General features: G+C 34.3%; 56 protein-coding genes and 2 pseudogenes (1 of these 58 only partly in view). 25 read left to right on the forward strand and 33 right to left on the reverse strand.

Going from position 1 to position 50,384, the window contains the following annotated elements; all coding sequences use genetic code 11:
- The 15 genes from IGJ28_RS17595 to IGJ28_RS17665 form a co-directional block, all read right to left on the reverse strand.
- Window positions 1-964, reverse strand: the beginning of a protein-coding gene (locus IGJ28_RS17595; RefSeq protein ID WP_103301235.1) for a VirD4-like conjugal transfer protein, CD1115 family. The gene continues 1,583 nt to the left of window position 1, outside the view; only the first 964 of its 2,547 coding nucleotides appear in the window; the start codon lies at window positions 962-964; the stop codon falls past the left edge of the window.
- Complete coding sequence (locus IGJ28_RS17600; protein WP_438845581.1) at window positions 964-2,556, reverse strand: ImmA/IrrE family metallo-endopeptidase; 1,593 nt, start codon at window positions 2,554-2,556, stop codon at window positions 964-966. Before IGJ28_RS17600 ends, IGJ28_RS17595 begins: the two co-directional genes overlap by 1 nt.
- A gap of 6 nt (window positions 2,557-2,562) precedes the next feature.
- Window positions 2,563-2,751, reverse strand: a complete 189-nt coding sequence (locus IGJ28_RS17605; protein ID WP_438845582.1) for a hypothetical protein — start codon at window positions 2,749-2,751, stop codon at window positions 2,563-2,565.
- 203 nt (window positions 2,752-2,954) lie between these two features.
- Complete coding sequence (locus IGJ28_RS17610) at window positions 2,955-3,194, reverse strand: hypothetical protein (protein ID WP_438845583.1); 240 nt, start codon at window positions 3,192-3,194, stop codon at window positions 2,955-2,957.
- Between the two features lie 3 nt (window positions 3,195-3,197).
- Window positions 3,198-3,362, reverse strand: a complete 165-nt coding sequence (locus tag IGJ28_RS17615) for a hypothetical protein (protein WP_438845584.1) — start codon at window positions 3,360-3,362, stop codon at window positions 3,198-3,200.
- A 15-nt stretch (window positions 3,363-3,377) separates the two neighbouring features.
- The gene (locus IGJ28_RS17620) at window positions 3,378-3,551 is read right to left on the reverse strand and encodes a hypothetical protein (RefSeq protein WP_438845585.1); all 174 of its coding nucleotides are present in this window, start codon (window positions 3,549-3,551) and stop codon (window positions 3,378-3,380) included.
- Window positions 3,552-3,563: 12 nt separating this feature from the next.
- Window positions 3,564-4,250, reverse strand: coding sequence for a hypothetical protein (locus tag IGJ28_RS17625; protein ID WP_438845586.1), 687 nt, complete (start codon window positions 4,248-4,250; stop codon window positions 3,564-3,566).
- Between the two features lie 81 nt (window positions 4,251-4,331).
- Entirely contained in the window at window positions 4,332-6,035 is a 1,704-nt protein-coding gene (locus IGJ28_RS17630) for an immunoglobulin-like domain-containing protein (RefSeq protein ID WP_438845587.1), read from the reverse strand.
- Window positions 6,032-7,087, reverse strand: a complete 1,056-nt coding sequence (locus IGJ28_RS17635) for a hypothetical protein (RefSeq protein WP_438845588.1) — start codon at window positions 7,085-7,087, stop codon at window positions 6,032-6,034. The genes IGJ28_RS17630 and IGJ28_RS17635 overlap by 4 nt, the downstream gene beginning before the upstream one ends.
- 55 nt (window positions 7,088-7,142) lie before the next feature.
- Window positions 7,143-7,463 (reverse strand): hypothetical protein, encoded by a 321-nt coding sequence (locus tag IGJ28_RS17640; RefSeq protein ID WP_228074007.1) that lies wholly within the window; start codon window positions 7,461-7,463, stop codon window positions 7,143-7,145.
- 2 nt (window positions 7,464-7,465) lie between these two features.
- A complete protein-coding gene (locus IGJ28_RS17645; protein ID WP_103301242.1) occupies window positions 7,466-7,657 on the reverse strand; it encodes a hypothetical protein in 192 nt (63 codons plus the stop codon).
- 11 nt (window positions 7,658-7,668) lie between these two features.
- Window positions 7,669-7,842: a hypothetical protein gene (locus IGJ28_RS17650; RefSeq protein WP_167757191.1), complete on the reverse strand. Its 174-nt coding sequence runs from the start codon at window positions 7,840-7,842 to the stop codon at window positions 7,669-7,671.
- A 19-nt stretch (window positions 7,843-7,861) separates the two neighbouring features.
- Window positions 7,862-8,356, reverse strand: coding sequence for a hypothetical protein (locus IGJ28_RS17655; protein WP_138372266.1), 495 nt, complete (start codon window positions 8,354-8,356; stop codon window positions 7,862-7,864).
- A 180-nt stretch (window positions 8,357-8,536) separates the two neighbouring features.
- Window positions 8,537-8,713, reverse strand: a complete 177-nt coding sequence (locus IGJ28_RS17660) for a hypothetical protein (protein WP_167757192.1) — start codon at window positions 8,711-8,713, stop codon at window positions 8,537-8,539.
- A gap of 183 nt (window positions 8,714-8,896) precedes the next feature.
- Window positions 8,897-9,268 carry a hypothetical protein gene (locus IGJ28_RS17665; RefSeq protein ID WP_103301244.1) on the reverse strand — a complete coding sequence of 124 codons (372 nt, stop codon included), beginning with the start codon at window positions 9,266-9,268 and terminating at the stop codon, window positions 8,897-8,899.
- An 82-nt stretch (window positions 9,269-9,350) separates the two neighbouring features.
- Between IGJ28_RS17665 and IGJ28_RS17670 the strand changes: the two genes are divergently transcribed.
- Complete coding sequence (locus tag IGJ28_RS17670) at window positions 9,351-9,623, forward strand: hypothetical protein (RefSeq protein ID WP_438845589.1); 273 nt, start codon at window positions 9,351-9,353, stop codon at window positions 9,621-9,623.
- A gap of 401 nt (window positions 9,624-10,024) precedes the next feature.
- On the opposite strand, the gene IGJ28_RS17675 is transcribed toward IGJ28_RS17670, so the two are convergent.
- From IGJ28_RS17675 to IGJ28_RS17700, 6 genes are all read right to left on the reverse strand, one after another.
- Window positions 10,025-10,432, reverse strand: a complete 408-nt coding sequence (locus IGJ28_RS17675) for a hypothetical protein (protein WP_103301246.1) — start codon at window positions 10,430-10,432, stop codon at window positions 10,025-10,027.
- Between the two features lie 7 nt (window positions 10,433-10,439).
- Window positions 10,440-10,901, reverse strand: a complete 462-nt coding sequence (locus IGJ28_RS17680) for a hypothetical protein (RefSeq protein WP_103301247.1) — start codon at window positions 10,899-10,901, stop codon at window positions 10,440-10,442.
- A gap of 167 nt (window positions 10,902-11,068) precedes the next feature.
- A complete protein-coding gene (locus IGJ28_RS17685) occupies window positions 11,069-13,909 on the reverse strand; it encodes a VaFE repeat-containing surface-anchored protein (protein WP_438845600.1) in 2,841 nt (946 codons plus the stop codon).
- Window positions 13,910-14,065: 156 nt separating this feature from the next.
- Window positions 14,066-15,871 (reverse strand): group II intron reverse transcriptase/maturase, encoded by a 1,806-nt coding sequence (gene ltrA / locus IGJ28_RS17690; RefSeq protein ID WP_252712687.1) that lies wholly within the window; start codon window positions 15,869-15,871, stop codon window positions 14,066-14,068.
- Between the two features lie 666 nt (window positions 15,872-16,537).
- Window positions 16,538-18,265 (reverse strand): SpaA isopeptide-forming pilin-related protein, encoded by a 1,728-nt coding sequence (locus IGJ28_RS17695; RefSeq protein WP_438845590.1) that lies wholly within the window; start codon window positions 18,263-18,265, stop codon window positions 16,538-16,540.
- A 183-nt stretch (window positions 18,266-18,448) separates the two neighbouring features.
- Window positions 18,449-19,465 carry a LysM peptidoglycan-binding domain-containing protein gene (locus IGJ28_RS17700; RefSeq protein ID WP_138372267.1) on the reverse strand — a complete coding sequence of 339 codons (1,017 nt, stop codon included), beginning with the start codon at window positions 19,463-19,465 and terminating at the stop codon, window positions 18,449-18,451.
- Between the two features lie 152 nt (window positions 19,466-19,617).
- Between IGJ28_RS17700 and IGJ28_RS17705 the strand changes: the two genes are divergently transcribed.
- Window positions 19,618-19,863 (forward strand): hypothetical protein, encoded by a 246-nt coding sequence (locus IGJ28_RS17705; protein WP_138372268.1) that lies wholly within the window; start codon window positions 19,618-19,620, stop codon window positions 19,861-19,863.
- Between the two features lie 293 nt (window positions 19,864-20,156).
- On the opposite strand, the gene IGJ28_RS17710 is transcribed toward IGJ28_RS17705, so the two are convergent.
- Both IGJ28_RS17710 and IGJ28_RS17715 read right to left on the reverse strand, forming a co-directional pair.
- Window positions 20,157-20,402, reverse strand: a complete 246-nt coding sequence (locus IGJ28_RS17710) for a hypothetical protein (protein ID WP_138372269.1) — start codon at window positions 20,400-20,402, stop codon at window positions 20,157-20,159.
- A gap of 241 nt (window positions 20,403-20,643) precedes the next feature.
- Complete coding sequence (locus IGJ28_RS17715) at window positions 20,644-21,000, reverse strand: hypothetical protein (protein ID WP_257603533.1); 357 nt, start codon at window positions 20,998-21,000, stop codon at window positions 20,644-20,646.
- 636 nt (window positions 21,001-21,636) lie between these two features.
- Here IGJ28_RS17715 and IGJ28_RS17720 point away from each other — a divergent pair.
- Window positions 21,637-22,074 carry a hypothetical protein gene (locus IGJ28_RS17720; protein ID WP_138372271.1) on the forward strand — a complete coding sequence of 146 codons (438 nt, stop codon included), beginning with the start codon at window positions 21,637-21,639 and terminating at the stop codon, window positions 22,072-22,074.
- A gap of 93 nt (window positions 22,075-22,167) precedes the next feature.
- Here the strand turns inward: IGJ28_RS17720 and IGJ28_RS17725 are convergent, their stop codons facing one another.
- The 4 genes from IGJ28_RS17725 to IGJ28_RS17740 form a co-directional block, all read right to left on the reverse strand.
- A complete protein-coding gene (locus IGJ28_RS17725) occupies window positions 22,168-22,368 on the reverse strand; it encodes a hypothetical protein (RefSeq protein ID WP_138372272.1) in 201 nt (66 codons plus the stop codon).
- Between the two features lie 281 nt (window positions 22,369-22,649).
- Window positions 22,650-22,847, reverse strand: a complete 198-nt coding sequence (locus tag IGJ28_RS17730; RefSeq protein ID WP_135172256.1) for a hypothetical protein — start codon at window positions 22,845-22,847, stop codon at window positions 22,650-22,652.
- 87 nt (window positions 22,848-22,934) lie between these two features.
- Window positions 22,935-23,366: a hypothetical protein gene (locus tag IGJ28_RS17735; RefSeq protein ID WP_242387880.1), complete on the reverse strand. Its 432-nt coding sequence runs from the start codon at window positions 23,364-23,366 to the stop codon at window positions 22,935-22,937.
- A 153-nt stretch (window positions 23,367-23,519) separates the two neighbouring features.
- The gene (locus IGJ28_RS17740) at window positions 23,520-23,831 is read right to left on the reverse strand and encodes a hypothetical protein (protein ID WP_103301256.1); all 312 of its coding nucleotides are present in this window, start codon (window positions 23,829-23,831) and stop codon (window positions 23,520-23,522) included.
- A gap of 721 nt (window positions 23,832-24,552) precedes the next feature.
- On the opposite strand from IGJ28_RS17740, the gene IGJ28_RS17745 reads away from it, so the two are divergent.
- Complete coding sequence (locus IGJ28_RS17745) at window positions 24,553-25,488, forward strand: hypothetical protein (RefSeq protein WP_438845591.1); 936 nt, start codon at window positions 24,553-24,555, stop codon at window positions 25,486-25,488.
- A 654-nt stretch (window positions 25,489-26,142) separates the two neighbouring features.
- Here IGJ28_RS17745 and IGJ28_RS17750 read toward each other — a convergent pair.
- The 3 genes from IGJ28_RS17750 to IGJ28_RS17760 all read right to left on the reverse strand — a co-directional run bounded on the left by IGJ28_RS17750 (window position 26,143) and on the right by IGJ28_RS17760 (window position 27,436).
- A complete protein-coding gene (locus tag IGJ28_RS17750) occupies window positions 26,143-26,475 on the reverse strand; it encodes a hypothetical protein (protein ID WP_438845592.1) in 333 nt (110 codons plus the stop codon).
- A 95-nt stretch (window positions 26,476-26,570) separates the two neighbouring features.
- Complete coding sequence (locus IGJ28_RS17755) at window positions 26,571-26,792, reverse strand: hypothetical protein (protein WP_103301259.1); 222 nt, start codon at window positions 26,790-26,792, stop codon at window positions 26,571-26,573.
- Between the two features lie 77 nt (window positions 26,793-26,869).
- Entirely contained in the window at window positions 26,870-27,436 is a 567-nt protein-coding gene (locus tag IGJ28_RS17760) for a recombinase family protein (RefSeq protein ID WP_103301260.1), read from the reverse strand.
- 203 nt (window positions 27,437-27,639) lie between these two features.
- Here IGJ28_RS17760 and IGJ28_RS17765 point away from each other — a divergent pair, with 203 nt between their 5' ends.
- Both IGJ28_RS17765 and IGJ28_RS17770 read left to right on the forward strand, forming a co-directional pair.
- Window positions 27,640-28,065 carry a DUF4158 domain-containing protein gene (locus IGJ28_RS17765; RefSeq protein ID WP_138372276.1) on the forward strand — a complete coding sequence of 142 codons (426 nt, stop codon included), beginning with the start codon at window positions 27,640-27,642 and terminating at the stop codon, window positions 28,063-28,065.
- Window position 28,066: 1 nt separating this feature from the next.
- Window positions 28,067-28,753 (forward strand): hypothetical protein, encoded by a 687-nt coding sequence (locus IGJ28_RS17770; protein WP_138372277.1) that lies wholly within the window; start codon window positions 28,067-28,069, stop codon window positions 28,751-28,753.
- A 344-nt stretch (window positions 28,754-29,097) separates the two neighbouring features.
- On the opposite strand, the gene IGJ28_RS17775 is transcribed toward IGJ28_RS17770, so the two are convergent.
- Entirely contained in the window at window positions 29,098-29,385 is a 288-nt protein-coding gene (locus IGJ28_RS17775; protein WP_438845593.1) for a type III secretion system protein PrgN, read from the reverse strand.
- A 152-nt stretch (window positions 29,386-29,537) separates the two neighbouring features.
- Entirely contained in the window at window positions 29,538-31,031 is a 1,494-nt protein-coding gene (locus IGJ28_RS17780; protein ID WP_438845594.1) for a primase C-terminal domain-containing protein, read from the reverse strand.
- A gap of 1,581 nt (window positions 31,032-32,612) precedes the next feature.
- Here IGJ28_RS17780 and IGJ28_RS17785 point away from each other — a divergent pair.
- The 7 genes and pseudogenes from IGJ28_RS17785 (at window position 32,613) to IGJ28_RS17815 (ending at window position 38,641) form a co-directional block, all read left to right on the forward strand.
- On the forward strand, window positions 32,613-33,329 hold the full coding sequence (locus IGJ28_RS17785) for a replication initiation protein (protein ID WP_103301265.1): 717 nt from the start codon (window positions 32,613-32,615) through the stop codon (window positions 33,327-33,329).
- Window positions 33,330-33,427: 98 nt separating this feature from the next.
- Window positions 33,428-34,240: a ParA family protein gene (locus IGJ28_RS17790; protein ID WP_175413587.1), complete on the forward strand. Its 813-nt coding sequence runs from the start codon at window positions 33,428-33,430 to the stop codon at window positions 34,238-34,240.
- On the forward strand, window positions 34,240-34,503 hold the full coding sequence (locus tag IGJ28_RS17795) for a ribbon-helix-helix protein, CopG family (RefSeq protein WP_138372280.1): 264 nt from the start codon (window positions 34,240-34,242) through the stop codon (window positions 34,501-34,503). The genes IGJ28_RS17790 and IGJ28_RS17795 overlap by 1 nt, the downstream gene beginning before the upstream one ends.
- A gap of 329 nt (window positions 34,504-34,832) precedes the next feature.
- A complete protein-coding gene (locus IGJ28_RS17800) occupies window positions 34,833-36,209 on the forward strand; it encodes a Y-family DNA polymerase (RefSeq protein WP_242387794.1) in 1,377 nt (458 codons plus the stop codon).
- Window positions 36,193-36,695 (forward strand): annotated as a pseudogene (locus tag IGJ28_RS17805) (hypothetical protein). Before IGJ28_RS17800 ends, IGJ28_RS17805 begins: the two are co-directional and overlap by 17 nt.
- Before the next feature lie 845 nt (window positions 36,696-37,540).
- Window positions 37,541-37,825 carry a collagen-like triple helix repeat-containing protein gene (locus IGJ28_RS17810; protein WP_438845595.1) on the forward strand — a complete coding sequence of 95 codons (285 nt, stop codon included), beginning with the start codon at window positions 37,541-37,543 and terminating at the stop codon, window positions 37,823-37,825.
- Window positions 37,826-37,861: 36 nt separating this feature from the next.
- A complete protein-coding gene (locus IGJ28_RS17815) occupies window positions 37,862-38,641 on the forward strand; it encodes a radical SAM protein (protein ID WP_438845596.1) in 780 nt (259 codons plus the stop codon).
- Window positions 38,642-38,746: 105 nt separating this feature from the next.
- On the opposite strand, the pseudogene tnpA reads toward IGJ28_RS17815, so the two are convergent.
- A pseudogene (tnpA, locus tag IGJ28_RS17820) lies at window positions 38,747-39,088 on the reverse strand (IS200/IS605 family transposase).
- A gap of 585 nt (window positions 39,089-39,673) precedes the next feature.
- Here tnpA and IGJ28_RS17825 point away from each other — a divergent pair.
- The 12 genes from IGJ28_RS17825 to IGJ28_RS17880 all read left to right on the forward strand — a co-directional run.
- Complete coding sequence (locus IGJ28_RS17825; RefSeq protein WP_175413588.1) at window positions 39,674-39,832, forward strand: hypothetical protein; 159 nt, start codon at window positions 39,674-39,676, stop codon at window positions 39,830-39,832.
- Between the two features lie 496 nt (window positions 39,833-40,328).
- A complete protein-coding gene (locus tag IGJ28_RS17830) occupies window positions 40,329-40,472 on the forward strand; it encodes a hypothetical protein (protein WP_167757196.1) in 144 nt (47 codons plus the stop codon).
- A 111-nt stretch (window positions 40,473-40,583) separates the two neighbouring features.
- Complete coding sequence (locus IGJ28_RS17835) at window positions 40,584-40,973, forward strand: DUF7006 family protein (RefSeq protein ID WP_103301339.1); 390 nt, start codon at window positions 40,584-40,586, stop codon at window positions 40,971-40,973.
- Between the two features lie 369 nt (window positions 40,974-41,342).
- The gene (gene pflB / locus IGJ28_RS17840) at window positions 41,343-43,640 is read left to right on the forward strand and encodes a formate C-acetyltransferase (protein WP_138372285.1); all 2,298 of its coding nucleotides are present in this window, start codon (window positions 41,343-41,345) and stop codon (window positions 43,638-43,640) included.
- Between the two features lie 353 nt (window positions 43,641-43,993).
- The gene (locus IGJ28_RS17845; protein WP_228081225.1) at window positions 43,994-44,116 is read left to right on the forward strand and encodes a transposase; all 123 of its coding nucleotides are present in this window, start codon (window positions 43,994-43,996) and stop codon (window positions 44,114-44,116) included.
- 423 nt (window positions 44,117-44,539) lie between these two features.
- Complete coding sequence (locus IGJ28_RS17850) at window positions 44,540-45,424, forward strand: carbohydrate ABC transporter permease (RefSeq protein WP_103301341.1); 885 nt, start codon at window positions 44,540-44,542, stop codon at window positions 45,422-45,424.
- 18 nt (window positions 45,425-45,442) lie between these two features.
- Entirely contained in the window at window positions 45,443-46,279 is an 837-nt protein-coding gene (locus IGJ28_RS17855) for a carbohydrate ABC transporter permease (protein WP_138372286.1), read from the forward strand.
- Between the two features lie 18 nt (window positions 46,280-46,297).
- Window positions 46,298-47,656: an ABC transporter substrate-binding protein gene (locus tag IGJ28_RS17860; protein ID WP_195957962.1), complete on the forward strand. Its 1,359-nt coding sequence runs from the start codon at window positions 46,298-46,300 to the stop codon at window positions 47,654-47,656.
- Window positions 47,653-48,102: a YhcH/YjgK/YiaL family protein gene (locus tag IGJ28_RS17865; protein ID WP_077454665.1), complete on the forward strand. Its 450-nt coding sequence runs from the start codon at window positions 47,653-47,655 to the stop codon at window positions 48,100-48,102. Before IGJ28_RS17860 ends, IGJ28_RS17865 begins: the two co-directional genes overlap by 4 nt.
- Window positions 48,103-48,138: 36 nt before the next feature.
- Window positions 48,139-48,981, forward strand: coding sequence for a MurR/RpiR family transcriptional regulator (locus IGJ28_RS17870; RefSeq protein WP_438845597.1), 843 nt, complete (start codon window positions 48,139-48,141; stop codon window positions 48,979-48,981).
- A 237-nt stretch (window positions 48,982-49,218) separates the two neighbouring features.
- On the forward strand, window positions 49,219-49,911 hold the full coding sequence (locus IGJ28_RS17875) for an N-acetylmannosamine-6-phosphate 2-epimerase (protein ID WP_217698254.1): 693 nt from the start codon (window positions 49,219-49,221) through the stop codon (window positions 49,909-49,911).
- Window positions 49,912-49,928: 17 nt separating this feature from the next.
- Window positions 49,929-50,384: dihydrodipicolinate synthase family protein (locus IGJ28_RS17880; RefSeq protein WP_438845598.1), on the forward strand; the 456-nt coding region annotated here is incomplete at its 3' end.

The following is a 50,384-nucleotide window of genomic DNA, read 5'->3' on the forward strand; positions in this document are numbered from 1 at the left end:
CCACATCACCAAGTTCTACCAACATATTGGACACTGCATACAGTGAAATATATTTTTCTGTTTTTTTCGGATCGTCACTTTTCGTAATGAACTCATGACAAAGTGCTAGAATGACAGCATTTACAAGAGCCATTGCCGTTTCCTCCCATACTGGCTCTCTCGCTTCTTCATTATGGTAAAGCGGATAACTGAAGGTTTTACAAAGCTCAATCGCTTCATCGATATCACCTTTCATATAAGCATCTTTTACAAGATCTAGAGGATTGTACTGAAAGGATCGTTTCATATCAATAAGGTTGAGAATGTGTGTCTCATAGCCCCTTCTTTTGAATGTTCCTTTTGCAATTGCTGCAACAGCCAATTCATATTTTCCTGAAGCATAAATCAAATGAGGTTTCTCTTCTGATCGAGAGTAAACATCCATGTCCGGAATTACTTTCGTTTCCCCTTTAGCAGATCTAGATCGACCAAGCGTGTAATTATGTGCTGGGTCCGTATCAATAAACAGACTGTCTTTGTGTCTAGCTACGATTGTTCCACTCTCTCCAGGATAAGTTTCTTCAGGAGTTCGTCCTTTTATTGGGACTTGTTTGTATTGTTGAATCAATTCATCTAAAGTGGTAAAACGTCCAGTTGCCTGGTCCCCTTCTTCTAATGACTCATAATTAATCTTAATTTGTAAAAAAAGGTAATAAAAAAAGCCTATCCCTAAGAGATAAACCACTAAATATATGAATGGATAACGAATCATGTGAAGCCCAAATGGATTTGACAAAGGATTTCCATTTAACAAATTGTTTGATAAATTGAACAACAAGGAACTTATGATATTTGCTATCAAGGTACAGACAATAAAAACCGCTACACCTAGTTTCCACCGAAGTTCTTTCTTATCGACCTTTTCAAACCAACGCTTCAGTTTCGTCAAGAAAATCGTATTTTTTTCTTCTCTGAATTCCTTCATTACATTTCACGACCTGTTTCTTCAAGATAGGTTTCTCGCATGACTTGGTCATGGATCAATGCCTGCTGGTGCTTTCGTTCTTTTTTAGCATTCCACAAGTCAACTTTTCGTTCACTTAAAGCATTGATTGGATAAGCCATAAGTGATTTGAGCTTCTGAAAAACATCTTGTTCCGAAGGAAAGCTATAGGTGTCACAGTCGCCCACCTCATTGAGAAGGATCAACTCAAATTGTTCATACTCATTGCGCTTTTCTAATAGTAATTCAATCGTTTCATCTACTTGATAAAAAGCATGGCCACTATAAACTTTTTTCCGTAGATTCAATTGTTGTTCTTCTATATAATGCGTAATGGCCTCCGCCGGCTTCTGATTCTCGTACGCCCATTCAAATAACGTATCATTTTGGTGCGAATGAAGAGCCGCAAACAATTGATTTTCAGTCAATTCTGGTTCTTCCCGTATGAAAGATTCTATTTTCTCTCGAGTAAACACGTTATTTTCTTGAATATGATACTTCTGACAAAAAGCCTGTACCTGTTCTTCAGTGATCACTTTTTCCTTTTCGGCGGCCCGCTGCTGCTCTAGGTGCGTATCAAGAAATTGAATAAATGAGTGACTCACTTTTTGAACATCCTCTAATAGGTGAAATTGCGCATCTGGACCACTTTCTTCTAAGGCTGCCAAATGTCTTGTCCAACTTGCAATATAAGGTATTGCTTGTTCTGACGTATCAATACCATATTCATAGCTCACTACATATGAAACCATTTCAGCCTGTAGCTCTTTTAAAGAAAGATCTTTCGGTTTCAAATTTTGTGTGGTCCAGTAAGAGCCATCCAGATTCGTAGGATCATGAAGGGTGGCATGAGCCAGTTCATGAATCAATACAGCAATCCGTTCACTTTTCGTTGTCCGCGAATTTAGGACGATTTCCTTGTTTCCAATGTTGTCTCTAGCAAAGTGCCCTTTGGCTGATCCAAGCTCTCTTGTACCAAAAATAGACGTATTTTCATTATTTATTGGAACTCCAAACTTCTCTCCCATAGCAAACAAGGCAGATTCTAATTGGTTAATGAGGTGATCACTTTCTACCGAAAACTCGACTCTCCGATTAGGAAACAGCTTGGGATAGTCTTCCGGACGTGCAGCAGTTTGAGAAATATCAAAGACACTTTCCGGTTTAAAATGCTTCACTTCCCAACTTTCCAATTTCCCAGCTGCAATGAGTTTCTTTTCTTCTGGTGTGGCACTTGTGACCATTCGATTTTCACCGCTTGTATCTTTGAATAGTTTGAAAAAGTTTGGCCGCAGAATACGAATTTTTGATTTTTCAATTGGTGGAAAGCCCATATTTTTAAATGTTACATACCCGCCAACTGCATAAGCCCCAGGAAACTGGGCCAAAATAAGCGACTGATTTCTAATGGAATAGTTGTGGAAGCGACTCATAAACTGAAGTAATTCCAATTGGTCTTTTGGATCCACGCTATATTGCTTGATTGCTTCTAGCCCTTTACCTACTAACTCATTAACTTCTTGTTGGATTTCTTTTGTGCTGCGTTTTTTGTATTGTTTTTTCTTATAGGCCATGTCTGATTACCTCCGCAATTGTTCCATTTGAGAACGCTCAAACAGTAAAGGTTCCTGGTCTTCCGTCTGATCATTGAGATTTTTTTCATACTCTTCAGCTAATTCTAGATCGACAGGGAACACAATTTTCTTCCCTTTATCGTCTTCAAAGGTCAATACAGTACCTTCTACTTCAATTAATTGAACAATTTCCATAAAATATTTCCTCCGTTATTAATTTTTTTTATGCTATTAAAAAAGAGAAGGGGGTTCTTAAATGCCCGTTGCTTACACAAATATTGATAATTCAGTATATTTCCCATTTGATAAAAAACAGTTTATAGATTCTGTTTATTCTCTGAAACTTTTTCATATATAATACAAATTTGCAGTTTTTCCTTTACAATCACTCTTTTATCTCACACTCCTTTTAAAATCATCTTCCCGATAATAACTATAAGCAGGCTGATACCAAGTATTCCCACAAATATAAGGATAATCAATTTGAAAATACTTTTGTGAACTTTAATGTCAAGAATCACTTCTTTCAAGCTCGTTTCTGTTAACGATGCAACCGCTAGATTTAGAGTAATTATTGGTAGTAGGAATGTCACATGCAGCCAAATATATAGGACAATTACAGAAGCTATAGTAGCCATCAATCAATCCCCTTTCTTTGGGTGTCTCGCATGCCCTGAGGTAACACTATGAACATTGTTATCTCGGTAGCGGAATCCTTTATCTCTACGTATGCCTGCACGCTTTTCTTGGGCTAGCAGTCTATCCCATTTTCTTTGCATTCGATAGTCTCGGATCTTTGCTAACATATGGTCTCTCCTTATTTATTTGATTTTCTTATTCCATTGGGTGAACAATACATACTCTTGATCAATCCACTTCCGTACAAAATCAGTAAATGACTTGTCAGTGGAGTCGGAAAGAATTTCTGCAAGTCGCTGTTGCCGTTTTGGATCAAGCGTGGCGGCTCGTCGTTTATTTCCCGGTGCAATAGCCATATCTTCCCTCCTTCATTCCAACGGAAGAGGAGCAACCGCAACAGCCGAGAGTGTACACGTAGAGTAACGAAGACGAAACTCTACTTCAATTAGATCAAGCCCGTCAAATCGTCGTTCATAAATCGTTTTATTAGGATCCAAATAAGGATTGAGCCATTCAGCTGCCTGCCACGATACTGAATGATCTTCCAGTAAGATAGGTGTCACGCTTTTTTCTAAAACAAACTCGCCTATAGCTTTGACAAACAAAGAAAGAACAAACGCTGCTATAAAGCCTGGTAAGTAATTCTCTAGAAAAGGACTCAAGTCCTCTGTTTTTTGCATTTCCAAACCTAGATAGGTTTCCAACCTGCCACCACCTAAAAGCCCATAAATGAATAAAACACTTCCTGTAGTAAGCAGCTGTCTTCCTAATCTCGATTTCAGATCAGAAGTAACATATAGTGTCGCAAAAAAAACGATAAATAATGTGAACACCGTGCAAAGCCATAATATAAAAACAAAATTTACAACTTCCTCTCTGCTATTGTTTGGTAATTGGACTGCTGAAAAAAAGCAACCAAGCACCACTATCCAACAGACAGCTTTTACATAAGATACAGCGATAAATTTAAGGATTTTTGATACATTTAGCAGTTGAATGATCCAGAAGCCTTTCATGGACAAATCTGTTTTCAACTGCGACACCAATTGGTTCATTTTAAATTTCCTCTTTCCTATTGCTTTGTACGACAAAGTGATACACCTCCAACAAAAAAAGAGAGAAAATTTCTCTCTTTTTTATTCATTGATAATTTCAGCAACTTCTTCGGCTGCATTACCTTCCTGCACGACTTTGGTTGTGGCTTGTCCTTCATCCACAACAGAATCTTCAGTCAGCTGCGCTTCTTCTTTGGATTCTTCTGAAATGCTTTCTTCTGGTACTTCTTCCGTCGGGTTTTGATCTGAAGGGGTTTCGCCCTCTGCTGGTTTATCTGGCTCTATCTCTTCGTCAGCTGGGAGAACCGTCAAAACAAAAGATTCCGTTGTTTCTACAAAAGAATCAGAAACCGATAAGACGATCGTGTATTCACCAGGTGTAGACAAATCATATTCCCCGCTTACTACAACTTGAGACAAATCGAGCACTTCTTCGTTATCTATGACGCTGATACCTTCTAAAGGATCAAATGATTCTCCTTGATAAATTGTTTTGTTGGAAACACCAATGATCTTCGGTGGTGTATTCTCTACAGTGATTTTCCCTACCACAGTGGTACTCTTTCCATAGGAATCTGTCGCTGTAAGAGAGACTTCATAGCCACCAGGCTTTGTAGGATCAACCGCAGCCATTTCAGTTTCGTTGTAGGTTAACTTCACATTTTGATCTTCTCTATCCTTGACAACCACTTGATTCAAATAATTTTCCGGATTAAATTCAGAAAAAACTGGTATTGTCATATTCACATTTGAAAGAGAAGGTGCTTCATTCTCAACTTTGACTTTCATTGAAGCGACAGCCTCTGCTCCATAACTATCTTCTACTTTATAATGAACTGTATAGACTCCTTCAACAAAAGGATTTAAATCCGTTGTATATGTTACTTTTGAAGATAATACACCGTCTTCTAGATCTTCAGCTGTCACATACGATGCAAGATCGATCGTTGATCCAATTGGAATTGTTGTTTCTTTAGTAGATAATGAGAGGGTTGGCCGACTATTCACATAGATTGGAATGGATACTGTATCAGAATAACCTTGAGTATCTATGGCCGTGATAGTCAACGTCTGAGTTCCTGCAATACTTGTATCAATTGTCGTAGTAGTAATTAATGGATCAGCTTGAGATCCAGCAACGACATAAAAATAGTCGCTAGCTTGAAATGCTCCATTTTGTTGAATGACCGGAAATTGGCTATTCGGATAAATTTTAGGTCCAACCCATACGGGGACTGGATCAACAGCAACCGGCGGTAGTTCTGGATTTGTTGGTGTCTCAATTGGTGCCACTGGATCCACACTAATAATAGGTGGAGCTACTGGCGTATTCGTAGGACTGTCTTGAACTACCAAAGTATCCTTTGCTTTATCAGCTAATTCCGTCTCTTTCTCAATTGATTGCTTAAGTGCAGTTGCAACAACTGACAGTTCTTCTGGATTCAACTGTGCCGCCGCAACATAATTTCCTTCATTCGTTGTCTCAGAACGAATAATACCAAAATGTTCCAAACCCGAAGGTACTTTATCTTGCTGTTTCTTTGTGTCTCCTTGTGTCTTCTGAGACGCTTTGGGACGGATTATTGAGTCCTTATTCTCTTCTGTAGATTCTGTTGTTGATTTCATTTGATGCATAGGTGTGACACTACTATCTTGATTCAATTTAGTTAAACCAAAAGCTGTTCCACCTAATAAAAGTGTAGCTGCTGTTCCAATGAGGACCTTTCTATTTACCTTTTTTATTGCTTTGCGACTATATCTGTTTTGCTTTTCATCTTCACTCACTTAGTTAATCTCCTTTCTTCTAGAGCTGTTCCTAAGTCATTTAGGCGACGTTCCCATATTTCTTTATTTTTTGTATCTTTTTGCTTTTGATATAAGTCAATCATGTCATTCATGATATGCGCACTGTCTACCGACTCTTGATACTCTTTTTGAAGAACAGCAGACTGTATCTTTTTGCCGATATCTTCAACATCATTCAATTTCTTCTCTTTGATCAAACTTCCAATCTGGTGTAGATAGGCATAGTCAAGAGCTTCATTCAACTGGTCTGAGTCTAATTTTTTTGCTAAAAGTTCGGCTTCAAAAATCATATTTTTCTCAATATATGCAAAACAAAGCATAATTTTTCTCTCTTCAGTCAGTGTGGTTACATCTGTTTGAATCACCGTATCCCAATCGCGTTCATAAAAAGCTAGATCAAATGCACCGCTAGCAGTAGGGTGTGTCTCTTGTAACATTTTCAATTTGTCCCAATTCTGATTGTCCTTATAGTATTCAGCTATCTCCTCTAGCTGATCAGGATATTTAGCCGCTAATTCCTTTGGTACCAACAACTGGAGATCTTCCCTAAACGTTTCTTTGGTCTCTACTGCACTCGTTATAGGAAATATCTGATTACCCATTAGAAAATATGCCCCTACTCCACCTAATAGCAATATAAAAATGATCACCCCACTAATAATCCAGGGTGATCGTTTTCGTGGTTTATTTGATTTTATAGGTATTTCTTTAGCAGATAGTGCTTGTTGAGCAATTTCTTCTGTAAGAAGATCAATCATTTCTTGGATTTCTGTGCTGTTATTCGGAAATTCGTTCATCAATGTCTTTTCTAGCCATTCTAAAAAAGAATCCCCATTTTCCAACCCAAGCTCAAAGTATCCTTTATAACCAAAGTCTTTATCCTTTGTATCAAACAGCTCCATGTATACTTCTTCGTTTTGATTTCTTTTATTAAAGTCCGCGTCCAAATCTGCTAGAACTTCTAGACCTTCTACTAAAGAATAAGGCTTTTTTCGAAAACCATATTTTTTCTCAAATTTTATTTTAATCATTGTCATCACCTCCAATTCCAAGGACTAAAGGTTTGAAACGGAAGTAATCATAAAGTTATCCCCGTAACAAGAGCGTTTCAATAATTGCAGGTGAAGCCCCCCAACTTGAAGCTTGTCCTTGTAAATAAGCAATGATCGTTCCTGCGCAAAAGCAGCCAACTAGACCAAGACATGCTCGAAATGCGTGTTCCTGCCCCTCTGCATGTTTCTGAGGGTTTTTTGACATGTAAGCAAACATGGCTAAAATGAATTGTACTGTTGCGAATCCGGCTGCTGCTAAAAGTAACCAGCTTTTCACATCATCTAAGATTTTTTTACCCACTTGTCCGGGATTAGAAGTTGCTGCTACTACTAAATAAAAAGTTGTTTTTAACATTGTCATTCTCCTCTTTTATTTGCATAATTTGTTTTTGGTGTGATTGCATCAGCAATGTTATCAAGTAAATAGTTTAATTCTTGCTGTGCTAACCAATCCTCGTAATCTAATCCTTTTTTTCTCATTAAGTCCTTTACCGTCTTTTGGATCTCTTTCTTTTTAGCAGAAGTAAGATCTAACGTAAGTCCGGCCATAAATAATCACCTCAAAATCGATTTTTTTTCTTTTTTACTTTCCAGACTGCCACCAAAATCACAATAGCGATCACAAGTCCTGCTACCATTAGATTCATATTGGGATCAAAGATAGAAAAATAAACACTTCCAAAAACTAAACCAACAAACAAAATAATACCCAAAATACCTAATAAATATCTCATTACTTAATCCTCCATTTTATTATTTTTTATGGGCGATTACACTTTTTCTAATCGCTACTTTTCGTTTTCTTGCTTTTTTTGCGGCTTCCTGTTCATCTAAATAGTTTTGGTATTTTTTATTGATATGATAAAGCTGTTTGATTTGAGACGGTCGAAGATCTTGTTCTTCCGACACGACAAATACAAAATGCGACATTTGAAAAATGTCTTTTCCTTCATACGTCTGTTCCGTTTGATCATGATCAATATTCAATACAATCGGATTGTCGCCCTTAAAGCCAATCAAATCGTCCACATTGATCTCAATATTTGTGTTACATCCGATAATCAACCCGATTTTTTGAATCCGCATAATACTAGTGCGCGTAACAATACGATTACGAATCAACTCGCCAAGTCGGCTTTTTGATAATTGGATAGTTGTGATTTTGGTCCCTTCCTCGTTATAGTTTAGTAAAACATCCAATCCAAGTGATAAATGTAAAACACGATCTTTTTCTAAAGGTTCATTCATTGAAGTTCCTCCCTATTCTTCAATTTAAAAGACAAAAAAACTCGAGATTCTCATTTCTCAAGCTTTTAAAATAGTTTTCGATGGAATTTCCATCGATCAAGTAAAACCTCTTAAAAAGCAACTGAGGGCCTATAAGAAGCGGTATTTACTGATTATAAGTCTTCTATATCCGATAAAAACTTATCCGGTCAAACAATTTAGTTTCCAATGATAAGGCAGATTATACTCTTTGATCCAAAAAAACGTTTTTTCTATTGGCGCTTCGATTAATTCAGCTAACTCACAAATCATTAACTCTGGTTTCTTTTGGCAAAGAGATCGAAGAAGCGCTATTTTCGATCGCTCTTTTTGCTTCATTTTTTCCGTTTCCTCCTCCCTTTATAGAAAATCAATACTATTATTAACGTATTGATGATCATCATGCTTTGTCACAATGTACAATCGCTAATTTCAATATTTTAAAACTTTTTTGATTCTTCATCGATGACTTGAAACGCCTGAAATCGAAAAATATAGCGTATTTCCACTCATCTCGTTGTTCTAAACACATAAAACATATCCCACTATACAAACAAAAAGAAGGACAAAGAGCGTAAACGACGTTTCTAGAATATCCCTTCGTCGTTCCTTCTTGCGCTGTTCTTCTTGTTTCTTGATTCGTTGTTGGTTACACACTCGTTGCTTTTCTGGTACAGGAACAAAGTAACACTTGTAATAAGAAATGTTATGAAGTGCATCAAAATGTGCTTCACAAAAATAGCCCGCTTCTTCGATTGCTTGAATTACAGAAGGTGCAATGGGTTCATACTCCCATGACAACGTAAGCGAATCTGCCCAATCACGTTCTTCTTGATACATTCGAATGGCCTCGAGTAATTCCTCTGCCGTATAACAATCACTACAAGAAAACATCCCGATTCACCCCCTTAAATTTTTTCTTTCACCTCCTTTTTCTTTGTTATAATTATTCTAAATAAAGAAAGGAGGAGGTAACATGCAGCTATCCCTAACAGTACAAGAACTCAATCACATTGTAGAAAAAGCGATTGAGCGAAATCACGGCGCTGAACATGATGCTATGCGTGATACTTTAGTGGAATATTTAATTTCATTATTTCCTGACAAAGAGTTTACGCTAGACGAAGCCGCAACCGTTGAAAAAATCGTTGATTTACTCATTCAGTTTTCCGTCACTTCCGATGCAAGAGCTTCAGTAGAAGTATTGGATGTACTAAGTCAAAAAGCATTGGCCACACAAACACAATGAACAAGGAAATCTTTTCCTTGTTCATTTTTAATTATAAAAAAAGACAGCACATCTATGATTTGTGCTGTCTCTTACAGAAGAATAAGCGATAAGGAGCTTTCCTCCTTTCGGTTTTTAGAATGTTGTGAGTAGTCTAATAACCAACTCTCTTACTCTTTCTTGATCATGCCAATAATAATTCATAACGTATTGTCTTCAGTCCTTGGTTTTGGCAACATCGGCGCAACAGAAGCTGCTTTCACTGATTGTTTCATTTTTGGTGCTGCCACAATTTAAACCGTTCAATCTTTATTTGTTAGATCCAGATTGTGACTTCTTCAAACATTTCTTGGTCATCTTCTGTTTTGTGAAAATAATTGGTTGAAAACAAAAAAATTTAAAAATAAATGTCTTCAAAACTTTTATTTTTTACTAAATGAGTATGCCCCACCTACTAAAGCAATAGTTGCTAAAAATACTGCTTTTAAAATGGGAATACTGATAAATTTCACTAAGAGAATTATGGTTACCACAAAAAAAAATATAGACAGAATACAAGCTAACATTTCCTCTACGTCAACGTAGCTATTTTTTAATATGTTCCAACAAAATACAATTCCTATTATGCCAATAGCTCCAAGAACTACTGTCATACCAAAATATTCCAAAGGTTCCCAACCATTGTACTGTAGCAATTCCATAAAAAAAGCATTCGAATATTCTTTTAATAAATAAGCGTTTAACTCGTTTAACTTAATCAAGAAAATAACTACAAATACTTCATAAATACTGATAGGTATTAGCAATTTTACTATTTTGTTAACATCCATAATTGTACTACTTTCTGTCTTCTTTTTTAGCTTTTAATACATCTTCCACCATAAGTATTTCTTCGTGTAATTGATATAAGGTTCTCATAAAACTTAATGCTGTGATAAAAATCAGGAATGTTGCTGTGATAAAGAATATCAGAATGATTAATGTCCATCCTTTAACAAGCAGTGGATCAACATTTGCTTTTCCAACAGCATATTCTATAATTTTTCTTGTTAAATCAAAAACAGTTCCCCATGTCCCCGTCAATATAGTTAATAAAATTGTACCTAAAAAAATAGCACATACATTTCTTTTGTATTCGTACTTTGTTTTTAGTGTTATTAGTTGAAACTTTAACCGATTGATTGAAAGTTTTTCCAACATTAATTTATCATTAGTATACTTATGATAAGCCCTCTCTTCTCTACTTTGACGAGAAAAATACATGAGGCATTTTTTTAAATCTGTTGTGTTTTTTTTCATAACACTATCCTCTCAGAGTGAACGGATCTGATGAAAATCAATCTACTTAATTATACATTAAATGAAATCATACAAAAACAAAAAATTTTTTTCTTCTCTCTTCCCTCCCTTCCTTCTCTCTAAAACCAAACAAACGGCTAGAATTTCTAACCGTTTGTTCATCCTACCTAGTCTTTGACTTTGTATAAGTCATAACCTATCAATCCTGCCGCAAGGACAAAGATCATTCCAATCATGATCCATAACACATTGTCTTCAGAGCCTGTTTTTGGCAACGTTGGCATCATAGAGGCTTCTTTGACTGGTTGTTCTGGTTTCATTGGTTGTGGGGGCTTTGGTGCTTCTACAATTTGAACCGTTTGATCTTTATTCGTTAGATCCACGTTGTGACGTGCGACTTCTTCAAACGGTTCTTTGTCATCTTCTGTTTTCGCTTGCAGCCATTCCGCAAAACTCAACCCTTTTCCGGCAAGATTGCGACCGTCTACCAAGAATTCAAACAAGAATTCCATGGTAGCTTTGTCTGCCGTAAAGATTTTTTCGGCATGTGTACCTTCAAATGGCGTGCCGTCTGGTGTTAAGTAGCCTTGAACAATCAGCTTGTACAACTGACCGATTGCTAAACCATCTACTTTGACCCATTCCAATACTGTTTGATTTGGCAAGGCCAAGATCTCTTTTCCACCATTCGCATTGGTGGCTTTGGTCGTAATGATTGGATTGACAACTTTAATGGTTTGGTCTTTGTCAGTAATGTCCGCATGAGAGGCTAATAATACGCCTTCTCTAAACAGATCTTCAAAAACCACCACTTCTTTGCCTCGTAGTGTACGTGCGTCCAATACAAAGTCTAGATTCACCGTATCATCGGTACGTTCTGCTACAAACGTCAACGTACTTGTAACTTCTTTTCCATCTACTAGCACCGGTTGTGCCATTGCTTTATCCATTAAAATACCGGTTACTGTGTATGTTTTCCCAACGATCAAATCATGGTATTTCACAGCGTCTGTAATCGTTACTTTCGTTAATGGATTGACCACTTTTAACCCTGTTGGTTTATGCGTAGCGGTTGTGCGAACACTTGGATTTGTCACCCGTACGGTTTGGCCTTTATCATTGATGTCTTTGTGATTCGCCAATTCTTCATCATTTCTAAAGAGACTTTCAAACACGACGATTTCACGACCATTTAAGTCCGTTAGATCAAAAGTAAATGGCACGATCACCGTTTCGTTTTCTGCTTTGGCAATAAAGCCTACACTTGTTTCTACCGTATTTCCATGAACAAGCAATGGTTCACCTGTTGCTTTGTCCATTAAGATTCCTTTGACCAAATAAGCTTTTCCTGGAAGAATCTCTTTGACTTCAACGGTATCGTTTAAAGTAAATCGACCCGTTGGATCTGCGACGGTCAATCCATCTTCAAATACAGCTGTGGTATGAACCGTTGGATTGTTTACCCGGACACTTTGATTTTCATCCGTAATATCTTCGTGTGCTGCAACTTCAATGCCATCACGGAAAAGTTTTTCAAAGACAACGATCGTTTGACCTTTTAAGGCGCTAGCATTGGTCACAAATTCCAGGTCTTTTGTGCCATTGGCTTTGTCTGCAATAAAGGTCAACGTTTTTCTGATTTCTTTACCATCTTGTAAGATCGGCGCATTGGTTGCCTTGTTCATCAATACCCCTGAAATCGTGTATTCTTTCCCAACAAACAAGTTCGTATAAGAAACACTGTCTTTGATTACTACTTTTTCAAGTGGATCAATGACTTTTTTTCCGTCTTCTTTATTCGACGCTTGTGTTTCAAGTGTTGGTGGAATCAAATAGTTACGTACAGAAACCAGCAGCGTTTCGCCATCATCTGGCGCATTTTGTTTGAATACGACGGTGAATGCTTGTTTGTCTGTATTTGGTTGGAAGATTTCTAATGGCGCATTTTCGGTAAAATAGTAAGATCCAGCGACTAAGCCTTTGACTAGAAGTTCACCGTTGGTATCGGTGGTGTATTCCCCTAAGGCTTTTCCTTCGCCGTTATACAGCGTAAAAGTCACACCCGCAAGCGGTGTTTTCTTCTTGTTCCATTCTTCATACTTGAACAATTTCACGTTTTTCCGTGCTTGACGGTTCGCAAAATTGATCACTTTGATTGGTTCTGTATCATCGGTAATCGAGAACACCAACGGTGTTTTGTTTAACAAATAATTTTTTGGTGCGTTGATTTCTTCTAACCGATAACGATTTACTCCATACGTAAACGTACCGTTCGTAACAAGGTATCCTTTGTCATTTGTCCGGAAAATATCTGTTACTTCGGTATCATTTGGAATGGCAAAGGTGACATACTTATTGGCTAAGGTATCAAAGATTTTGAATTCCGTATTAGCTAAAGCAATCGTTTTTCCTGTTTCTTGATCGACTTTAACCACTTTAATGCGTTGTTCGATTACCTTATCTTCTAAGACATAGCGGAAGGTTTGGCCTTGTTTGGAAATCGTTACTTCGAACGGATCAAATAATTTGTATCCTTCCTTGCCTTTCGTTTCAGAAACAATATAGGTATCAAAAACAACGGAATTTTTACCGAAGGTAAAGTAACCGTCTTTGTCAGTCAATACCGCTTTAACGACTTTCCCCGTTGTTTTCGAGGTCAAAGAAATTTCAATGCCTTCTAATTTTGGTTTATTGTCAGGATTGTTGGTATCCACAAAGTCTTTATTGCCGACCTTGACCCCTTCAATCGTTCCTTTGATCACTTGGTCTTTTGCCGTGACTTCTTTTGTGACGGTTTCTTTGTCTTGATCCCCATAGACTAACTCAAAATGGATCTTATTCGTGTTGAGGTTGTAGCCAACTGGAGCTTTTTCTTCTAACCAATAGTAAGAAGAAAGTTTCAGATCTTTCACTTCCGCTTGGACTTTCCCATTGATATTTTTCAACGTAACAGATTTGATTTTTTTACCATCCGCTTGATAAAGTCCATAGACTGCGCCTTCTAAGATAGCAGCACCTTGTGCGTTGTTTCCAGTTTATAGCAATAGGTAAACCTTTGATTGTCTATTACCTTAGCTAATGATAATAGTTCGCTCTCCAGCTTTTCCCCTGCTCCACACCGTACGTGCGACTTTCACCGCATACGGCGTTCCAACTTATTTTCTTTAATAAATATCAGCTAAATTACATTTTCTACGATAATCATTTACTTTTTGTATTTGCTTCTCTGACAATTCAAGTAAACATACGTATCTTTCAATCGTTTCTTTTTGGGTTGCATGAATCAGTATATGTGCCCATTCATGTATAACAACAAGATTTTTAAATTCATCCGTTCCACCAAGAGCTCTGGGTATAATGTGATGACAATATACTTCTGATGCAGTAAGAAATCTTCCTGTTATTGCACATTTTCCTCGTTGCATGGAATATTTAGAAATTCGATTATCCGCATATTCCAAATTACTTACAGCGAGTGTTGAGTTTATTAATTCCTGCAATTCAGTTCCTATGGAACTGTTTAAAGGTTTGTATAAATACTCTCGTCCAGTCGCAGTATAATCACAGATTTCTTGAGTAAAATTTCTCAACATTTTCCACTGAATATCTCTAAGTGGATACAAATAATTTTTTCCTATTTTGAATGTTTTATATCTGTTTCGATAAAATTTTCTGTATACATAAGGTGGACTTCTTGGTACTTCATACACTCCTTTTGTCCTTAAACGATTATAGGTCGCAATTAAGAGTGCATAGGCTATTTCAGTGAAATCAATATTTACATGTGTTGCTATTGCGAAATATTGATGTACTCCCAAGACAAACGAGTTATACTCCATGATATTTTGCCATGTTGGGTTCACTTGTATTTTCTTGATTCTTTCTTTAGCCGATTGCTTTATTCTTTTCTTATTTTTCCTAGATACATTTGTTTTCGCTACATACTTATGTTTCTTTGGGATTACTCGAATTGAGAACCCTAAAAACTCTGAACTTCGCTTTCTTAAATTTGTTACTTTTGATTTTTCAGGGGATATTTCAAGTTTCAAATGATTATTGATATAACCTTTTACCGCATGAAATATCTTCCAAGCCTTTTCATAATCCTTTGAAAATATTTTAAAATCATCTGCATATCTTACAATATACATTTCTTTTAATTTTGATGTTCTTCTCAGTGCTGAATATTTGCTTCCATTCATAGAATATTTATGCCTTGTGGAAAATTCTTCCCACTGACTTGCTATCCAGTGATCCAAATCATTTAAGACAACATTCGATAATAAAGGGGAAAGAATTCCACCTTGCGGTGTACCTTTATTTGGTACACCAATTCCTGCTATTGGTGCTTTTAACATTTTCCCAATAATAGCTAGCACTCTTCTGTCTTTAACTCCAATTGTGTAGAGTTGACTCAATAGTTTAGCATGGTTTACATTATCGAAAAATCCTTTAATGTCCACATCTACAACATAGTGTAATTTGCTCTTATTTATGAGATACATACTACGTGCCATAGCGTGTTGTACCGACCGATTTGGTCTAAAACCATAAGAATGTTTGTAAAACTTAGCTTCACAAATAGGTTCTAATACTTGTTTGAACATTTGCTGTATAATTCTATCTTTAATTGTAGGTATCCCTAATGGTCTAACTTTTCCATTTTCTTTTGGAATCTCTACTCTCCTTATAGGATCAGGCTTATAACAGGTTAGCTCTTTTCTAATTTCCTTAATAAATTGATTTTTATCTTTTATTTTAAATTCAGAAATTATTTTATTATCTACACCTGCGGTGTTTGAGCCAGTATTAGACTTTATTATTCTATAAGCTAGTAAAATATTTCTATCGGAAACAATGATTTTATAGAGATTAACACCTTTCATTTGATTATTTAAGCTCCGCTGAAAGAGCCAGTCAAAAGTACCTTGCATATCATAATACTCAAAGTATCGTAACTTCGTACTCACTGATAGATTGTTGCTCCTAACTATGTTAGTCCTATCCTCTTACTCGACCTTGTGAGTTTCATTTATCTATATTTATTTTAGATTAATAAGCCTTGGGGCTATCCCTCCACGTTGATTAGACGTTTCACAGGTACTATGCCCCTACTCTCACGAGAGCTAAGAAATTTCAGATTTCTCCTTATATTCACCACTCCGATGACAGCCGTTTGATGAGTGTCTCTCGTTTTCCACGTTCAAATGATTCTAGCTTTTCATACCTATCCTTAGGTGCTTACTATGAGCCTGAACAATTATCGCCTCATTGTTATCGATCCCGAATTTCATAACGCAGATTCTTACTTTTCGGTATTGTTCCTTGCATAAACAAGCACATTCTTTTCAGAATATGAGAAGTTTAGACCCGTACATTCGCAAGTTCGTCAGTTCCATCGGAACATTCTCACCATAGATAGTTTATAGCGCCCCGGCATATCCATTGCCTTATGAATTAGCTACTTCACTTAGGCTTTGTTCTGCCGACTTCACCTAGTTCCATACCCAAAATTCCTGCCAAAATTTTACGCATGTAGGAGTATCAGACTAGTTGTTTCAATCAACATGACGATTTTCATTCCAACTATCAAATCATTCATTGTAACTATATAATATAGCCCTCACTTTTCGTGCTTAACCACTTATAGTGAAACGTGTCTCACCTGCATCTTCTTTGAAGAGTTTCGCAATCCCTAATTGTTCTTTGTTTTCAAGGGTCACTTTGATTGTTTTATTCGCTTCGATTGTAAAATCTTTGCTTGTTTTGTTCAAAATGTATCCAGTTGGCGCTTTGACTTCGACAACAGTTCCTTTTGTGCCATGCGTTACATTTTTGATCGTTGCTTTCCCATTTTTATCTGTTTTCACAGTTTGGTCTTTGCCATTGATCGTGACTTTGATTTCCGCATTCGCTAAAGGTTTCTTTGTTTTTGCATCGATTTTCAAAATTTCAAGGTTTCCTTGTTTAAGGACGTTTAGGTTTAAAACAGCATTATTAGGATCTCCTGCTTTTGCATTAATCACATCTTGTAATCCTGGTGCTGTATAAACAATTGTCGCACCTTGGTAAGAAGATGCAATATCATATTGAAAACGAATATTTCCTTTTAGTTTACTAGAAGCTTTCGGAGTAATCTTTAACGTATTTCCTTCTATCTTTACTGTGACATCCGCTGAATTACTATAAACCTTGTAATAAGACAACACATTATTCAAATCTTTTAACGTTAGTGTTTCGCCAATTTTTACTGTCTTCGTTTCATTATGAAAAGATGGCTTTTTAGAAAAAGCATTTACTTTTGCCATTACAGCTTTTTTGAATGCCTCATAACCTGCTTGACTGGCTTGTCCTGCTAAATCAGTAATGTTAGAAGTAGTAACTCCCGCAACTATTTCTTGAACCAGTTTTTCTGTATAAAAAGCATTAACAACAGATTTTTGTTTTTCCCAACCCCAATAAACCGCTAACGCTGCTTGTTTATGTTTCGCATTATTCGAAGTGCTCGTAGTAAAGCCTCCATTAGCACCCCAATTTAATGGAACACCAGGTTCAATACACCACAACATATTTCCTTGATCATCACGTTTTGCATAATAACCAAGTTCTTTATTTCCGTTACTTTGACTCCAACCAATCGTTGAACTACCATAGCTTTGATCGACATGTACTGTTTGATTCGCGGCACGTGTGGAAACTGCGGCACGACGAACACGGGCTGTTCGTGGTTGAGTAACAACAGACGTTTCTTCTCCTGCTTTATCCGATAACGTCGTTTCTTTCTTATCAGAAACCACCACAGAGTCTTCTGTCGTTTCTTCGGTATCCTTATTGTCTACAGGCTGTTCTACTGGTTTTTCTGTGTTAGTAGCGGATGTATCCGTTTCTTTCTCTACAGAAGGTTCCGTCAAGGCAGGCAACTTAGGTGCTGCTTTATCTTCTGTTGTTGCCTCTGTCGTATCTGTTGTTTCTGCTGGTTCAGAAGAAGGTGTAATACTTGACGTACTTTCTTCTGAAAGTTCCTGTGAACTGTCTGTTTCTGGTTCTACCGGTTGCGTGACAGCTGGACTGTCTCCTGGTTTTTGCGCTTCCCCCATCGTTTGATCAAGGACTGCTTTTGAGTTGGTTGTCGGTGCATCGGTCTCTGGCATAGACTCAGCTGGTGTTTCTACCGCTGGAACTGCTTCTTCTACCGGTTGAACTTCAACGGCTTCAGCGGGAGCTGCGACAGCTGTTTCTACCGCTGGTTGACTGGGTGTCGTTTCTTCTGCTTGTGCTTGAAACGTCCCGGTCAAAAAGCAGAACTGAGAAAATACCAGAAGCGCAGCGGCTTTTAACCAACTCTTTTTCGTTCTTGTCTCCACAAGAATCGCTTCCTTTCCATTTTATTTTATCTATAATAAAACGCCATTACCGAAATCGATAACGACGTGAATAGTTGTTCTTATTCTATTTGATCTGGTGATCTCACCCGTGGTAATGCATCCATCTTTTTTCACTCCAAACAAAAAAGGTACCAAGATATTTCTTAGTACCTTTCATTCTCTTTAGTTATTCCAATTTTCAGCCATTTTATTAAATTCATCTTCTGTATAAAAGTTTACCGTTGTTTTCTCAGAGCCATCACTATAGTAAACTCCCCATGTTTCATATCCACCCCATTTTAAACTACCGTCTGGATTTTCCATATTCATCATACCCCAATTACCAAACTCGTTCGCTTCTGTACCATCATCCCACAAACCAGAAACCACATTTCCATTTTGATCTTTCATACCTGCAGAATTTCCAATTTCACCACGTACAATCGTTGGTTCAGTTGGCTTTGGTGTTTCAGAAGGTTTCGTTGTACCGCCTTGTTCTCCACCTGTACTTGGTTGTGTCGGTGTCGTTGGTTTTTCCGCGGGTTGACTTGGTTGTGTTGGTTGATTACCTGATGATGTTTCTGCAGAAGAACCAGTTGATGGTACTGGAGTTTCTGCTTGGTTTGAAGGGGCTGTTGTCCCAGTTGTCGAGCTAACTGTCCCGTTTTGATTGTTATTCGATCCGGAAACAGAAGCGTTTGTTCCAGGTGTTGTATCTGGTGTATTCGTTGCTTGATTCGTTTGTGATTGACCAGGAGCTGATGTTTCTTGCGCTTTTTCTTCTGCTTGATTTGTAGCTTCCTGTTTTCCTACTGGTTTATTAGTATCATTCTTATCTTGTGGTCGAATCACTGTTTGAGCAACTGTTTCTCCTTTATCATCCTCTACAGAAACCACATTTCCTTCAAAAACTAACGTATTTCCAGCATAAATCAAATCTACATTGGCAATCTTATTCATGTCCACCAGTTTCCGTACCGTCAAATTTGTTGCTTGACTGATACCACTCAATGTATCTCCCCAGATAATCTTATACTTATTGTCTTTAGCTTTCGCAATATCTGCTTTGATTTGATCAACTGTACGTGGAATCCAAACACCGTCTACTTCTGACGCGTGGGCATCTGTTCCACTTGTTACAAACACAACTCCTAATGCCGCACCAACTACTACACTTACAAATACTTTCAACTTTTTCATTATTTATACCTCCAAATATAGTTAATAAATATTTACAAATACATTGTACCAAACTTAGTTCAACGGTGCAAGTGATTTTGTTCCTCTTTTATTTTTTGATATACTAAACTTAGTTCAGATTCTAATTATTTTATAGAGAGAAGGGAATAGCTATGAATTTAACCACTCTAGAAGAAATTCAAGAATGGGCAGAATCAAATCTAATCAACCGAAAACAAGCTTCAAAAGTTGCTGGATTAAATTATGAAGGGTTTTCCAGTGCTATAAAAAGAAAACATATAAAACCCTTTATTGAAATCGGTGACGAAAAAGGGCCTTCGACTACACGCCTATACCTTAAAAGTGACGTAGAATCCTATGCAAAAAAAGTTAAGCCTAGAAAAAAATCGGCTAATTAACAACATTGACAATTTGAGATAATTTAGTATTCTAAATAAAAAGGCTAAAATAATTACACATCTATTAATTTCTTAATATTAGTTAACTGCCAACCAATGCGAACTCCCTTTAGCCTTTTACGAACCTTCTATATCACACTTCTTTGAGGGTTCGTTTTTTTAGTTTGCTCATATAAATTACTCAATTAGAGAATACGTTTGGTCTTGCAAAACGAGACCCTCTCTATTCTACCTATGATTCAATTACTCTTTCTGATTAATTCACAGAAAGAGTTTTTCATTGTTTACTACTTCTATTTCATTTCTTCAAAGGAGAAATGCGTTACAGTCTCTCCATCCATCATTCGATAAGATCTTATAAGACCGTATTTTCGTTGTAAGTAAGAAATCAACGTCAAACGTTCTTTTTTTGTATAAGGTGGCTTTCCTTTTAACATTCGATGATTATCTAATATTTCGAATGAAAAAATACTCCCTTTAAAATTTTTATAAATATCTTGTGCTTCATCAAATACATGCATTACAGTAACCTTTTCCAAAATATTTTCCCCTTTTTATATTTTCAAAATATTCTAATCATTTTTATACACCAATAATACAATAGAATAATTAGTTTGTCATAAAGAATTATTTATTTTTTATAATTAATCACAGTCATATGTTTCAAAAAGTACAAAGAAGCAAAATATAAAAAACAGCAATAGAATAAATAAACTAAATAAGACAATCAGCCCTGTTATTAGTGTAATGGCAACTAAAAAAGTTGGATTAATCGATTTTCTAATACGATTTTTCACTGAATACTCCTTTTTCTGAACTTATTTCTTGTTGTTTTTTGTTCTCTTTCATCAGCCCATTTTCTTTTCTCCAGTAAAGAAAACTACCTGAAGATATACCAAAATATCGATGCATATCCTTTATTGGAATCCTCCTTTCATACAATTTTTTATAATTATTTATTGTTAAATCCAGATGAGCGTGTTGTTCTGGAAAAGATAACTCTTTTGCCTTTCTTTGGATTGCGTGGACTAACTCATTCTCCTTTTTGTACCAGTCTTGATCCTTGCTTAAAAGGATCAGCAGCTCTAAACGTTTGATTCGTTTGTTCTTCCTTTTTTGTTTATAACTTTTTTCCATAGTTCTCTCCTTCCAAAATTATTTTTTATTCAACATTTTGTATTTACCAAAAATAAATTCGCGAGTTTTATGGCGTCCGATAACTCTAACCCTAGTAGAAAACGGTAAATGCTCGCTTGCTTTAAGACAAGGTCTTCGCAAGTATCTACATGTATGTAGCAAACAGCCATTTGTTCTTTGTTACAAGAACGACTGTGTAGCCCCAAAGCCCTATAAGCTACGCTGATAACTTCGGGAACATATTTGCTCTTTAGATAAGATCGTCTGTAAATGTTGTTACACAACCGTTTTAGTCGGCTGCTTCATTACTTTACTGATTCTTTTGCTTGAGACCATTAAAAGATACCTCTTTTAGAAAGCTGTCAACCTAACGTTGGACCGCGTTGACTCCCCCTTCAATTAGCAACTTCTTCAGCAAATCCTTCACTTTCGAAATATCCTCAGAGGATTTTCAGGCAAATACAAAATGTTGATTCATTTATAATTTTGTTTCTTTCAAACTACTTCTGTTCTAACATTCATTCCACTAACTTGGTGGATAACTGACTATTCAAAAAAGCAGTTCATCCCATAAAAATACATATTCAATAATTATTCTGTGCTATAATTCGTTTATAAAATAAAAGGAGATATATTATGAAAAAAATTTTTCTATACCTTATTGCTATTGGATTTCTTTCAGGATGCTCGGCAAATAATAACGATACCAAAAATTCTTCAACGCATGAAAGTTATAAAGATTCTTCTAGTAGCTACGTGAGATCCTCAATTACAAAATCTTCTACAAAAGTTACAAGTTCTTCAACAAGCAGCTCAAATCATACAACGTCTTCATCAAGCCAAGTATCCCTTATTTCAAATGAAGAGGATGCAAAAGAAGCTATTAAACAAAAATACGGATTTTCCGCAGACACAAGACTAACATTTTGGGAAATGATAGGCAGTGACTATCTATTCAAAGCACAAAGTGAAGCCGCCATTGCAAACGGAGGTACTGGCACATTAGGATTCTATCGTGTTACTCCAGATGGAGAAGTGTATGATGCTGATTCAACTGGGGAAATCTATCAATGACTTTGACGGGTGCATTTGCACCTTTTTTTTGAGAACACGTAATTAACAATACCCGTTTCATTTTTCTTTTCCTAAAGTTAGTAGTATCTGTCACTAATCAACTTGTTTTTTCAAATAATTTTCAAGTGCTTGTGACACAACCGCTTGACCTAATTCTTCAGAAATAATTCTATACGCACCAGAAATCATTTCTAATTCTTTTGCTCTTTCCGCTAATTGATCTAGTTCAGCTATAGGATCATCACTCTCTCTAAAAGCAAATTCTCTTAATTCTTGTGATAAACTTTTACCCATGATTTTCATACTCCTCTATTTTTACCACTAAATTCTGTTGGCTATATTCCAACCCCGTTTGTACCTTGAACCATTTCATTAAATCATTGTAAATACTCGGAACAGTAGCATAGTTACCATACTTAGCAATCTATTCTACACGTTGTTTTTCAAATTCTAGCAAACTTTTAAAGATTAGTAGATTGGCATCAAACATACTTGCCGTTCCTTTCGATAATCGTTTCAAATGATTTTCAGACATTTCCTTTCACCTCATTCCGCTATATCTTCCACTAGCGTACCTAATCGTGACCTTCTGAAACATCACGTCCACACATAGGACAAAAATTAATTAAAACCATATCATCATCATTGTTCCCTCTAATATCTAGGCAGCCATTTAGACCATCAATTCTGGTATCAATTTGATTGAAATCAGTTTTAAGTGATTCACCATAACAAGTGCCTTCTTTTGGCGTGCAGTACTTACATTCTTTCAAGTTAGCTTCCTCCATCCCTTAATTTCTTCCAGCTAGTCAACTACTTTTTGATAGTAGAATTAATCTATAAACTGTATCAAGTCATGCTCATGTAACATTATCATCTGTTTCAAATAAACTATCTACACAAATACTTTGATAAAAAGCAAGTATTTGTTGAAATTCTTTAGTTGTCAGCCGTTCAGTTGGCTTACAATGAAATTTCGCAGTGGTTTTTATGCCATACTTTTTTTCAAGTTTCTCAAACAGTTCTTCATAAGTGTGGAATTTTGGGATACAGTCATATGCCTGCTTTCGTTTAATGTCAATGACTACTAAATCATGACCAAATCCACCGTAAACAAGTTCATGTGTAAAATGATACGCTGGATAAATATCATTACATTTTTTGATTGCCTCCTGCACTTCCTCAACCAAGTAATCATCTAAACAAAAACGAGCATAATACGTCAGCAATTGATCCATTGTATCTAAAATGGACAAATCCTTTACCAATTGTATAGCAGTAATCTCTCTCATTTTATGCTCCCTTTTTTACTCTTGACCTTCTTGATACATCACCTTTGGATCAAGTGTCGGCACTTTTTATTTAATCCTATGTCAAAATTCGCAGCCTCTTGTACAATCAATTTATAAGACTGTTTCTCTGCTTCCAAAGTAAAAATAATTTACTCATATCACATTTTTTGTAACAAGTTTTCCCATTCCTTTTCCTGTAAATCTAAGAGGAGAACGAAGACTCACCCGTCTTGCAATAAGTATTCCTTGCTTATCAAAAACTAGTCGGATATATCTCTCAATCTCTCGAAAACGAACTTCTTTTCCTGTTTCAACATAAGAGATTCGATTAGCTACGTGGCTGATCTTTATCTCTATCAATCTAGTACCTGTGATTAAATAGTTTTTAGCTATTATCTTTCCAGTCTGATCTTTTTTGCGAAATAAAACACAACGATAACCATACTTCATCAAGTATTTTTCCATTTTGTCTCTCCCTCCCCTCTATCGTTTGTTTTTATCTCAAACTAGACAAAAAAGGGCGAGGAAGCGTATTTACATACACTTCCTCGCCCTCACTGTCACGATACCGCAAGTCATTCTATCCTAGTAACTTATAGTCCTAGATAATTATTTTTAATAAACAACTATCCGTCATAGATACTAGCTCTATAAAATCCGAAAGAAAGTTCGCTTTCTTCCCCTATAAAGTTCTGATATAATATGACCGTTGCAGTTCAAACTGTGACAGGAGGAGCAAACAGCATATGTAGGTCCTATCTACATAGGGGCTGACATTGTTCCCTCAACGACCTAATACTAAACGCCAATTTAGTATTAGCGAGAGGGGCAATGGCTCCTTTTTTGTCTAGTTTCAAACCGAAACTAGCAACTATTCTATTTTTATTGAATAAACGTTACCATATTGTTAAGTAAAACACAAGATTATTAGGCTTGTAAATCTGTAATCAACTGTTTTCACTATCCACGGGTAACAATTTGTATATCACGCAACATTTCTTCCATGTTACCAATAAACCCTAATAAATAGCCCATTACTAAACCTCTTTTCTAATTAAGATAAATATCGTCACAATAAAAAAAACATAAATATTTATAAATAAAATTTATCAGATTTAAAATGAAAAAGAAAGGAAAAAATTAAAAATGGAAGAATCTTCCATTTTTGCCAAATAAAATAAAAATTATGCTACAATTAGAGATTAACCATTTAATTAATGCTATTGAAAACCTGAAACAAGCAAAACATGTTTCACAAAAAGAATTATGTTTAGGAATTATGGATCCATCAACTTATTCAAAAATAAAAAAAGGAGAACTCTCTTTAAGTTTAAAAGATGGATATGAATTTCTTTCTCGTTTAAATGCTTCCTGGACAGATGTAGAATCGCTCAACTTATTTACTGATCCTCAAATTAATCGAATTTCAAAGAAATATAATCAATTGACAGGTAATCCCAAATCCTCCTTAAGCGATATTGAAGAATTATTCCAAGAAATTTCTTCACTGGATTTGAAGAACAGCCAATTGTTACGTTTATATTTATTATTAAAAAAATATTATTCCCAAGAAAGCTCCTATATTCCAAAAATTAAACCGAATGAAATTGAATCAATTTTTAAAAATATAAACATTTCAACCATATTAACTTCTGTTGATTATAAAATAATAGGTGATTTAACATCTGAATTTTCTATCCCACAATTGCTCGAGTTATATCCCAAGCTAATGGTAAAAGATTTAGAAGATTTTTTAGTCAATCCCAGATCATCAAAGTTATACACCTTACAGGGATTATCGAATATTGCCGACATCTTTATAGACAATGCCTATTTTGCTGAAGCAGAAAATATCCTTGATAATTTAAAATCAACTTCTACTTGCATCAACTCCTTTTTTTATATTTTCATGTACCACTTTCTAAATTATCGATTACAATTTTTCAAAGAAGAAAATGAACATAGAAAAAGTAAAATACTAAAAGAATTTGAAGACTGGATAAATGCAGCACAATTACTATTCAAAGAGGCTCCGCAAAATATAGAACCATTCGTAAATTCATTTAATGATTTAAAAAAATCGCAAGAAAATCACACTAAAATAATTTTTAGAAATGTTTGATTTAGGGGTATCTAAAGTTAATTTAAATATTTATTGTATTTTTCTGAAATTAAACTTCTCAATAAAACTCAAATCCAGTGATTCCATATACCTTGTTTTTTTATCAAAAAGTGCAAGAAAAAAGAGCTGCATTAGCAGCTCCCAAAGGAAAAAATGAAAAAATTTAATTAGATAAAAATAGTTTATACCCGGAAAATAAAAAATGCAATATAGAATATGATTAATTTTACAATCACACCAAAAAATTCAATATGTTATACTAGAAAAGAAAGTTGCTATAATTCAGGTGTAGCGCTGTCCGGTCGTGGTGACCCCAATCAACTTTGCAATTTCTTATTTGAAACGTTGGTTGTAAGGAGGTCTGCCAATGAATAACAGTGGAATGGGAAAGGTTACGTTCTGAAATAGAATGTTGCAAAATATTCTAGCAATCTTAACGATCATTAATTTGATCTTAGAGATTGCGAACAAAATAAAAAGCTTAAAGGACTAATCCTTTAAGCTAAGCCTATTATCACTGCCGTAACAGTTTTGTAAAAGGTGTTACCAGCACCTTTTACCTACACCTGAATTATAACAACTTTTATGGGATTCGTCAAAAGTGACAAAACATTTTAGAAGCAGCTTCAGACGTTTTTCTTTTGTATAGCCCTGTTACATTTTCTTCCAAACATCAAACGTTTCAGGCTCAATTAACTGATTAAACTCTTCGGACGAGTATATCGCAATCTGATTCAACTTGTTTCTTACCAGATAGTCTCCTGGTGTTGCACTGATTGATCCTTTGGCCGAATTAATCTGCATTTTGTTCTTTTTCTTGGTTTTAAAAACATCAGACCCTATACAAAAATCAATCACTTGTTGGGGATTCTCCCCTGTATAGACCAGGTATTCATCGGTATGACAGTAATGACACTTCTTTTTATGCGCTTTCTTTTCCTTGCAATGATCCCACATTTTTTCTCCGAAACTTTTGGTAATTGACAATAAGAATCCGGTCCAGTTTCAACATAAATTGCACTCGCTTCTTCACTTGTTAACAACCGACCCTGAAAGTAAGGATACTCCTTTTGAGCGCTTCTTTATTTGCCTTTCAACAACTTCAATCGTCTCTTAGTCGCGATAAGAGGCCATTTTTTTTCAAAAATTTTGACATAAGCAGTGAGCTTCTTGAAATTTTCACAACTTAAGCAATCAGGATCTTTCCCTATTTCATGATCAAAAGCCAAATGTTCTTCGTGGCAATATGCCACAAGAGAAAGATATTTCCGAAGCTCTTTTTTCGTTTCTTTTTTTGTATCCAAAGTCTTTTCCCGTCCTTGGGGTCACTGGAACATCCGTACAGAAAATAGCGGTAGAAAACCGAACAACTAATGGACAATTAAGTCGGTTGTTCGGTTCTTTTGTTTAGCTTTCTCAATTTTAGTCGATTGATTTCACGGTAAAAGGTTCCTGTAGATATTTGATTGGTCTCAATGATTTCTTTGACAGAATAATCGCCACTTTTGTACATTCGAACTGCAATATCTAGTTTCTCTTGTGGAATTTTAGGACGGCCAATCGCTACCCCTCTTTTTTTACTAACTTCGATTCCTTCACGGACTCGATCAACCAAAAGATTCCGTTCTAATTCTGCGATCACACTCATCATTTGTAACATGGCCTTCCCCGTGGGTGTTGAAGTATTCATATTCTCTTTGAGAGAAACAAATTGAATTTGTTTTTGATCCAATTCTTGAATCAAGTTCAAAATATCCAAAGTATTACGTCCGAGTCTAGAAATGCTTTCTACTACAACACTGTCTTCTTTTCGAATCGTCTGAAGAAGCTGCTCAATTCCTGGGCGGTTTCTTTTTGTACCTGTATATTTTTCTTTAATAATCTTCTCTGCACCAAAATTTTTTAACTGATCAATTTGACGATCTAAATTTTGATAGTTTTTTAGAATCTAATTTGTCTATTTTGAGTTCTTGATTTGTCAGCATTTCCAGTTTTCAAAAACTCATTATAAAAAAGTTTATAATAAACCGTTGCCAAAAAGAAGAGAACTCTTCATAATAAGCAAGAATATAATTTGGAGGGAATTTATATGATTATTGGTTATGCTAGGGTATCAAAAGACGATAGTTTTTGGAAAGTTTGGAGGAATGAATGGTAAAAGAAAAAATTTTTGGTACGTTTGTGGGTGTTCCTTCGGAAGAACAATTACAGTTATACTTTCAATTAACTGATTTTGATAGGGAAATTATTAATGAAATGAGATTAGATTCCACTAAACTTGATTTTGCTGTACAGCTTGGTACAGTGCGATTTTTAGGAACTTTTTTTACTGAATTTTCAAAAATTCCGTTAGAAGTGATAGTGTATCTGGCTAATCAATTATCTATTGATCCACGTGAATTTGATTCTTATTCTAGGAAAATGACAATCAGTCAACATACACAATTGATCAAAGATCACTATTCGTATAGAAACTTTCATGACTCTGATTGCCAGAAATTTCTCTATGATTGGCTTTTATCTCGTGCTTCACATACGACTGAAACAACTGAAATGCTTTCAGATATGCTATTCTAAAATGAAAAATGGTCAAATACACATCAATCTTGAAGTAAATAGGTTACACGCGAATTGGGAAGACATTGAAGCTATAAGCCTATTTACATCAGAATCAGAAAGGATCATTCACAAAAAATTTAATGAGTTGACAACCCAAAAAAGCAGCAATCTCTCCGACATAGAACACTTTTATTTGGAAGTAGAAAATACTTACAAACAAGAGAAAAACAATGGTATACATAAGGTTCTTCTCTTGTTAAAAGCAGTCTATTCAAGCTATAGTAACTTAATTCCAGCCATTTCTTCAGACGAAATGGAATCTATTTTCAACCGAATTTATCAATCAAAAATACTAACTTCCATCGACCTAAAATTAGTAGGAGATTTAACCACTTACTTTACTGTTGCTCAATTGAAAGCCATAGCGCCAAAATTCTTCCGTTCAAACAATCCGGATTTAGAACTGCGGCCACGTATTTTTCAGACATATATACCTATATGTCAAAGCAATATCGCGGATATACTCATCGATAACAAAGAATTTGAAACAGCAACATTGCTCCTCTTTGATTTAAAAGAACTATCGAAACACAACAACAACTTTTTCTACTACTTCCAAGCCCATTTTTTGAATTATCGCCTGCTCTATTTAACTGTAAACAGCGAGAAAGAGGAGCTAGAAATTCTAGAGTGTTACGAAAAATAGTTAAAATCTGGTAAAGCAATTTTTGGAACTACACCTGCATTTAAGGCATATCAAAACTCATTTGAGAACCTAAAAAAACAAGAAAAACAAAACCATAAAAATAAGATCACCATAAATTGGTAAAAGAGCTATTTAGGCTCTTTTTATTATGATCAATCAATTAATTTTTAAATTATTTCCCTATCCTAAAGTCAGTAACTCAAAGACTTCCTTCTAAAAAGAAACAAACCATCATTCGCAAGCTCATGTAGCCCTCGACGTTATTGATGCCTTTCCCTCACTTCGTTCAGTCCAAGCCATCAATAAGTTTTCGGGACAATTCCTCCTTCAAACACTCTCAAAACCTAATCGACATACGTCTTTTCTTTTTTGGGATTCATACTGAGATAAAACTGCTCTTCCAGCAGTAGCAACTCTTTGTAGACCCCATCCATAGGTATACTTGCAGATAGGCTCAAACTATAAAGAAAATCGCATGGAATAGCTTTAACTGACCTATTTCTCGTTACCCAGCTAGATACTGTACCCTGTTTGTAACCATGCAGTTCACAAAACTCCTCAACACTAAGCCCTAAACGCCCAATGACAAAAGCATTGATAGGATGTGGATACACGTAGGTTTTCACACTCATAGTTAGTAAGCCTCCTCTTCGATATCACTGCGTATGCAGTAATAGTACTACTCTTCTCAAAAACGAGCAAGCAAGACAGGTCTCTTAGGGTCATAGAAAAAGAGAGAAAGTATCATAGATATAATGTAAAAGGCAATTTGCGGGTTTTAATTTTATCCAGTATCTACCTCAAACAATTTCATTTGTTCAGCCTTCTTGGGGCCCTCTAACATTTGTTCCAGCGTTTCATAGATAAATGTACGTGCCAATCCAAAAGCCTCTGAAATTGCACTAAAATACGCTTCTTGGACTTTCTTCTTCACTCGGATGAGTGATCGCATCAAGCCATAGACCGACGCTAAAGTGATTCCGCCATTTCGTCCGGAACGGATCCGGAAATAGATTTTATTTTCGTTCTTCAGTTGCTTCAGTACTTTGTCCAACGAGCGCTCAGGAATTTTTAGTTCTTTTCTCAGTTGTTTCTTTGTAGAAACGATATAAGGTTTATAGGTGTATGATTGTTGGTTCAAATATTCCAAAAGATCTTGCGCCCACTCATGACTGTGCGAATATTTGCGCGCTTTACGCTCTTTTTTAAATTTCCACCAGCCCTTTTTCTTGTTAAACAGCTGTTCTTCAGATAAACTTTCATCAACCCATTCCTGGCATAGCAAAATTATTTTCTCCCTATGCGCTGCCTGGTACTTTTTCGAATAAGCTGATCGAATAATTCGAGTCAATTCCCTATCAGTAAGAGGATTAGCCAATCGATCGTTGAACTCTAACATTGCCAACTCGCACTCTTCAATTTCGTATCCGGAAGAAAAATAGGCTAAGGATAAAGTGAAAATGACATTATTTCGGCCGTATCTCCCCTTCTCTCCTTGGATCTTTTCACTTCGCATCAACAAACGGAACCAGGGTTCATCAACTTGGCGGAAATCTTGATTTGACGGTAATTCAAAGACGTTCTTATAGGTTGCTGCTTTATCTGCATCCATACGCATCGACCAGTTGATCCAGTCCGCAAAGTTATATCGGTATTGTGGTTCAAAAAACAGAAGATTATCTTCCGAAGGCATTCGTGTGATTCCAAAATGATTGGCATTCACATCTACAGGAAAGTCTTTTGCCAAGGCATCACGCAAGTTCTTAGAGATCATTTTTGCTACGTTGATCACTTTGAAGTTGGATTTTTTTGTGACATAAGCTGGTTTCTCTAATACATAAAATGCCTGATATCCGTGAGGCGTACGTAAAACCATTGTTGGCATAAAACCCAGCTCATGGCTTGCCAATAAAATTTCTCCATAGTCAAAATTCGGGTCTAAGGTATCAAAGTCAACGAAGAAGGTATTGATTTGTCGCAAATTGTCCTCCGAGTGGCCCTTTGTAAATTGGCGTCCTTGATCTGCATAGGTTCCATATCGATAAACATTGGGAGTCCAATGGCTAAATTTATTATTGTTTTCGATAATTCCTTCTTCCGACGTAATTACCAAGCCGATTCCTTCGATCATGTGTTCCTTTGAACGGTACGCAAAGATAGCCCCTTTTCCTGATTTATCACTAAAAGTGAACGGTTTAAGGCGGCTATTTTTATATTTAAATTTACGAATACCGTTTTGTAAGATCGTTGAATAAACGACGTCTAAAGAAGCTACCATGCCAACTTATCCTTTCCAAACAAAAAGAGAACACAAATAATCTTTCGTTTTGTGTTCCCTCAATGGCCTAGAAAGTCAAAATTTCTTTAAAATTGCATGACAAAATAAGCGTATATATATTGAGTTGCTCGTCTAAAAATGGTAAGATAAACTTGTAAGTTCGGATTGTCAGTCCGAAGAAACTTATCCAATTACATAAGTGGTTGTCAGCCACTTACATAAATTCCGGAGACGAGCGAGAACACATAGTGTCTTATGTGATTCAGAAAAGTAGGTGAGGTCCAATTCACTTATTTTTCCGTCTCTTTTTTATGTATTTTTCTTCTATATCATCTTACCCCATACTTCTTAAACATGTAAACTCCCTTTTTCATGGAATTTTTTATGCTAAATATACAAATAGCGTAATATCAACCTTTTTCCACCTCCGAATATAGCACATGTTTTTCCATAAAGATAAAAAATTGATTTTTGTAATTATCCCACTAGCATCAGCTGTTGTGGTTTCCAAAACCAATGATACACTATCCTTTAGACATATTTATAAACATAAACATAGCTATATTTATGTTTATAAATATTGGAAAAACTTATGCTACTTACTTTTCATTTTCGCTCAGTTCCGTTGCATTAATACAAATAGATACTATGGAATTTTTTATGCTACATTTTTCGGGTTCTCTTATCTACCACAGTCTGGATTCTTATATTTATATATCTATATCTTGAATCATAACTAACTTTCATATGGAAAATTATATGCTATTTCCGCTCACTGATTCACTCTATTTTCTGACGTGCATTTTTATTTCAATGATCGATGCCCCATTTTTGATTTAAAAGATTTAATGTCTATTATTACAACTACTAGAATATTCTCAATCATATACATGTATACGTGTATGTATATGTACGTGTTTATATTCATGTATATACCAACATGTATTTCCATTCGAAAAGAATTGTTTATGTTTATGTAGAAAATTTTCTAGAGTTATAACACGATATTGTTATGGAAAATATTATGCTATTTATTTCAGATTCCTTATTGCGCATCTTACTGCTGCCAGAAAGCATTAATCATATACATTAATATGTACCTATACGTAAACATGCACGCAATCATGTTTGTTAGCAGTAAAGATCTTTATAAAACATTACTTTAGGAATCATAATCCTTCATTTTGATTAAATGCCAATATGTTTATGTATATAAATATATTGGTGTATATAAACATGGTAAGTATCCTTCATTTAAAGAACATAATTCTAGGAAGGTAACACGATATTGCTATGGAAAATATTATGCTATTTGTTTCGTATTCCTTAATGTCCATCTTTTCTAGTAATAGAAATTTCCAAATCCTATATCTATACATACACATAAATATATACACGAATATAAACATGTTTATGTATATTGATACCTAGAGAACTATATAAAACACTAGTCCAAGAATCATACTTTTCATTTCGATTAATAATCAATATGTTTATGTATATAAATATATTGATGTACATAAACATGTGTAGTATACTGTATATAGAGAAAATCTTCTAGAAAGGTAAAACGGTATTATTATGGAAAACATTGTGCTATTTGATCTAAACGAAATAGACAACAAAAGGAACAAAACACTCCAAAAATCCAATAGCTTAATTCAAAAAGCGAAACATTCCTTGTCAGCAAAAGAACTTACTCTGGTCGATTATATGGTAACAAATATCAAAGAAACCGACGGTGATTTTTTTACAGTTGAAACATCTATCGCAGAATTAAATGAAATATGTAAATTTGGTCAAGGTGGGGCTGCCCATCAAAATACTGAAAAAGCACTACTAAATTTAGCTAATAAAGGCTTTTGGATTGAGCTACCTGACGGAGCTAAAACAATCGGTCGCTGGCTTGACAAACCATACATAAAGAATGGCCAAGTTAAGTTGAGACTTGATTCTGACCTTGCTCCGTACTTATTAAATCTAGTTGAAGGTCAATCTACTAAGCTGTTTTTCCTTGACGTAGTAAATTTAAAAAGTATTCACGCAAAGAAGCTTTACGAATATTTACAGTCCTGTAAACCTAATACTGAAATATATCTTTCAGTAGAAGAGGTAAAAGAGTTATTCCAAAAAGAGCATCTTGAATGGTACAGAGTCCTTTCGTATCTCAGGAAAGCTAAAGAGGACATTAATAACCTAACTACTATGAACATCGAGTATGAATCTGTTAAAGAGGGTCGCACAACACTTGGCATCAAGGTAAGACATACCAAAAAAGAATCCGAACTAATTGACTAAAATAAATACATGTTTATATTTACCATCATAAATATGTATATGAATATGTTTATAGATCGTCTATTCACTCAATAACTGAGAAAAAGGGGGAAAAAATATTGTTCACATTGACTGCAAATATTGAAAAAGGTGGTACAGGTAAAACCAGTACCCTCTATAATTTGGCTGAAAAGACTTCAGAAGAAGCTACTGTGCTCCTCATCGATCAAGATAAATCAGGAAACCTATCCGATAGGTATGGAAAATATGACTTTGGTTTGCTAAAGGACGAGAACAAGATCTCTAATTTATATAAAGGAAACGACGTCGAGCCTATCCATATTCATAAAAATTTAGACTTATTAGCAGGCGGTCCTGAACTAGCAGAAATAGAAGATCTCATTAGGGACAAACCAAATAATCGCTTAATATTGTTTTCCTGGTATGTAAAAAATATCGAAGAACTTCAAAAAAAGTATGATTATATATTCATAGATACGCACAACGATACGAGCTTAATAACACAAAACGCTTGGGCTGTTTCTGACGTTGTTCTAGGAGTATCTGATCCCTCAATGGACGGTTTCAAAGCGTTATTGAAACTCGGCAGAGATATCGATACTTTACGCAAAGAACTGGTTGAAGTACGAACAGGAGAAAGCTATTTAGTTGCTAAATATTACTTTATTGGCAATAAAGTAAAACATAATACTAATTCTAGCAAGGAATTTTTAGAGATTATTTCCAAAGAACCAAACTACTTAGGTTACGTTCCAGATAAAGAGCTGGTAAATACAGCTAATTTAGAAATGACGCCTTTAGTTGAAATTTCAAAGAACAAAGATCTCTACAACAAACACAAAAATTTCTTTGATCATACATGGGGAGTCTTTGATACTATACTAAATAAACTAAATGGAAGTGATAAATAATGGCAAATAGATTCGAAAAAGCAAAAAATACGTTCGAGGGAACTCCAGATACTCCCATAACAGAAAAACTTACTACTGCTAGATTAGACAGTGCTTTAAATCCAGCAGAAGAAGTAGAAAAAACAAAGCCTACTCAAATAACTCTTTATCCTTCAGACAAGGAAAAATTGCAGATCCTTAGAAAGAAACTTAAACGTAAGTCCGCTTCAGAGGTAATTCGTGATCTGATTAATGCTGAATATTCCCGTCAATTTCCGGATTGATACATAAAAGAAGTGTGAGCTTTTGCTTATACTTCTTTTTTAAACTATAAAAAAATACGCATATACATAAACATATTGGCAATCATATACATGTATATAAACATAGTCATGCACATGTATACCTAGAAAACAAGGAGGCTTCCCAATTTTTGTACATAAAATAGCAATTTTCAAACAAAATTCTTAAAAATCCTTTAATAAGAAGGGAGAAACGAGAAATTTAATAACACTATAAATAAAAAGACCGAGTAGTTCTCTTGACACCAAAAGCGAACTCATGTTCTAATGCGTATATAAAATGTATCGTTTTTTAGAAAAGGGGATTTATCATGGCCATGCAGTTTGGTGTGAATCCTACCTTCGACTATTCGAAGGAACCCTCACGCGATATCCTTTGTATCGACTGTAAAAGCTTTTATGCTTCAGTAGAATGCGTAGAAAGGGGATTAAATCCACTTAACACTAAATTGGTTGTTATGTCGTATCCTTCAGACGATCCGAACCTGAGAGGAAGTGGCCTGATCCTGGCATCAAGTCCTGTTGCAAAGGCAACCTATGGTATTTCTAATGTAAGCAGGGCAAGGGATTTGCCGTTTCCTTATCCGGAAGATCTAACAATCGCGCCACCAAGAATGGCGTTGTATATGCGTAAAAATATGGAAATCAACAATATCTACAAGGAATATGCTGACGAACAAAATCATGCCGTTTATAGCATCGACGAGAGCTTCTTAGACGTTACAGACTCATTGCGAATGTTTGGTGCTAAAGACGCAAACAAGCTGGCTAGAATGATCCAAATTGACGTTTATAAGCGTACCGGAATCTATACGACAGTCGGAATAGGAGACAACCCTTTATTAGCCAAATTTGCTCTGGATCTCGAAAGTAAAAAAAATCCACACATGAGAGCAGAGTGGCGCTATGAGGACGTCCCTGAAAAACTTTGGACCATTGACAATTTGACCGACGTATGGGGAATAGGGAGCAAAACAGCTGTCAAATTATACCGTATGGGTATCTTCAACATGCATGATCTCGCTCATGCGAATTATTATAAAATCAAGGAAAAGTTTGGTGTTTTAGGTACACAATTATATGCAAATTCATGGGGGATTGATCGCTCCTTTCTGGGTCAAAAATATTCTCCGAAGTCAAAATCTATAGGTAATAGTCAGGTTTTGAATCGTGATTATACTAGAAGAAATGAAATCGAAATCGTTATAAAAGAAATGGCCGATCAGGTAGCAACCAGGTTACGACGTGCAGGAGCCAAAGCTGAAGTCGTATCACTTTGGATCGTTTTTTCTATGGGCTACATCGATCGAGCTGGCAATCGCGGCTTTAGTCAGCAAATGAAGGTGCCTGCTACCAACAGCAGCAAACAAACTGCAAACTACTTACTCCAGATATTTGATCGCCATTACAAGTACCAGGATATCCGACATGTTGGCGTGAACTGTTCGAAATTAGTTTTTTCGAACGCGTTACAATTAGACCTATTTGCTGATCCAGACGAACAAGTAAAAGACTTGAAAATAGATTATGTTGTAGACACTATTCGCAAAAAATACGGGTTTAAGTCCATTGTGCACGCCAATAGCCTTTTAGAAGGCGGACGCGCAATCGCTCGTTCATCACTCGTAGGTGGTCATGCCGGAGGCTTGGCTGGAATCGAAGGTGGTTCCAATGGTAAAGCGAACTAAAAAATCATTTTTAGATTACAACGAGTATCATGATCGGCCATTCGGGTTAAAGTGGGGGACTGCATATGCCATGGACGAGCTGGTCAAAGGAATCAAAGAAAACGAAGCCTGGGCAATCAAAGAAGTTGCTGCTCTTGAGCTAATGAATCGAGAGGAGATTGACGTGATCCTCTCAGAATCGTTTCTTTATCACAAATCGGTTTCTATTCAATTAAACACCAAGAACGAATTTGGACGGTTTTTAGACCCTCTAGTAGGCCTCTTTCTTGGTGAGGCTTACGACGACTATTTCGTTATTAACGATCAGCAAATCTTTTGGTCGGACGTCCGCCATATTGAAATAAAAAAGGAAAAAAATGGTTCGATATCGATTACTTTCGAAATAAAGGATCTCCAAGTAAAGTCGAAGAGAAGAACAAAGAAATTGATTCTGAAGTTGAATTAATAAAAAACGAGTATTATCAGCCCTTTTTAGAAGACGACTGAAGAGAATTCCTTAGAGCATTTTTAAAAAAGGAAAAGACATAGGCTCTTCCATAAGAAAATTAATTATTCATTTTCTACTCAAATACCATTAAAATTATCACCTATTTTGAATGCTATTTCTAGAATAATGGTCGGAAAGTACGAAAACTACAGATTTTTACAGATTAACTAGAGAATAAACTATATAAACTAAAAAGGTATTACCATAATTCGCAATTATGGTAGTACCTTTTTAAAATACTATAAAATTAGGCATACTACTTTTATAGTAAGGTATTATATCAACGATGGTTTAAGAATATTGAAATAAACACCTAAGTATAATAAAGAAGGGAAAAAACATGATTAAATACTACCATAATAATAATCATTATTTTCTTGAGATTAATTCTATTGATACTTCTATTAATAGGTAATACTTACATTTTGTTTAATTAAACATCAAAACATCGAATAAAATTTAATAATATTTTTTCTATAAATAAACATTTTTTAGATATTGACACTATTTGTATGCATCAGTACAATCAAATGCAAATAACGCAATATTTTTTTGCGATATCACTTTATTAAGTATTCTCATTTAGGATTTTTATAAATAATGTAGTAGAAGTAAAACCTAATATGCACTTTTTCACATTTATAATTTTAGTATGGCAAAGTTAATTTGCAAATGAGGGAAAAAAGAATTTCTAATCTCGATGTATACAGATCTCGCCCTAAGTACACTAGTACAAGGACAAATCAACCCTATGCAATAGTTTAAATAGTTATAGCAAATAAGGGGTTTATATAAACGTTTCAAAAGTTGATTTAAAATATATAGATTTCGGGAGAAAACTTTAATGTTAAAAAAATGCAAGAAATTTTCGATAACCATTTTGCTACTCACTGGCTTTTTTCTTTTGAATTTAAATGCTGTAGAAGCGAAATCATTTATTTATCCAAATCCATCTCATACTATAGATGAAATGTTTAAGGAGCATGACGACTTTTCAGGAGGAAATCCAGGTAGTAAAGGAAACTCTGGTAAAAGAGGGGTTTCAGGCAGAAAGGGGGAGCCTGGCAAAAAAGGAAATGATGGTAAAAGAGGGAATGATGGTAAAGGCAAATTTATAATCATCTATTAGTATTTAATATTCTTTTGAGAAATGAGGGGTATGGAAATGATCTTATATAAACTCATTAATACACCAATTAGTAATTATTTGTATAATAAGAATAAAATTTGTAAAATCAATGAACAGCAATATTTAGCACTAAAAGAATATGAAACAGTTATTGAAAACGAAGATTCCATAAAAAAAGACACTCGACTAGATAACTTAATAAAAAACGGATTTTTAGGTGATAATCCCATTGTCTCAATAGAACATCCAGACACCCAGATTCTGAATGAATTGGTAAGCAATTCAATGTCTCAGATGACACTTCAATTAACTCAAAATTGCAACCTTAGATGCTCTTATTGCGTATATTCAGGGAACTATTATAATCGCCAGCACAATAATAAGGTAATGGATTTTGAACTGGCTAAAAATAGCATTGATTACTTTTTTAAACATTCATCACATAGTAATGATCTAGCAATTAGATTCTACGGTGGAGAACCTTTACTATGCTTTAGATTCATAAAAAAATGTGTTGAGTATGCTGAATCTACTAACCCTGGTAAAAATCTTTATTTTACAATAACGACTAATGGAACACTATTAACAAAAAAAGTGGCAGAATATTTTGATAACCGTAATTTTCACATTACATTAAGTTTAGATGGTGCATCAAAACAACACGATATCAATAGAAGATTTGTAAATGGCAAGGGATCATTTGAGGTTATTCTTAAAAATCTGAATAGGATTATCGAAAATCACCCTGATTTTGCTAAAAAAATTATGATAAATACGGTTATTACACCTCAACATGATGTAGATATCCACCCGTGAAAACGGGTGGATTTTTAACAGCCCTAGAATGGCTCACCATTCGCTAGCCCCTTTAAATGACCATCAACTGCTCACATCCCTCTCTCTTTAACTATTTAAATGGATCTACATACTCTTACTTATACCATCTCTAATTCGATTATCATCTTCTTGTTCTCGAATATATTTTTCAATTGTTTTTTGATTTAACCCAACCGTACTTACGTATTATCCTTTGGAACAAAAGCTTTTATTCCCATGCTTATATTTCAAATTTGCATGTTTTTCATGGATTAAGGCTACGCTTCGTCCTTTTAAATAGCTCATAAAACTAGAAATACTAATCTTTGACGGTATTCTTACTAACAGTTGAATGTGGTCAGGAATTTCATGAGCTTCAATAATTTTAACGTCTTTCATCTCATATATCCATCTCGTATGTGCTAAACTTTTATTGTCGTTAAACATAAAAAAACTCCTTTCGATCTGATACGCAGTTGGTAGCCATCGTTAGTATATCGAAAGGAGTTTTTTATCGCTAAATCTATTTCATCTACACATAAAAACGCGCGTTTTTTGTTTCGTACGCTACGTGAACGAAACTGATTAAAGTCAATAATAATAAAAGAGCGAATCTATTATAGGCTCACTCTTTTATTATTGCTATATTTGAATTTATCCAGGATCACTTCAAAAGTATCTATATCAAGCTGGCACAACTAAAGTAAGTATTTCTTTTCCTTTATAAGTTCAATTAATACTAGGATAGGGGGGGAATCAGATTCTTGTATCTCGCCCTTTACTCACTCGAAGCTAGTTACCAGTGTTTATCAAAAATATTTTTTCACCCATGCTCACTCCTCCAAAAAGAGCGCTGCGTGAAACTTCACTAACGCGCAACGCAAGTCTAATTATGCAAATCTAACGATTAGTTTAGCACAAAGTAACATTTTTTAAATTGTTATAAGAAAAATAAGAGCGCTTATTGAAAGGAGAGTCAGCTTCTTATCTTCAAGAAGAATTCAGTATCCCAGGAAGAGGAGCTATATATAATTGGAAAAATGGTATCTAAGTGGAGAATTTTATCTCAAACAAAAGATGGTGACAAAAGAAAATATTGTTCATTTCATTGAAAAGCACAAAAATCAATTGTCAATCTCTAAGCTGACACGGTTATTTGGATTTATCAAGAAGCACTTTCTACAGGAATAGAAAACTCATATCAACAGTAATAACATCTATAGAGGAACGAATTCATCAATTAATTCACGAGAAACATTCTCTATTTGGGCATCGCAAAATTCATGCCTTTTTGAGTTGTGAATTTACAATAGATATCAATAAAGTGCCGTGTATCATGAAACGAAAAGACTGGAACTGCAGAGCAAAAGGAAAAAAATATCGTCATACCGGACCGCAACATAAAGCTTTTGACAACCTTATCCAAAAGGATTGGAACACCAAATAACCTTTACAAAAATTAACGACAGACATCACTTACCTTTCTTTCGGAAGTAGCATCCTTGTATACCTATTTAAAGTATAGTGTTACAAAATTACTGAATCGCCTAGTCTTTTTATGATCTCAGAAATAAGTATACATATTATTTCACGTTAAAATAATTGTATAATCTAAAAAAACTTTTATTACAATTGTTATTTTGATAATTTATAGATAAGGAAAAATTAATATTGGAGAGTTGATAATGTGGGGAAAAAAGAAAAAAAGTATAATCCTAAACCAAGAAATGAATTTGAAAAAGGGTTATTTAAATATTTTGAAAAAGATTATTCTTTAAAAAAATTAGACAAAAAGCATTTTGAAATATGGAAAAAAGAAAATACTAAATGAAAGGATTATGAGTGAAGAAATTTAGTATTAATTAAAGAAAAGTCCACAAGATAAAAATAATAATTATTTTACAAATAGAAAATAAAGAAAGAATAAGGAAGTAATTATTTTATGAAAGAGATAAAAACATTCTTGAATGAAGAGGATTATTTTTCCTATTTTGATCAAATTTGCATGGATTCCTATCTTATAGACTATTATCCATTAGTTTTAGTTGAGATCAAAGCAATCTGTATAAAAATAAAAAAATATATTTCTTTGGTAAATTCGTGTAACTATTTCGAGATACACTCCAAAATTCTTGGATTAGATGCACGCTTACAAATTATTTTAACACTTTTACCAACCAACTTTGAAAAAACGTATAATCCATTTGAAAAAATAACTCAAAAAGAAATAATTGAATGTTCCAGAAAAGATTATAAATTGTTTTCTAGGGAAATATTTGATCTAAAGATTGATGGTAACATTCCACATTCTCTTTATTTTTCTGTATTGTAGAACACGATCCTACAAACTCATAAAAATATTTTTAAATATTTTTATGAGAAAAGATATACCATGAGAATTTAGAGAGAGAACTTTTTCACAATATATTCTGTATCAGTTATCTGTTTTTCATTTAGCAGAGATAAATAAAATTGTTTATTATTGAGCAATATTGACTATCGTATAGAATCTTTCATTATCAATTACATAAACTATTATAACAAAAAATATAACAGTTTCTTTTAAATAAATAAAAGAATTATCATTATTTTAAAAGGATTTTCAACAATATGAAAGTAAAAAAGCCCTTTCTTAAAATAAATTCCTTTGCTATAATTATTTTAAATTAAAATTGAAACTATTTAACAAAGGAGTACAAATATGGAAAGTAAAACAGCTGGAAAAACTGTAGCACAGGAGAAAAATCCTTGGGAAGGTTTTAACGAAGGTCGCTGGCAGCACGAAGTTAATACATTAGACTTTATCAAACGTAATTACACAGAGTACAAAGGAGATGATAGCTTTTTAGAAGTAGCAGCCTCTAGTACAGAAAAATTGTGGAATAAGTTACAGGAACTTTTTGAAGTTCAACATAAGCAAAATGGTGTTTATGATATGGATAACGATGTACCTGCAACAATCACTTCTCATAAACCAGGTTACTTAATTAAGGAAGAAGAAAAAATAGTTGGGCTACAAACAGATATCCCATTGAAACAAGCATTTATGCCTTTTGGTGGAATCAATATGGCAAATAAGGCATTGGAATCAAATGGATATGAAATAGACGATGAAATGTCCTTTATTTTTAATAAATGGCGTAAAACGCATAACCAAGGTGTTTTTGATGCCTATACAGATGAAATGCGTTTAGCACGTAAAAACAAAATTATTACTGGGCTACCTGATGCTTATGGACGTGGGCGAATCATTGGTGATTATCGTCGTGTAGCATTATATGGTATCGATTTCTTAATGCAGGAAAAGAAAAAAGATTGGAAAAATATTGGTAATAAAGTAATGACCAATGACGTAATACAGCTACGTGAAGAAGTTTCTGAACAATTCCGTGCTTTAGCTGATATGAAAGAGATGGCAGCAAGTTATGGCTATGATATTTCAAAACCTGCTACTAATGCACAAGAAGCAATTCAATGGTTATATTTTGGGTACCTTGCAGCAATTAAATCTCAAAACGGGGCAGCAATGTCAATAGGACGTATTTCTGCATTTCTTGATATTTATATCCAACGTGATTTAGATCGTGGATTGATTACTGAATTTGAAGCTCAAGAAATGATTGATCACTTAATTATGAAATTACGCATGGTAAAATTTGCTCGTACACCAGAATACAACCAATTATTCTCTGGTTACCCAATTTGGGCGACACTATCAATAGCTGGTATGAATATGGATGGATCCTCATTAGTAACCAAAAATGATTTCCGTATCTTGCATACATTGACTAACATGGGACCTTCACCAGAACCAAATTTGACTGTGTTATATTCTTCCCGTTTACCAGAAGGCTTCCGTACTTATGCAGCAAAAGTAGCCAAACAAAGCTCTTCAATTCAATTTGAAAACGATGATTTATTACGCCAATACTGGGGATCAGATGATGCGGCAATTGCTTGCTGTGTTTCTGCGACAGTAATTGGAAAAGATATGCAATTCTTCGGTGCCCGAGCAAACTTAGCAAAAGCAGTACTTTATGCAATTAACGGTGGCATTGATGAAATGACAAAAATGCAAGTTGGCCCACGCTTCCGTCCTCTAGAAGGTGATAGCATCGATTTCGATCAATTTATGGAAAGCTACAAAGATGTTTTAAACTGGTTAGCTGAGCTATATGTAAACACTTTGAACGTAATCCATTATATGCATGATAAATATGCTTATGAAGCTCCACAATTAGCATTAATGGATACTGATCTGAAACGTACATTCGCAACTGGTATTGCAGGGATTTCTCACGCAACCGATTCATTGATGGCAATTAAATATGGAAATGTAAAAGTTATCCGTGATGAAGATGGTTTAGCCATCGACTATGTCCCACAAAATGAATTTCCAACTTATGGAAATGACAATGACGAAGCAGATGAAATGGCAAACTGGATTCTTGAGTACTTCATGACTCAAATCAAACGTCAACATACTTATCGTAACTCAACACCAACATTATCATTGTTGACAATCACTTCAAATGTCGTTTATGGCAAAAATACTGGAAATACACCAGATGGTCGCCGTGCAGGAAAACCATTAGCACCAGGAGCAAATCCAAGTTATCAAGATGGTAAATTCTTAGGTGAGAAAAATGGATTACTAGCTTCATTAAACTCAACAGCGAAATTGAACTACTCTTGTGCGCAAGATGGTATTTCCGACACACAAACCATTAATCCTGGAGCATTAGGCCGTATGGATGATGAAGGAACGCAAGTGGATAACCTACGACAAGTATTAGATGGCTATTTTGATAAGGGCGGCTACCACTTGAATGTCAATGTCTTTGGTCGTGAACTGCTAGAAGAAATGGATAAAGATATTGACAATCCAAAATATGCGAACTTTACGATTCGTGTTTCTGGATATGCAGTGAAATTTCGCGACTTAACACCAGAACAACGTCGTGATGTTATCTCACGTACAGATCATATTAAAATGTAAAAATCAATTCTATTAAAAAGAATTTAATATTAAAAAATGGTCTGTTTGTCAACACGAACCGACAAGTTGTGCTAAACTTTCATCATTGTTAGATATAAAAAAACCGGCTCTATAACTTATGGGACTGATGAATCAGAATTGATTCATCAGCCCCATTTTCATTATTGACTTTAGTCAGTTTCGTTCGCTACGCGAACGAAACAAAAAAACCGTACGTTTCTATGCGTGGATGAGATAGATTTAGCGATAAAAGTTTAGCTCGTACTACGTATTACATAGTATTAATTCCCGAAATATCGACAAAAATGCCTTATGGAAAATTAAAATTAACTATTAGTTAGATAGTAAGAGAATTGTGTAAGATAAAAGATGTTACAATTTTTGAAACTCATACAACATCTGGCCATATTCAACTGTTAGTAAGAATACTACCGAATATCATTATTTCCAGTTTTATGGGCTATTTAAAAAAATGAAATCTAACCTCAATCCATAAAAAATATATTCGGGAATAATAGTGATTGAATCAAATATAATGTTAGTAAACAAGAGTACGTAAATCTATAAAAATAAATAAGCTTGCAAGCGCTTGACAATCATAAAAAAATCCCTTTAAAAGGACTAACAAATTGTGACCACTTTTTTAAAGCTGGTAAAAATCAATCAGTTTTTAAAGATAAATTTTTACTGAAATCCGTGTATTATATAGTATCAAAAAAGAAATTTCCTTTTTTTTAAAATAAAAAAAGTGTTTTCTTTTTTTATTTTTAATAGTACAATATATATGAAAGCGCAACCAACAAGGTGCTTAGTGTTTTAGAATCTATAATGAAAGGAGAGATTAGTTGAATTTTTTTGTAAATCTAGTGTATTAATTATAAAAATAGGAGGAATTATTAATGATGAATCAAAACAAAAAAAATATTTTTGCTAATAATCATTATTCTGGCTATCTATTCATTGCTCCACAAATATTACTGATGCTGATTTTTATTATTTATCCAGTAATCAAGGGCTTTAAAATGAGTTTTTATGAAGTATATGGTATGGATTCTTATTTTGTAGGATTTGAAAATTTTAAAAATCTTTTTACAGATCCGGTTTTTCTAAAATCTATATTTAATACAATTCTTTTTGTAGTTGCTATTGTAGTCTTAACAATTGTTTTTGCTTTGTTTGTTGCAACAAGCGTTTTTGATAAAAACTCTAAGTATGTTTCTTTTATTAGAGGAAGTTATTATTTGCCGGTTATGGTTTCTATGGTAGTAATGAGTATTATCTGGAATTTTTTATTGAATCCATCAAATGGATTAATAAGCTATATGTTGGGAAATGCTGGGATTAAAGATGTAAATTTATTAGGAAATCCAATGACAGTTATGCCAGTTATTATTTTTGTTACATTTGTAGGTAATGTAGGGCAAGCTATTATTTTGTATTTAGCAACAATGATTGGTTTGCCAGAAGACTATTTTGAAGCAGCTCAATTAGATGGTGCAACCAGATGGCAAAGAATTAAATATATACTTATTCCGTTAATGAAACCAACAACAGCATATTTAACGGTTATCAATATTATTGCGGTTCTTAAAATCTTTGTTGTTATTCAGTTATTGACTGGTGGTGGACCTAACAATGCATCTGTGACAATGATGTACTACTTATATCAAAATGCCTTTGTTTATAACAATACAGGTATGGCTTCATCAATTGGAGTTCTAATGTTTATCATTGCTCTGTTATTTAGCATTCCACAATTGAAATCATTTTTGAAGTCAAAATAATTTAGGAGGGAAAAGCATATGTTAAATAAGTTAAAACAAATGGAAAAATTCGATTTGATTACAAATATTATAGTGTTTGTGTTAGCTCTATTATTTTTACTTCCCTTATTTTGGTTACTAACAAATACTTTTAAGACATCAGCAGAAATCTATCAAATGCCACCTAATGTTTTACCAAATAAATGGTTTTTTGGTAATTTAAATGAATTGTTTCAAGGCCAACCTGCTATGCAGTGGATCACAAACAGTTTTGTTGTAGCTTTTTTTACTGCCCTTTTAAGTGTGATTATTTCAGCTTTGGCTGCGTATGGTTTTGCTAAATTAAAGTTTAAAGGACGAACAGTTTTATTTTTAGTTGTAATTGCATCAATCATGATTCCAAAAGAAACATTTATTGTTCCTTTATTTGATGTTGTGGTGAAATTGAATTGGATTGATACCTATCAATCAATGATTGTACCTAATTTAGCAACAGGATTTGGTACGTTTATGTTGTATTCCTATTTTAAATCTATTCCAGAGTCAATTCGAGAATCTGCTAAAATTGATGGTGCTCATGAGTGGACAATTTTTTATAAATTATGTATTCCAATTGTAAAACCTGGGTTAGGTGCATTGTTTATTTTAAATTTTGTTACTGCATGGAATGACTATTTGTGGCAACTGTTAATGGCTCGTAGTAAAGAGATGAAGACTTTAACGATAGGGGTAGCCAGCTTGCAACAAGATGTGAATCCTAATATTGGATTACGGGTTGCTGGCGCAGCTATTGCTGCTTTACCGATGATTATTATCTTTTTCATGTTTCAACGTTTCTTTATTAAGGGCGCAACAGATGGTTCAGTAAAAGAATAATTAGAAGGAGGGTTATTTATGAAAAAGAAATTATTGTATATGATTTTAGTATTTAGTCTAATCATTATTGGATTTTCAGGATGTGGAAAAAAAGAGCCTCCCCAAAACGAAGTAGAAGTTTGGTTAACACCACAATGGAAAGGGACATATGGAGCTGATGAAAAAGGTGCTGATTATGATAGTTTCTTGAAAACAGCAGCCAATATGTATGAAAAGAAACATCCTGAAACGAAAATTCATGTTCAAGTTGTACCTGGAGATGAACGAGATAGTAAATTAAGTGTAGCTGTACAAACAAATACTTTGCCAGATATTTTCTTTGATTCAACTTTTGTATTATCCACATATGCTCATCAGGGATTGTTGGAACCATTCGACTCTATTATTGATGATAAAAACCGTAATGATATCTCGAATGCAATTTGGGACAACGTAATGATTAAAGATAAAACATACTTTTACCCATTTGCGCAAAATCCAGGCTTGCTTGTTTATAACGCTGATATGTTTAAAGAAGCAGGACTAGATCGCTATATATCTGGAAAAACAGAAATTGCTAAGTGGACTATTGAGGATTTTAAAACAATATTAACTTCTTTGAAGAAAAGCAATAGTAAAGTATCTCCGTTTGGATTATATGCGAAAAACAATCAAGGAGATACCTGGAATATGATGTATTTGAGAATGTTTGGAAACACATTTTTCTCTACTAATGGTGAGTTAAATGTAAATGATAAAGAAGGAGTAGAAGCCTTGGATTTCCTAAAAGAATTAGTTAAGGAAAAACTAGTTACTCCGGGAGCTGAATCTCTTTCAAGTAATGATGTAAATGCAATGTTTCAAAATCAACAGGTCGGTATAAGTTTTGCCAATTCCGTTTTGTATGCAGGAATGTTAGAAAGTATGGATAATGGTTCTCTTAAGAAGTTTGATGTCCGTTTGGCTAATATTCCAGGAAAAACAAAACCACTATCCTTTACTTATGTACTTGGTTCTGGAGTCTTTAATACTAATGGAGAAAAGAGAATGAAATTAGCTCAAGATTTTGTTAAATTCTATTCAGAAAATAAAGAATTAGTTCAAGCAAGCATGAACTTTTTACCTGTGAGAAATAGTATCATTGAAATAGAAAAAGATAAAATGCCACTTCTTGAAACATATACAAATAACGATAAATACGTGGTAAATTTTTCTAATAATACACCAGGATATGCAGAAATTAGAAATGCGCTTTATCCAGAAATACAAGCAGCATTAACAGGTGAAAAGACATCCAAAGAAGCATTAGATGCATTTGTTGAAGCTGGAGATAAGGCTATCGATCGAGGATTAAGGCGTTCTAAAGCTTTAAACGAGCAAGGAGAGCCTGAAAAATGATTTATGATCAATTAAAAAATTTGAAAAAATATAAAAATTTTCACCCTAATCTAGGATTGGTCATAGAGTATTTAGAAAATATAGATATCGATTCCTTACCTTTAGATTGGAGATATTCTTTAAATGAAAATATTCTATTTATGATCCAAGACAAGAAATTAAATAGTGTTTTTACAGGTGAGTATGAGTATCATAAAAAATATATAGATCTTCATATAATCATAGATGGTGAGGAAACTATTGCTTATGGATTTGGTGATATTACAGAAATTAAAGAATATAGTAATAAAAATGACTATGGTTTAGTATTCTCAAGTCGAAGACAAGAATTATACCTATCTCCTAAATACTTTGCATTATTTCTTCCTAATGAGGCGCATGAACCTAATAGAATGACAGAAAAAAGTAAAAAAGTTAGGAAATGCATAGTAAAAATTGCTGTTTAATGATACTTTAGCCAGGTAGAGAAGGAGTGAAAAAGAATGCAAAGACCTGTTAATTTAATTTTAAAAATTCAAACACGATATAACCAATTAACAAAAGCTGAGAAAAAAATTGCTGATTATGTATTGAAGGACAAAGAAAATATAATTTACATGTCTATTACAGAATTAGCAAATGCTTGTGGGGTTGGGGAAACTAGTGTGTATCGTTTTTGCCAAACAATGAAATTTAGAGGTTATCAAGAATTTAAAATGGAACTTTCTCTTTATCTGGCTTCTAGTAGAACAAATGATACAGAAGATGAAAGTCAAGATTTTGGATTCGAAAAAGAACGGATGGATCGGCAATTTGAGGCAATTAAGGAAACCTATCAATTATTAGATTTAAAAGCTATTACTCGTATTGTGGAACTGATGGAGAAGGCAAATTCTATTTTCTTTTTTGGAGTTGGAGGAAGTGCCCAAACAGCTCAAGACTTTTGGAATAAGTTCTTAAGAATCACTCCAAAAGTAAGAATTATTCAAGATGCTCATATGCAAGCAATGGCTGCATCTTTGTTAACAGAAGATGATTTAGTTTTTTTGATTTCTTATTCAGGATCAACGAAAGATATTGTTAATATTGCTGATATTGCTAAAGAAACTCATGCTAAAATAGTTGGTATTACTCGATACCAGAAATCACCTTTAACTAAATATACAGATGAAATTCTATTATGTGGTAGTAAGGAATCTCCTTTAGAAGGAGGATCGTTAACTGTTAAAACTAGTCAAATTTATCTTCTGGATTTACTTTATACCACATACTACCAAAGAAATAAGGAATGCAGTGTTAGAAATCAACATAGAAGTTCACAGGCAGTGGTAGATAGATTGTTCTAGAAATATAAATTTTGAAATTTATAGAAGAATACTACTAACATTTATTAGCTTTTAATATATCTTTATTATTTAAAAATGATTAATCAATTATTGAATAAGTCCATCATAGAGGATATTTGCTAGGAATAATAATTGTTTAATATTTTTAATTTATCTTTTCGACAAATTAATTAACGTTACATTATGTACATTTTAATAGTATATATATCTGTATATTATTTGCTGGAGGTATTAATTATGAAAAAAATTGAAAGTATAAGAGGAAATTTAATTGTATCTTGTCAAGCATTACCAGACGAGCCACTGCACTCATCTTTTATTATGGGAAGAATGGCAGTTGCAGCTCAAGAAGGTGGTGCCGCTGGTATCCGTGCAAATACCTATAATGACATTGTGGAAATAAAGAAAATGATTGATTTGCCAGTAATTGGTATAGTAAAACGTGATTATAATGATTCAAGTGTTTATATTACAGCAACGATGAAAGAAATTGATGAATTAGTCAAAGCAAAAGCTGATATCATAGCTCTAGATGCAACAAGTAATATCAGACCAAAAGGGAAGTCTCTTGAAAGCTTTTTTAATTCTATCAAGACAAAGTATCCAGATCAACTATTGATGGCAGATTGTTCCACAATAGAAGAATGTATATTTGCTGATAAGTTAGGGTTTGACTTCATTGGAACTACGTTAGTTGGATATACAGAGCAAAGTAAGACAATAAAAATTGAAGCTAATGATTTCGAGTTTATCCGTAAAACTATAGACAATGTTTCACATCCAGTAATTGCGGAAGGAAATATTGATACACCTGAGAAAGCTAAAAGAGTATTAGAATTAGGATGTTATAGTGTAGTCGTAGGTTCTATTATTACTCGTCCACAAATTATTACTAAAAGATTTGTTTCGACAATTACAGCCAATTATTAAAAGAGGAGAATAAATCAATGAAGAATTTAACAAAATATGAAGGAATAATACCAGCTTTTTATGCATGTTATGACGAAAAAGGGGAAATCTCTCCCCAAAGAGTTAGAAAATTAACTCAATATTTTATTGATAAAAAGGTTAAAGGCCTATATGTTAATGGTTCATCTGGAGAGTGTATTTATCAAAGTGTAGAAGATCGTAAAATAGTTTTGGAAAATGTAATGGAAGTAGCTAAAGATAAACTTACGATTATTGCTCACGTAGCATGTAATAGTACGAAAGATAGTACTGTTTTAGCAAAACATGCAGAAAGTCTAGGTGTTGATGCTATTGCTGCCATTCCACCTATTTATTTCCGTTTGCCTGAGTACTCCATTTCTAAATATTGGAATAATATAAGTGATGCTGCACCAAATACTGATTTTATTATTTATAATATTCCTCAACTAGCTGGTGTTTCTTTAACACCAAAA

This window comes from Enterococcus sp. AZ091, assembly GCF_051714805.1.
GTDB classification, from domain to species: domain Bacteria; phylum Bacillota; class Bacilli; order Lactobacillales; family Enterococcaceae; genus Enterococcus_D; species Enterococcus_D gallinarum.

Excerpts from the sequence above, each read along its gene's own strand:
- IGJ28_RS17600 (WP_438845581.1), bottom strand. The coding sequence starts at position 2,556 with ATGGCCTATAAGAAAAAACAATACAAAAAACGCAGCACAAAAGAAATC.
- IGJ28_RS17605 (WP_438845582.1), bottom strand. The coding sequence starts at position 2,751 with ATGGAAATTGTTCAATTAATTGAAGTAGAAGGTACTGTATTGACCTTT.
- IGJ28_RS17610 (WP_438845583.1), bottom strand. The coding sequence starts at position 3,194 with ATGGCTACTATAGCTTCTGTAATTGTCCTATATATTTGGCTGCATGTG.
- IGJ28_RS17615 (WP_438845584.1), bottom strand. The coding sequence starts at position 3,362 with ATGTTAGCAAAGATCCGAGACTATCGAATGCAAAGAAAATGGGATAGA.
- IGJ28_RS17620 (WP_438845585.1), bottom strand. The coding sequence starts at position 3,551 with ATGGCTATTGCACCGGGAAATAAACGACGAGCCGCCACGCTTGATCCA.
- IGJ28_RS17625 (WP_438845586.1), bottom strand. The coding sequence starts at position 4,250 with ATGAACCAATTGGTGTCGCAGTTGAAAACAGATTTGTCCATGAAAGGC.
- IGJ28_RS17635 (WP_438845588.1), bottom strand. The coding sequence starts at position 7,087 with ATGATTAAAATAAAATTTGAGAAAAAATATGGTTTTCGAAAAAAGCCT.
- IGJ28_RS17640 (WP_228074007.1), bottom strand. The coding sequence starts at position 7,463 with ATGTTAAAAACAACTTTTTATTTAGTAGTAGCAGCAACTTCTAATCCC.
- IGJ28_RS17645 (WP_103301242.1), bottom strand. The coding sequence starts at position 7,657 with ATGGCCGGACTTACGTTAGATCTTACTTCTGCTAAAAAGAAAGAGATC.
- IGJ28_RS17650 (WP_167757191.1), bottom strand. The coding sequence starts at position 7,842 with ATGAGATATTTATTAGGTATTTTGGGTATTATTTTGTTTGTTGGTTTA.
- IGJ28_RS17655 (WP_138372266.1), bottom strand. The coding sequence starts at position 8,356 with ATGAATGAACCTTTAGAAAAAGATCGTGTTTTACATTTATCACTTGGA.
- IGJ28_RS17660 (WP_167757192.1), bottom strand. The coding sequence starts at position 8,713 with ATGAAGCAAAAAGAGCGATCGAAAATAGCGCTTCTTCGATCTCTTTGC.
- IGJ28_RS17665 (WP_103301244.1), bottom strand. The coding sequence starts at position 9,268 with ATGTTTTCTTGTAGTGATTGTTATACGGCAGAGGAATTACTCGAGGCC.
- IGJ28_RS17670 (WP_438845589.1), top strand. The coding sequence starts at position 9,351 with ATGCAGCTATCCCTAACAGTACAAGAACTCAATCACATTGTAGAAAAA.
- IGJ28_RS17675 (WP_103301246.1), bottom strand. The coding sequence starts at position 10,432 with ATGGATGTTAACAAAATAGTAAAATTGCTAATACCTATCAGTATTTAT.
- IGJ28_RS17680 (WP_103301247.1), bottom strand. The coding sequence starts at position 10,901 with ATGAAAAAAAACACAACAGATTTAAAAAAATGCCTCATGTATTTTTCT.
- IGJ28_RS17700 (WP_138372267.1), bottom strand. The coding sequence starts at position 19,465 with ATGAAAAAGTTGAAAGTATTTGTAAGTGTAGTAGTTGGTGCGGCATTA.
- IGJ28_RS17705 (WP_138372268.1), top strand. The coding sequence starts at position 19,618 with ATGAATTTAACCACTCTAGAAGAAATTCAAGAATGGGCAGAATCAAAT.
- IGJ28_RS17715 (WP_257603533.1), bottom strand. The coding sequence starts at position 21,000 with ATGGAAAAAAGTTATAAACAAAAAAGGAAGAACAAACGAATCAAACGT.
- IGJ28_RS17720 (WP_138372271.1), top strand. The coding sequence starts at position 21,637 with ATGAAAAAAATTTTTCTATACCTTATTGCTATTGGATTTCTTTCAGGA.
- IGJ28_RS17725 (WP_138372272.1), bottom strand. The coding sequence starts at position 22,368 with ATGGGTAAAAGTTTATCACAAGAATTAAGAGAATTTGCTTTTAGAGAG.
- IGJ28_RS17735 (WP_242387880.1), bottom strand. The coding sequence starts at position 23,366 with ATGAGAGAGATTACTGCTATACAATTGGTAAAGGATTTGTCCATTTTA.
- IGJ28_RS17740 (WP_103301256.1), bottom strand. The coding sequence starts at position 23,831 with ATGGAAAAATACTTGATGAAGTATGGTTATCGTTGTGTTTTATTTCGC.
- IGJ28_RS17745 (WP_438845591.1), top strand. The coding sequence starts at position 24,553 with ATGCTACAATTAGAGATTAACCATTTAATTAATGCTATTGAAAACCTG.
- IGJ28_RS17765 (WP_138372276.1), top strand. The coding sequence starts at position 27,640 with ATGGTAAAAGAAAAAATTTTTGGTACGTTTGTGGGTGTTCCTTCGGAA.
- IGJ28_RS17770 (WP_138372277.1), top strand. The coding sequence starts at position 28,067 with ATGAAAAATGGTCAAATACACATCAATCTTGAAGTAAATAGGTTACAC.
- IGJ28_RS17775 (WP_438845593.1), bottom strand. The coding sequence starts at position 29,385 with ATGAGTGTGAAAACCTACGTGTATCCACATCCTATCAATGCTTTTGTC.
- IGJ28_RS17780 (WP_438845594.1), bottom strand. The coding sequence starts at position 31,031 with ATGGTAGCTTCTTTAGACGTCGTTTATTCAACGATCTTACAAAACGGT.
- IGJ28_RS17785 (WP_103301265.1), top strand. The coding sequence starts at position 32,613 with ATGGAAAACATTGTGCTATTTGATCTAAACGAAATAGACAACAAAAGG.
- IGJ28_RS17795 (WP_138372280.1), top strand. The coding sequence starts at position 34,240 with ATGGCAAATAGATTCGAAAAAGCAAAAAATACGTTCGAGGGAACTCCA.
- IGJ28_RS17800 (WP_242387794.1), top strand. The coding sequence starts at position 34,833 with ATGGCCATGCAGTTTGGTGTGAATCCTACCTTCGACTATTCGAAGGAA.
- IGJ28_RS17810 (WP_438845595.1), top strand. The coding sequence starts at position 37,541 with ATGTTAAAAAAATGCAAGAAATTTTCGATAACCATTTTGCTACTCACT.
- IGJ28_RS17815 (WP_438845596.1), top strand. The coding sequence starts at position 37,862 with ATGATCTTATATAAACTCATTAATACACCAATTAGTAATTATTTGTAT.
- IGJ28_RS17835 (WP_103301339.1), top strand. The coding sequence starts at position 40,584 with ATGAAAGAGATAAAAACATTCTTGAATGAAGAGGATTATTTTTCCTAT.
- pflB (WP_138372285.1), top strand. The coding sequence starts at position 41,343 with ATGGAAAGTAAAACAGCTGGAAAAACTGTAGCACAGGAGAAAAATCCT.
- IGJ28_RS17850 (WP_103301341.1), top strand. The coding sequence starts at position 44,540 with ATGATGAATCAAAACAAAAAAAATATTTTTGCTAATAATCATTATTCT.
- IGJ28_RS17855 (WP_138372286.1), top strand. The coding sequence starts at position 45,443 with ATGTTAAATAAGTTAAAACAAATGGAAAAATTCGATTTGATTACAAAT.
- IGJ28_RS17860 (WP_195957962.1), top strand. The coding sequence starts at position 46,298 with ATGAAAAAGAAATTATTGTATATGATTTTAGTATTTAGTCTAATCATT.
- IGJ28_RS17865 (WP_077454665.1), top strand. The coding sequence starts at position 47,653 with ATGATTTATGATCAATTAAAAAATTTGAAAAAATATAAAAATTTTCAC.
- IGJ28_RS17870 (WP_438845597.1), top strand. The coding sequence starts at position 48,139 with ATGCAAAGACCTGTTAATTTAATTTTAAAAATTCAAACACGATATAAC.
- IGJ28_RS17875 (WP_217698254.1), top strand. The coding sequence starts at position 49,219 with ATGAAAAAAATTGAAAGTATAAGAGGAAATTTAATTGTATCTTGTCAA.